The organism is Phaeobacter porticola (genome assembly GCF_001888185.1).
GTDB lineage: Bacteria > Pseudomonadota > Alphaproteobacteria > Rhodobacterales > Rhodobacteraceae > Phaeobacter > Phaeobacter porticola.
In genome coordinates, this window is record NZ_CP016366.1 from 1 (window position 1) to 54,283 (window position 54,283).

Genomic DNA, 54,283 nt, shown 5'->3' on the forward strand with positions numbered 1-54,283 from the left:
GTGACAGAGTCCACCACAATAAACCACCGCATCCGCGACAATGCCGAACGGCTCGCGGCCGCGTTGGAAAGCCATATGCTCAAGAGCTTTGCGCCCGATGCGCGCAAGGAACTGCGCCTGTTCAGCGCGGGTGAATCCGCCGACCTGCTGGGAATTTCAGCGAGCTTTCTGCGCAAACTGCACTTTGACGGCCGCATCCTTGATGTTCACACCACCCCAGGTGGCCGGCGCCATTATTCTGCCGAAGATCTGCTGGCAATCCGCCATACGCTGGAAAGCACAGCCAAGACGCCGGGCACCTATCTGCCCGGTCGCCGCGAGGGCGACAAGGTGCAGGTGCTGTCCTTCCTGAACTTCAAGGGCGGATCGGGCAAGACAACCAGTTCGATCCACACCGCACAGCGGCTTGCGCTAAAAGGCTATCGCGTGCTGGCGGTGGATATTGACCCGCAGGCGTCGCTGACGACGTTGTTTGGCTATCGACCTGAGTATGATTTCCTGGCTTCCGGCACCATCTACGATGCGATCCGTTACGATGATCCGGTGCCGCTCCAACAGATCATCCAGAAGACCTATTTCACCGGCATTGATCTGGCGCCAGCTGGGCTGATGCTGCAGGAATTTGAACACGAAACACCGCAGGCGTTGATCAACAATATCCAGCCGCCTTTCTTTGCCCGCATGGCGACGGTGCTGCAGGAGGTTGAGGCGGATTATGACGTGATCCTTTTCGACTGCCCGCCCCAGCTTGGCTATCTGACAATGTCGGCGCTTTGTGCCTCGACCGGGGTTCTGATTACCGTTGTCCCGAATATGCTCGATGTCGCCTCAATGTCGCAATTCCTGCAGATGAGCGCGGATCTTCTGGACGTGGTTGGCAATGCCGGCGCGCAGATGGAGTTCGATTTCCTGCGCTTCCTCATTAACCGGTATGAGCCCAATGACGGGCCGCAACAACAGGTGGTTGCCTTCCTCAGGCAACTCTTTGGTAAAGAAGTCATGACCGCGCATATGCTTAAATCTACTGCCGTTTCTGACGCGGGCCTCACTCAGCAAACTGTCTATGAAGTAGAGCGTACGCAGTTCCATCGAAATACTTACGATCGTGCAATAGACTCTCTCAACCAAGTCAATGAAGAGATCGAAACACTCATTCAACATGCATGGGGTCGCTAATGGCACGCAAAGGAATTCTCAGCTCTGACACCACTCCAACCACCGCCCAACGGTCCGAGCCAAAAGCCCGAATGATGCCACGTGGTGCGGTTGGGGCCCTGCAATCCTCGCTGACGCGGCTGCAGGAAAACGCGGTACAGGACATCGACGCCGCACTGATCGATGATGCCGGGCTTGAGGACCGTTTGGGTCTGGATGATGCCGCGCACCGTCAACTGGTCGAAAGCCTGCGCACCTATGGCCAGCAGGTGCCCGTTCTGCTGCGCCCCAATTCCAAGGTTCAGGGACGATTTGAGATCGTCTATGGTCGCCGACGGCTGAAAGCGCTGCGTGAGCTGGGGGTGCCGGTCAAGGCAATGATCCGCCAGCTGGATGACCATGCCCTCGTGATGGCGCAGGGTCAGGAAAATACGGCACGTCAGGATCTGTCTTTTATTGAAAAGGCATCATTTGCCGCGCAATTACAGGACAGTGGCTATGACCGGCAGACAATCGCCGCAGCACTGTCAATTGATATGCCGATGGTGTCGCGCATGTTGAAGGTGGGCACAGCCTTTGACCTGGATTTCCTCCGTCAGATCGGCTCTGCGCCTGGCATTGGCCGCGAACGCTGGATGGCGCTGGCCAAGGCGATGCAGGAGCCGGGAGCGCGCGCCCGTGTGCTGGACCGAATGCGCACGCCCAACTTTCCGGCCGCGCCGTCCGATGCCCGGTTTGAGGCGGCATTGGCCCTTGCACAACAGGCCAGAAGCGAAAAACCAAAACCCAAATCTGCCAAGACCCCTGCCCCGCATGCCCGCGTGCTTGAGGGGCTGAATGGCCGTCCTCTGGCTGACCTTCGCCGCAGTGGCAAGGGTGTCTCGGTGACGATCGCGGCAAAGGACAACGCAGAATTTGATGCATGGTTCGAGGCAAATGCCGAAACCCTGCTAAACGAGCTTCACGAGCGTTTCATGACAGAAACCTCGGAAGAGTAACAAACAACAGGCAAGAGACAGGAAAGGAGGCACGAACCCCGGCAAGAAAAAAAGCCCCCCAGGACATACATCCCAGAAGGCTCATTTCAAACTTAGCATCCTTGGAATACCCCCTTCGAATCATTGTTGTCAACTCTGTGCGCTGCACAGGGGCGGATGATTTTTGCCTTTTCGTGAAAAAATCTATGAAACATGCTTCCCAAGTCACGTTTGGGATGGCGGAGCCATGTGCCCTGCCCTCCGTGGACAAATGGGACATCCTCTCAGCGTTGACCAAGGCAGCGCCCGAATTTGGTGTGTCTCATCGAACGCTCAGCGTTCTAAAAGCCCTGATGACATTTCTGCCAGAGCAAATGATTTCGGCAGAACGCGGTGGGACTGTGGTCTTTCCATCGAACCGCAAACTCAGTGAGCGGTTGAACGGAATGCCCGAAAGCACATTGCGGCGTCATCTTGCCAAGCTGGTCGAGACCGGAATTGTCAGCCGTCATGACAGCCCCAACCGCAAACGTTTTGCCCGCAACATCGGCTCGAACCGTGCGGTGGCCTATGGGTTTGACCTCTCCCCGCTCGCTGTCCACACCGCTCAGGTGCAGGCGATCGCAGCAGAGGCTGCCCTGAAGGCCGAGCGTATTGCCGTGCTACGGGATCGGCTCGCCCTGTTACGGCAAGAAATCCTGACATCAGATCTGCAGCTGCCCCCCCTGCCCCGGGAAACATTAGAACGCGCCCGCCTGACCCTACGCCGCCGCGCCGATGAGGCAGATCTGATCGCGCTGATCGACGCATTGACTGATATCGTCGCCACCCTGCCTGCCCCCCAGACACAAAACACGCAATTGGAAACATGCGCCGCGTCAGCGGAAATGAGCGGCAGCGACAACCATAATGAACGGCACATACAGTATTTAAATAAATCTATTTCTGACTCTGAAGGATCGCCACAACCTGCAACGAAAGAGGCGGAGGACACATCAACGCAAAGCATAGAAGAGCCACTGCAAGATGTTCTGTCGTCCTGTCATGAATACAAGCAGTTCTTTCCCGATGGCATCCGATCCTGGCATGATCTCACACGCACAGCCTGCCAGTTGGTGCCGATGATGGGGATTGAACAACCCGTCTTTCACGAAGCAGAGCGCATCATGGGCACACAGAAAGCCTCTACGCTGGTGCTGTGTATGCTTGAGCGACTTGGCGAGATCCGCAGCCCGGGTGCCTATCTCCGTCGTCTATCGCAACAGGCACGAGTGGGGCAGTTTTCGATCAGGACGATCATCGCATCAATCAGACAACGGCAGAAATTGTCAGCTGACAATTTTGACGCTGTTCCGGCCTGATCCGATGTTGCATGATACAGAACCCATGTGCCGACGCAGGCCATCCCTTAAGATCAGACCTGTGCAAATCTACGGCTTAGTGATGGTCTGAGATTTCATATATCAGAAAATTGTCTGCTGACAATTTCAGGGACACTACCCTAGAAACCAGAGACTTAACCAGAGAAGGAAAGCGGCAAGGGCAGGTGCATCATCACGCACTCACCACATCAATATCCTCGTTTGCTGTCTCGGGAAGTGCCAGCAGATCGCCCCAGACCGCCTCATTGCCCGCCCCAAGTATCTCGATATGGCCAAGGAACCTGTGATCATAGTCCGCAGGATCAAACGTGACAAAACGCCCGCCACAATTACGCAAAGTGTCCGCATAGCGCTGAACCCCACTTGGCGGCACAACCACGTCGTCCTTGGCAACGCAAATCCGAAGCTGGGGCAGGGGGCGTTGGTAATCTGGGCGTGGCAGGGCGCTGCCGATATCGCAGGCAAAGAAATCACGACGGGTGCACCAGCGGCGCCACTGCCAATAAACCCCGCCAGGCAGATCGGAACCAAACCCCAGAGATTTTCCGGGCAGGTATCCCATCATAGCCGTTGCCAGCGGGCCAAGCAGAAACCAAAAGGCCAAAACAAAGGGGCGATAGCTCCACGGGTGGTCCCAATGATAGGCAAAGCCGCTGCCGATTGTCGTGATCCGGGTCACACGCGGATCATAGTCATGGAAGGCCACGCCAAGCCCCCCCAGCGAGTGCCCCAGGATCCAGAGCGGCCCATGAGGGGCCAGATTCGTAAGGGTCGCCAAGGCCGCGCTTTGATCATCCAGCATCCAGTCCGCCATTGTCAGCGGGCTGTCTTTCTGGTGTCGGGACAGACTTTCTCCAAAGTCGCGGTAATCATAGGTCAGCACGTTTAGGCGCTGTTGCACCGCCCACTGCGCGAAATGGCGATAATACCGCTGCGGAACACCGGTGGCGCCGTTCAGGACCAAAGAAGCGCGGGGGGTACCGCTGGCCCGATAGAAAGTGCCTACCATCGTTGATCCTGCGCAGGGGATCGTGACTTTCTCAGCGGCCTGTTCCATCAGATTTTCTCACATTCCACTACCTAGACCACTTGGTCTATAGCAGCTGTAGACCAAGTGGTCTAGGTGCGATAGGGATGACGCCATGTCATCAAGTGAGAACCGCGATAAACTGATCCGCATTGCCTCCCGGCTGTTTCGCAGCAAGGGCTATAATGGGGTTGGGCTGAAAGAGATCCTTGTGGCGGCAGAACTGCCCAAGGGATCGCTGTATTATCATTTTCCGGGCGGCAAGGTCGAATTGGCTGATGCAGCAACCCGTTGGGCAGGTGATTGGGTGGCGCGGATGTTGGGCCAGTGTTTTGATGCCGCGACGAGTTTTGAAGAGGGTGGGGTAAAGGCCTGCGAGGCGCTTGCCGTAGCTGCTGATCACCACAACAGCGTGCCAGCCTGTCCCGTGGTCAGCATCCTTCAGGCGGCCCCATCCGAACCCGCGCTGCGCAAAACTGCCGAAGAAATTTATGACACATGGACCGCGGGTCTGGTCGGACAGGCGGAACGGTTCGGGGTCGGCGACGCCCAGCAGGCAGCGCTGTCGCTGCACATGCGGCTGCAAGGGGCGTGGATCATCGCCTATGCCCAACAATCCGGTGCGCCCTTTCATCACCTCGCCGCAGAGCTGCGCGAAGGGATAACTGGCTGATCTGGTGTGCCCCTAGATCGCGGTAGTGATACGGCCAGGGCAGGGGGCAGGAAAATTGTCAGCTGACAATTTTCACAACGGTGGGGCAGGGCAGGCAGTCGGACAAGAGGCGGCGTGCGCCCCTCAGATCCCTGTCAGCGCAAGGTCAAGCGCCTGCATGATATCGCTGTCACAGGATGCGAGGTTCAGGACAGGTGTTTTCAGCAGCGACGCGGGAACAGCCGAGAGAAACTGCGTCACCATCACATAGCGCCCTGAGCGAATGTCAAATATCGGGTTCAGCCGCTTTGCCGGTGCGGGTGCTGCATCAAGGGGCATCAGCGGCACAACGATCCGCGTGTTCAGGCTCTCAAGAAGATCGGCCTGAACATCCAAAAGATACCCGGTGCTGTCAGGGCTGCTGTAGACGTCGAACCGGGCCATCAGAAGGGGCGATAGCGATCCAGAGGCAAGCCATTTTCCTCGACCCACCGGTTTGATGATTGCAGCGCCGTTGCGTTTTCGCGTTTCCACTCTTCGGTCTTGGCTTCGTGCACAGCTTGCCGCAAACCGGCTTCAGCCGCCTGAGACAGATTGACCCCAAAAGCGCGCGCCTCCGACAAAAGCCCCTGATCCAACGTCAGGTTTGTCGGCTTTTTGGGTAAGGATTGTGACTGCATCGATCCACCTCTCATGCGCATCATATATGCGCAGCATCTCTGCGGTCAAGTTCTGGAACCAGGGGCCACAAAAAGTGAAGGTGTCCTTCGGATTTTGTGACTGATCGAGGAAGGCCTTTTGGGTCCCTCAAATGTGTCCGACCCGGGTTCCGGTCTGTCTTTCCGGAATGAACGCAAGCAGGTGTCTTGCCCCAGTCCGTCGCTTCGCGGTGGGAGCATAGAGAGCTGCGCCACACCAGCGAAGTCGAGCTGGCGCAGCCGCTCGAGCGGTTTCCCCTGGATGAGGCCTATATGCCATCCATCACACGGTTCATAGTCGATGTGGTGAAGGCCACCGGCACGTTTGAAACCTTCGAACCAGAGAATGATCCCGAATGATGGCACGCGATTGGTAGGGCAAAGGGTCGGGTGATGCGTGGTTTCGATCCCAGGACAGGCTCAAGGTCTGATGGTGTCCATGTTAGCCAAGAGTATCGACTTTCGCAGATTGTATCTCGGATAACCCGGGGCAGACAGCCCCGCCGCATTCTTGAATGCGGGCGCGAATCCCAATTGTGTTGTCCCGGACAACACAATTGGTTGAAGGATGGACTAATGCAGGATAGGCCGAGCGCCAGCGATGGGTCACAAATCATTATGTCTCAGAAATCGGAAGTCGTAAAAAGCCGTGTGTCACCCGACAGCAAAGCCCGCTTTGAAGCGGTTGCTGCCGAGCACGGCGTGTCACCTTCGAAGTTTCTTCGACAATTGGTTGAGACCGTTTCCGGGGACGCTGAGGTTCCCAGCAGTAAACCGAGCCAGGCGCGTAGAGAGGGTAAGTTGACTGTGCGTCTCGCGACGAGTGTTCGGGATGAGATCGAAAAGGAAGCTAGGGAGCAGGGGGTTCCTCCTTCAACTTGGGCAGCTAGAATTTTGACAGCCCGTACCTTGTCCGCGCCTCAGCCCGTTCAGGGTGAGCGGCGAAATATCCGCTCGGGGTTTCGGCAGCTTCGCGGTGCGGCAACGACCCTGAACCAGATTGCAGCGGCCATGAACCGAGGCGGTTTCACCGGCAGAAACTATGCTCCGGCGCGGAATGGGTTGAATGAACTGCGCGACTCGGTCGAGAGCCTGCGGGAACTGTTGAGGCAGTATGCTGCTGGCCGTTTGAAATTTCAGTTAGGGGGTGATCTGACCGATGAGTGATTTCAAGACAGAGCTTGGGTTTCAGGATTTCTGGGCGCACCCTGTACGCTCCGGTGCCGTCAAGAGAGCTGGACCAGAACTGTCTTACGTCAACGCTTTTGAGTCCAAATAGCCGTATTTGATAAGAGAGTGTTCTTGGCTCATCGTAACCATTGAGGAGTGGAAGATGAGAAAGACATCCAAAATCCCAAACGAGAAGATCGTCAAAGATATCAAGCGTGCGGCCCGCAAACAGTATTTCTTTGAAGAGAAGATCAGAGTCGTTTGGGACGGCTTGCGTGGGGAGGACCGCATTGCTGAGCTGTGTCGCCGCGAATGCATATTGCAGTGCATCTATTAGCTTTGGTGCAAGCTGCATCTCGGTATAGATGAAGAAACACTGGAGCTCTGCGCGGTTGGCGTCACGATAAGCAATGTCGGCGACGCACCTATGCTGCCCAACCTCCTGAATTAGATCCCGCCCGACCAAGGGATTGCCACGGTCACCACTGATGGGGCTTATGACACGCGCAGATGCCACAATGTGATTGCCGCTCGCGGAGCTCCTCCTTATCTATCTGTCAGATGGCAACGTTCAGGGCGATTTCAATTGATACGGCAGTGGATTGTAGCGTGCGCCCTGGGGTTCACAGTCTTAGGGGCGCTGGTTGTTTGGCGCCTTAGCGATCATGATCTTGATTGGCGCCAAAGTGAGAGATTCAATTTCACTTCCGAGGGGTCGTCAATTTCGGGGACGCTTTGGCTTCCAGAGGGGGCCGCTCATGCAGCCGTCGTCTTCGTTCATGGCGATGGTCCACAAGACCGCGTTGCCGGTGGGGGCTACGCTCCACTCATCAACGTCTTCCTGGATCAAGGTATCGCCGTCGCGTCCTGGGATAAACCCGGTGTCGGCGGATCTGGTGGCAACTGGTTGCATCAATCCATGGCAGACCGCGCCTCTGAAACCCGCGCTGCCCTGAGTTTGTTAAATCAGCGCTTTGACGATGTGGCATTGGGGGCAGTCGGGTTCTCTCAAGCCGGATGGGTTTTACCGCAGCTTACGCGCCGGGACGCCGACTTTTTGGTTCTGGTCGGTCCTGCGGTATCATGGCAAGATCAGGGAGACTATTACACGCGCGTGCGCCTGGCCCAGGATGGCCTGGATCCCCAGATGATTCAGGATATTATCGTGGCTCAGACTATCGCTGACGACCATGCGTTTGGTCCGAAAGCGCAGGTTGAGAATGCGCCAACCGGCATGTCGGTGGATCGATGGCACTTTATTCGCGAAAATCGAGACGCCGACGCACGATTGGACCTGGCACAGCTCGACCTTCCTTTGCTTGCTATATGGGGGGCGGACGACTTGAATGTTGATGCTGAAAATGACGCTGCACTCTATAGAAAGTCATTGGAAGCGGGAGGCGTTCACAACAAAATCATTCTCTGGCCGGCTGCAACGCACGGTCTGCTTAAGTCCTCGGCCTACAACTGGCAGCTAACCGAAGACTGGTCCTTGTTTGCGATCGCGCGATTCCTCGCCGAAGGGCGGTTTGCCTTCGCGCCCGGTGCTCTCGATGAGATCACTGGTTGGATCAAGGAGCGGAACCAAATTGAGCATTAAGGGATCGTGCTACGATGATTGCGATCCTCAGCCCCAACCTTGTGCACTCAGCATCTGCTGGGTGGTCGAATACTCGTGTTGGTACTCTCATCTTGGTCAGCGCTTCTTGGACCGGTATTGTGAAGGCGTTTGCCCCAGCTCACGTTTAAATGCCGTGTAGAACGACGAGCGCGAATTGAACCCGACATCGTAGGCAATTGCCAAGATAGTCGCGTCGCTACTGCGCAGCCTGTTTTTTGCATCCTGGATACGCCAATGATTTATGTAGTCAAAAAACCGTTGGCCGATCTTTTCGTTGAGTGCCTGAGATGTATAATGCGTGGTGGAGCCAATCCTGTCTGACAGATCCCAAAGGGAAAGGTCGGGTTGCAGGTAAAGGTGTTCATCTTTCATCAGGGTCTCAATCTTCGTGGCAATCCGATCAAGGCGGGTGTCACTCAGCCCGGAACGGCCGTATTTTCGCGCTGGCAGTTCCGTCACAGGGCCAGTTGAGTGTGTCGTAAAGGGCGGCACAATCCCTGGTCGTTGACGCAGGCCCCAAAGGGCAATACTCCAAGTCACAGTGTACCTTACGATGATGGCTGCCAGAAGTGAATCAAACACAGCAGCCCCAGGAAAGTTCAGGTCAAACTCCGAGACCACAATCGCAACGACGTTAAATGCCCAGTATGCAACGACAGAGATTGCCAACCAGCGCGCCCAAGCTAACTCTCGGCTCTCGTTGCTGGCGAAGAGATCTTTCAGGCGCGTCCGGTAACGGCTAAGCCGCCGCAAGATCATCACAGAGTAGATTGGCACCAAGGCATAGAACAAGATCGTTGCGCCATAAAGACCAGCCATAGCAATGCTCTGCCATATCACCAGGTCTTTCGCGCCCGGTTGCAGGCCGGCCTGTAAGGGGGCTGGTAAAAGCAAGATGTACAAGTAGAGAATACAGGCGAACCCGATAGGCAGACCGTGCCATACCGAGCGCGGAACGGCGAACGTTATAGTGGGATCACGCGTCAACCGCAGAACATAGAGCCAAAGCAGAAAAGGCTGGCCCATGGTCATCGGAATCTCTACCAGCTCAAACGCAAGGTTCATAAACCCCGGTTCGCCACCCGGCAGAAGATATGAGACGGGCAGCGCGAGTAGTTCAATGGACTGGGCGACAAAGAACAGCGCCAATGGCAGCCTGACGCGCCGATGCCGGTCGGGAAGCAATAACAGATTCGCGCAGAAGGTTGATAGTACCAGTAGTCCGACGGCGGCAGCCAAGCGGAACGTTTCTTGATCAAAATTTAGCGCTGCGGGGTCCATGTGGCGACTAGTATCCAGATATTAGCAGGGCCCGCACGGTGGATGCCCGTGCTGCCCTGCATGTCTCTTTGTCAGGTTCAGAAGATGAAACTATCTTCCGTCAAGGGCTCAAGCGAAGTTGCAAAGATCGAGACTTCGGCATCGGCATAGCTGATCTGCGTATGGTTGCCGAATGTGCGGATCTCCAAATCCTCATAAATCAACCCGGTCTGTGAGAAATCCAATTGGTCCTTTTCAGCATTGAAATCAAAGATGAGGTCTCGACCGGAATCGAGTTGAAATACGAATGTATCCGCACCTTTGCCTCCCCACAGGTAGTCGCGTCCGGCGCCGCCTTCCAATGTATCATGCCCCGCGCCGCCGCGCAGTATGTCAGTCCCGCCGTCTCCCGATAGTATATCATCGCCTTTTCCGCCGCGCAGATGGTCGCGCCCGGCGCCACCGCTCAGGTTATCGTCACCTCGATTACCGACGAGGAAGTCGCTGCCACGTCCCCCGTCCAGATGATCGTTTCCTGCACGCCCTCTCAGATGATCATGCCCACTGCCACCATCAATTTTGTCACTGCCATACCCGCCGCGCAAATGATCATTTCCTTGTAACCCGATAAGCTGGTTATCGCTTTGCGCGGAGTTTGGCGCGTGCCGCAATATATCAAAGTGATCCGTGGTTTGCGCGCTGATCCACAGTGTTGAGCCATCCTGAAAACTGAAACGCCCAGTATCAAGCTCCGCGACCCCTTGGTCAAAGGTCAGGCTCGCGTCTCCCAGTGCAAAAACTGTCTGGGCCCCATCGGGCGCATCGCTATCTTCGGTGAGTGTAATCTCGGCGGCAGTGCCGGCAATGGTAAAGCTCTCGGCAGCCGGGTCGAAATTGACCCATGCATCATCATTGTACACGGTTGCAAATGCGTCGACCAATAGGTTAGTCGGTTCTGCGTTCGAATGGGACGCAGCGATGGAAAATATCGTGCCAGATTCAACATGAAGGAACGTTGCGGTATTTGTGCCTAACGTCCCGCCTTGGAAACCGATAAACTGTTGCCCGAAGATCTCTCCAGATGAAAGGCCAAGGCTTTCGCCTTCCACGCCAGGCGTTCCATCCGGTGCCCTGAAGTCCAGCATCTCCTCCATTTGCTCAGCGGACAACAGGCTGCGCGACACCAGCAAAGCGTCAAAGAAGCGGATCATGTCGGATGTGGTTGAGACGACACCACCAGCTGCGCCTAAATCCATCATTACGTCGGTCACATCCAGGATCTGCCCCGGGGAGAGTTCCGCATAGGAGTGCAACAGGTTCTCTGCGCGCCCGTCTGACCTCAACGCGCTGTCCTGCATACCCGCCGCTGAGAAAATGCGGTCTTCGAGAACCTGGCCGAAGCTGTCTCCGGTGACCTGTTCAATCAGCTTCTGCAATAGCAAAAAGTTGGTGTTTGAGTATTCATATGCTTCCCCCGGGGCAAAGGAAGCAGGCTCCCCCGCAGCGATCGCTAGAAGTTCGTCGACACCAACGGGACGGTCAGGATCCAGCAGAAGCAATTCAATGAATGCCGGGTTACCGGATTGGCCCGGCACGGTATCAAAGTCAGGGATTCCGGAGCGGTTGGCCAGCAGCTCCCGCACCGTGACTTCGTTGATATTAGAAATGCCTTCTAGACCAGATAGGTCCATTTGGCCTGCTAGCGGCGCATCAAAATCGATCATCCCTTCACCAACCAACTGCTGCACAACGACCGAAGTCATCATCTTGGTTTGCGATCCGATCTCAAACTGATTGGAGGTACTGGCGGCTTGGTCTCCGCCCCGTTCAACCGTGCCGGAGGCATTGTGTACCGACAGTCCGCTGCGGGCAATTTCAATCAAGACAGCAGGTGCTGGGCTGTTCTCTGCAAAATCCAGCAATGCACGGGTTGGTGCTTCTTTCAGTGCAGCTGGGTCGAAATGGGACATGTCAGTATCCTTGTGTTGATCCAAGTAAAACGAACCAACTGGTCCGCTTTACCCTGCCTGTCACAGAGAATTTATGCTGGCGTCCGGATCGGTCGGGGCGGACAAATTCATCTGTACCCAAGCCACATCACCATGAAAAAGTCCCTGAGATCGGAAATCGATCTTTCCCAGCTACGGATATTCCCGTGCCGCATTGCCGAGCTTCAGCTCCGTGTTGCGGTCATGAACGGATTCACCGCGCTTGGCATATCCGTTACAGAGGCCGTGCGATAAGTCCGTCTGGGGAAAGGGGAACCTTGGCCCTCAACCGATTTGCGCAACAGAGTCTTGTGGCAACCAAAACTGTCCAAACGCACCTAGCGGCGCGTGGTGGTTCTTCAGTTTATCTCAGACCAGCAGATGTCCACCGCGGTGGACAAGTGACACACGAGTAAGCCTTGATGAAAATCTCGCAGCCCATGGAAGAAATCGGCGGCCAGGCATTACACCCTAAATCCCTAAAGTTATTGTGGGAGGTCACCATCTCCAAAGAGGTTTGGAAAAAGCCGCTCTCGATAATCCAACGGAAACGCCAACCGAACTGGCGTCTTCGGCGAGGCGGAAGTCAGGTATCCGGCGGCGGTCAGTTTACTCAGCGTGTTGCGAGCAGTACGCTCGGATGTCTTGAGCACAATCTGCGCATCGCCTCGTTCCAGTGCCCCATGCCGAAGAACCGCCGAGATTAGTTCCGGCGCTCGCTTGTCATCAATGGTATCTGCAACGAGACGACGATACCGTTGGTCCAATCCGCCGAGATCGAACAATCTTGCTGAGAAGCTGATCTGGTCGAGCGTCACCTTTAGGAACCATTCACTAAACGTCTTCAGTGCCGCTTCTGACAGGTTCCCCCGTCCGTCGCGGTCTCCGCGGCGTGGGCTGTCGGCCAGATCCATCATCCGTTTGTACTCGCCCCGATCGGTTAGCCCGCGGGCCAGCCCACGTGATACCGACCAGAGCCCTTGGCCACCAATCCCCGCTGTGAGGGCCATGGCATGAGACATCAGTCTGCTGACACGGCCGTTACCATCCGGGAAAGGGTGGATGTAGTTGAGCCGGTGATGTGCAGAGGCGATCGCGATGATCCGTCCGCTCGAAGACCGCGCCGCAATCTGAAATCGTTTGTCGAAATGGTCCATGAATGCCGCGACGCGCGACGATGAAGGAGGTAGGTGGCGCCCGACCGCAACTTCCCGATCGTCATCCTGGCGCATGCGTCCCGGAACGATGGGTTCTTGTGTGCCGTCGGGATGTTCGATGACCCGAAACTCATCCGGCATCTCGTCGTAGAAGCTCTTATGGACCCAAGTCAGGAATTCGACTGATGTGGGGCGGGGCAGGGTGCCTATGCGATGCATCTCATCGATGGCCCGTTGAACGATGACGTGCGCCCGGGCCTCAAGGGCGAGAGGGCGGGTTTCTTCCTCAAGCTCGGCACCAGCCAGCGCCCTTTCGATGTCGCGGGGGCGCGTGTTGTGTCCTTCGATCAGGTTGGAGTAGTAGCAGTTCATCACACGGACGAGATCGGCAAGTTCGGCTGCGCTGTCAGGATGCAACCCTTGTCCCAGCCCGGTAGCTTCCCTCTGGATGTCGACCGAAAGGTCTGCCAGTTCTGTAGGAATATGCTCCTCAAAGAAGCAGGGTTCGATCCTGGCGGGTGTTTCCAGCATTTTGCCGATCTTCCATGTTTGCAAAGTAGTTGAAAAATAAACACATTTCGTACTTTCAATCAAGGTTTTGCCGATATGCGTTGCCGATCTTGGTTGCCGATCTAGAATTGCTGCATGAAATCAATGGCTTCGGCAGATGTGCCGGGCTTTTCGGTTTTGTTGTGTGCCCAAAGGGGCCGGAAAAAGAGAAAGTGTTCTTCGGGTTTTGTGACTGACGGACAAGGGCGTTTGGGGTCCCTCAGATGGGTCCGGGCCGGGTCCCGGTCTGCCGTTCCTGATCAAGGGCATTCCCATGCAAACAGGTGTCTTGCGCGTGTTACGCGCCACCGCTGCCTCGTGGTGGCGACACAAGGAGCTACGCCGAACCGGCCAGACGGGGCAGGCACAACGGCTCAAGCGCGAGACTGTCCTGCGTGACCTCGGCTATCTGAAGCAGGCGGCGTTATTGCCAAACGCGCATGTGATCTGCGGACAGGGCGGGACATTCTTCCATCTCGGTTGGACCACCGTTTCGACTCTCGCGCCGATCGAGCGCTTTTCCTTGGCCAGCCGCGCCTGCATCGCGGCAATCCCGTAAGCGGCGGGAACTTCGGGAAGGGCCCATTTTGCGTCTGCGCTGGAAAAAACCACGTCGCAGGAGGCCGTATAGACGGCACCGCCGCCGATGGCGTACACGCATGACGCTCTCCGGGTTCATAGGTGCGTTTGACCTGGGCAATCACCTTGCCGCCACAGGCCTTGACCGCCAGCGCGATCGCCAGATTGGACGACACCAAGGGATCGTCCTCAAAACACAGGTTGCCGTGTTTGTCGGCCGACGTCGCCCGGATGATGCCGTAGTCGAGATGCTGGCTCGGAAAGAAAAGGTGCGGCTTGCCGCGGAAATCGATCTTTTCGACGATGTCCTCGGTTGTACAGGGCGTGACCTTGCCGCCATCCAGATCGGGATCGACAAAGGTGCCGATGCCGACCTCGGTCAGATAGCCGGGGCTACGCCGCGCAACCAATACATCATGACGCCGATATGAAAACTGTAGGCCTCGATCTTGTCGGCCCGGACCTGACCCATCGACCGGGGCGTTCGCCGGTTTTCGGATCGGGCGGGTTGATGAACGACCCGGTAATCAACCGCTTGGTCATGCCGTCGTGCATCAGGTTGTCGATGCCCTTGATCGCGCCGTTGTCGCCCTCGAAGCAAGGGACATAAAGCGTCAGATCGCCCGGCGCACCGGTATCAAGGTAACGCTGCCCCAAGCTGCACAGCAGCTTTTCCGGGACGATCCAGCCGATGACGCCAACGATGGCCAGGGTGGCACCGGACGGAATGTCGGCAACGGCGGTTTCGAAATCGGTGATCTTGCTCATGGGATCCTCACATCAAAACAGAAGGCAGCCAAAGGGCGATTTGCGGAAAGGCGATCAGGAGCGCGATGGCCAGCGCCTGCAGGAAGATGAACGGCCAGAATGAGCTGTAGATGTCGCCCATGGTGATGTCGTCGGGCGCGACACCTTTCAGGTAGAATGCGGCCGGACCGAAAGGCGGTGTCAGATAAGACATCTGCATGTTCATCGTGAACAACACGCCGAACCAGATCGGGTCATAGCCGGAGCCGATGATGATCGGCACGAAGATCGGCATGGTCAGAAGCAGGATGCCGATCCAGTCCATGAACATGCCAAGCACGAACAGGATCAGCATCATCACGATCAGGATCGCCAGTGGCGACCAGTCGAGCGCGGTGATGGCCGAGGTGACATAGGCCGCACCGCCAAAGAAGTTGTAGACGCGGATGAGGCTTTGGCTGCGGCCGCGTCCCAGCTTTTAAAAAGCACGATTGAGGCGCGCAAAATGGTCTCGGTCGTTTCGCCCATCTTCATGATTTCGCGGGTCGCGCAGTCCAGTGCCCGGGGCGGCTGATCAAGGGCGGCGGGATCCAATGCCGTGGTCTGGATCGCGTCGGCATTTGTTGCAGCGTGTTCCGGCATCATGTGTTCGGCCAGCACAGTGATCCATTTCAGAAACGGCATGGCCAGCAGGGCCAGCCCGGCATTAAAGGCGAGGTGCAGATTGATCGCCTGCCGTGATGCGCTCTCTCCGAGCCATGTGAGAAGCCCGGGGTTTCGCAACAACACTACGAGCAGTAGCGCGGCGCCTCCACCACGCAGCACAACGTTGGTCACCACGACTCGACGGGCGATCAACGGGGCGGTGAGTGTCAGCATATAGGCCAGAAAAGCGCCGCCTGCGTTCGCACCCAATACCATCGCCGCTGCGCCGGTAGGAGGCAGCAGTCCTTGCGCCGAAAGCGTCACAAAGAACAGCACGGCGGCAACCGAGGAATGCACAGCCCAAGCAAAGAAAGCGCCGATCACAAAGGATGTCAGAACATCGCCGCCCAGATAGCGCATGACGCCGATCGTGGCCGGGTTGTCGATCAGCGGGCCGGTGGCGGCGCGGATCATGTCGAGCGACACGAAGATAAGCGCAATCCCGATCAGTATCCGCCCCAGCTGCCGTATTTCGTTGCGCGAGCTGCGCAGGAACAGAATGACACCGACAAGCAAAAGCAGCGGCACCAGAAAATCCTGCCGTAAAAGCAGGACTTGCGACACAATGGCCGAGCCGACATCCGCGCCAAGCAGAATGGCCATACGCTGGCAGCGAATACCGTGCGCTGCTCGGGTCCGCGAAGATCATCCAATCAATGAGCCGAACCGGTGAATGCCTGGACAACGCTCCAATGGAAAGTTTCTTTGCGTCACTGAAAAAGGAGTTGGTGCACCAAAACCGGTTCAAAACGCGCGCTCAGGCAAAGGCCGCGATCTTCGAATACATAGAGGTATTCTACAATCGCCAGCGCCGGCACTCCGCCATAGGCTACCAAACCCCTGCGCAAGCATGCGAAACCATGACTTGGAAAAGCGCAGCATAGGGTCAATAATCAAACTGTCCGGAAATCGGGACGAACTCCACCCTTTCGCTGCAGTCGGAGCGGGCAATGGAGACGCAGACAATCCTGATCTGCGCCTGTAGAGAGGATGCATGTGATGATAGTTCAAGCTTTACTCGCGCCCGCAGCAAGATCATCTTGGCGTCAAGGAGAAATTCAGAAAACCCGTTTGAGCCCGTGTATCGCGGCGCGCAGCAAAACACGTGAATAGAGTTTGTGGAACCCCATCAGGGTACGAAAGACAAACCCTATTCCGCCTGCCTTCCCGGTTTGCGCGGGCTTCGGGACAACCGCAGACCCGAACCACAGCTTTGATGCCCCGCCCTGAGCCGGCTCAACCATCAGCCAGGTTCTTACCCGTCCCTTCTCCACCTCCATCAGCAACTCTTGTTCAGTACGCTGCACGGTTTTCCAGCTGGCTAACCGGTCACTTTCCGCCGCCGCCAAGGCAGCGACACCTTCTTTGAACGTTGGCTTGAAAGCAGCGAGTGCCAGCAATGCCCGCTCGATCCGGAAGACGCGTGAATCAAACATCGCCACGATGTAGTCGTTCAGCGATGGTGTGAAACCCACGTGCGCCACAAATGCATCTACATGAAAACCCGGCCTTTCCGCAAACTGCTGCAATAGGCTGCCTTCGGGGATGCCGTTTTCTTCAACCTGTCTCACTCGCCCCGCGTCCGTTTCAGATAGGCTGCCAAGAGACTATCAAACGCGGCCCCCAGCTTTTTGCCTTGCACCGGCAGGTCATTCTGCCAGATCATCTGTGACCCGACAAACACCGCATACTCCAGTTCAGCTAGGTCCCGCGCGCTTACTGCCCCTAGTGCGCCGGATTGCGCATGAAGGCTGGTCAGAAAATCAATGCGTTTCCCATCTATCGCCGCAAGCTTTGCTCCGACCATGCGGTTCTGGTAGCCAAACTGCCGCATGGCGACTTCGATCCGGTGATCCAGGTCTACGACCAGCAAATTCAATTGTTCGGCCTGCGCTCCGGACCCGGCAATAACGTCGTCTGTGCATGTCTTTTCCCAATAGGCGATCAGATCGGAAATAAATGCTGCGTGATCCCTGAAGTGGAAGTAGAACGCTCCCGTTGTGCGCCCCTGCGCCTTGCACAGGTTTGCAAGTTTCACCCCGTCCGGGCCAAGATTGGCGAGCTGAGCCAGTCCGGCTTTCAGCCAGTCATCTTTTGAGAACCGCACGGTCATTAAAAGAGGCTCCCCCAGAAACCGAGGATCGCAATGGGGACAAACAGCCACCCTTGCGGCAGGTCGATGAATGCCAGGTCAGCTTTCGAAAACTGACGCAGGCCAATGCCCCAAAGGGCAAAGAGTGCGGCCATGACACTGCCCATGACGGCAAGATCATTGCTTCCGCCCCAAAGAGCGGGCCAAAGGAACAGGAGGCTCATAAGGCCAAGGCTGATCGAGACCAGATGCCAGCAGTAGTACGCTACGTATTTAGGGTGTTTTGCCAGATCGCCTGAGGCCAGCAACGGGCGCGCCACCTCCGGGCCGCCCATGAAAACGTGAATTAGGGTAATGATGGCGGACAGGCCGCCGGCCGCAAGAATGGGATATGCCATGGCAAACACCTTTGAAGTTCAATCTCGAGAGAAAGTAACATAACTTAGGTTACTTAAAAAGTATAAGTCTTCGTGTCGGTCAGGCAAAGTTCAACGCAGTTGTCAGATAGCTAAACGAACAACCTGGAAATACCTCGCAATGCTAAACCCCAGCCGAGAGGCCTGAGCAATGCTACGGCGATCCGTTGAAACCACACCCGCACCTTGGTCACTTCCCATCGAAAGATCACCGCATCGCGCCCGTCCGAACGGCGGCAGTCTGCACGAACGGCCCCATTTTCCTCTGCCATGCGGCGGGTGAAACTCGGTTGTGCCGCGGGTCGACGTGCTGCGAGTGCGCGCAGCAAGAAATCGGGATGTCGGCTGTGGGCTGGGTGCCGTCTGTTGTCGCGTTTGGCATCACAGCAGCTTCGTGCAAATACTCGTGGTTGCCCTTGAGCTGGCGCCAATACTTGACCATGTTTTATAACAGATCAGGCACATTGATAAGGTAGACGAAAGCCATGGCAGAACGTTTTGAGCGCCACCGTCAAGCTTGGACACAAGAGGAAATTCAAAAACTGCACCAACTGGTGTCAAAGGGGATGGGCTTGAAGGCCATTGCCAAAGCTCTCACGCGCTCTGAGGAATCAACCAAGAGTAGAGCGAAGCTTGACAAGATAAAAATTAAAAAAGCACGCTGATTTTGGTGCCCTTAGTATACTCCTGTCGTTCTTTTCAGTCACGAGCAAGGGCTGCTTAGGGCTGAGATCGACGTGCAGCGGCAGCAAACTGTGACGGTCTGGGCAGTGGCGGCTGTGGGCTCAACCACTCGCCTAAGCCCACTTCAGCGGACAGCAGGATCGAGCCCATTGTGGCGATTGCACCAACAAGGTTACTAGGACCGATGAATGAGAACCAAGACATCTTCTCCCATCGGGAAACCGGCCCCAATTTAAGCGTTCAACGAAGCTCGGGCGCAGAGGTTTTTCCTTATTGGAGTTTTACCAAAACCGTAATCGCGATCTGTGCCTTAAAAATCGTGGAACTGGGCAAGCTCGATCTGGACGAACATCTCGCAGACCATGACTTCTCGCTTCGCCAGTTACTGAATCACACCGCTGGCTTGCCGGACTACTATTCCCTGCCGGGCTACAGGAAAGCGGTTGCGAATGATGAAGAACCTTGGTCTGCTGACCACCTGTTCAATGCCACGATGGCGCAAGGCAGTTTGTTTGTGCCGGGGGAAGGCTGGGCCTATTCAAACCTTGGTTACATGCTGGCCCGCGATTTAATTGAAGACGTCGCTGGTTCGTCATTCTCCAGCCTTGTCAGTGAGATGATCTGCGATCCTCTCGGGCTGGACAGCATCGAACTTGCGACAACTAGAAAACACCTCTCACGCGTTCACTGGGATGGAGCAAAGAGGTATCATCCAGGATGGGTATATCACGGATGTCTTACTGGAACTGCCGCAGACGCTGCACGGCTATTACATGCTCTGTTTACGGGAAGGCTGCTCAACGCGGATATCCTTGAACAGATGCTGATCGGTCATCCTCTTGGCGGCGCTGTTGAAGGTCGGCCTTGGACGAAATGCGGCTATGCAACTGGCCTTATGAGCGGTCGGTGCGGGAGTGTCGGTCGCACTGTAGGGCATTCCGGCGGGGGGCCCTACAGCGTCAATGCAGTCTATCATTTTCCTGATCTGAAGGGCCCGGTTACGGTTGCGAGCTTCACGGATGGGCGAAATGAGGGCGTTGCTGAGTTCGCTGCCGTTGAATGTGCCGGTCAGAACTGACCGCGTAGCAGTCTTGCTGTAGTTGAGCGTTGAAGGTCCGCTTGGCTCCGTTCGCGACGCGCTGCACATGCGAAAGGCCGCGAGATGGCCGACGGCGGCTCAGGGCTCGAACCACCAGCTTGTGCTCTCAGCAGCGGACGGAAGGGCCGAGCCCAGACCGGATTTTCCATTCTGTGCTGCGTGCGCTCGCAGCGCGGAAACTTCTGCCGTTGCGAAAATCTTGATGCGACGATGCGGCGTTAGCAGCGGACGTTTGCCCCGCTAACAGTAGCCTCGGATGGGCAGGCACTGCATTGCGCACAACGCAGTCATTCTTCTGACATCTTCGAATGACAATAGCGTTGATACGACCAAATTCCTGTTAGAGATCATTCTACAAACGCAAGGATAACAAAATAGTGAAAGATTGCACAAAGCTTATAGTGTTCAAGACGTTGGGCCTGTCTTTCGCGAGTTTATCAGCTCAACTCGTGTTGGGGTTTGGTGCAATGGCTGAAACTTGTGTGGCAGCAAACGGTGCTAGCCGTGAGGGGATTACGATTTGCGACTTAGGGGTGCTGCCAGGAGGAAAATCAAGCTTCGCGAAAGCGGTCAGTGAGGACGGATCCACGATCGTTGGTGTGAGCGGCTCGTCTCAAGGAGATCGCGCATTTCTTTGGACTGAAGAAGGTGGGATGATTAGTGTTGGGAACACTCCCTGGAGGTTCCGAAAGCCAGGCACGAGATGTGAGCGCTGACGGTAGCGTTATCGTTGGAAGCAGCGATACCGCCGAAGGACAGCGCGCTTATATTTGGACCAAAGAAACCGGCATGCTCGTCCTTGATGACACTATGATGGATATTCAATCATCAGCTAGGGCGGTCAGTGCCGATGGAACGGTCGTGGTGGGATCAACGGGCGGCACCGCTGACCGCAGGGCATTCCGTTGGACCAATGAAACCGGAATGACAAGAATTGGCACCGGAGAGTTGGACAAAGATTGTGCCGCGCTTGGTGTGAGTGACGACGGTACCACAATTGTCGGTAGGGTGGATTTTAAAGCGTTCCGTTGGAACGAGGCGCAGGGGATCGCCCTGATGGCACCAGAAGAAAGTTCGGTGGCCTTTGATGCATCCAATGACGGGACGATAATCGTTGGTGGTATGGGGCCTGTTTTTAGCAAAAGGAAAGCCGTCCGATGGAACAAAAGCGGCGCGGCCCAAGATGTTTATTCAAATCCCGATAGCCTGCGCTCTACGGCGCTCGACATTAGCCCAGAGGGAAAGGTCATCGTTGGAGCAATAGATAGACACACGGCCTACATGCAAAGGCATGATGAAGACCTGACTATCCTTGGGGGGCTGAACAGGGATGATGCCGATTTTGTTAGTGATGTAGCTAAGGGAAGCGGCTTAGGCGGCACCATCATAGTCGGATCGTCAACAGGTTATGACGGGCACCGTGCGGTCCGATGGCTACTTTCGGAGTGAAACAGCGAAGGGCCGGTTTAGCACTGGCACCTGATCTCGGATTTCGATGGCTGCTTCGGCGAAATGCGCTGAATCGAGACGAGAAGCCTGCTGCAACTGCGAGGTAATGCTACGCTAGCGAAATTGGAAAATCTAAGGTCGCTATTCCCGCACCCCTATCGTTCGTTGGGCATGTTTTGAATGGCTGCAAAGCGCCAATTGCGTCGCGCTGCGCAAGCGAAGGCCTGGCAAGCGATCAAAGTCCGCTGTGGGCTCGAACCGCCCGCCTGTGCTCTCAGCAGCGGACGGAAGGGCGGAGCCCAAATTCACAAATGCTGCACCAACCACGAATGACCGCTGATCAACCGTCAACCCATACTGGTGCCTTCCCGATATGTTTGATCAGGAAGTCCATGAAGACGCGCACCTTGGCTGAGACGACGTTGCTTTTTGGGTAGATCAACCAGAGGGCGGGTTGCTCTGCCAGTGCGTATTCGGGCAGCACGTGTGTCAGCGCACCGCGTTTGACCTCCTCATGGACCAACCAGAGAGAATTTACTGAAATACCTGCGCCGTCCAATGTCGCGCGCTTTTGTGTCAATCCGTCATTCAAAATCAAACGATGTGCGGCTTGTTTTGGGTCCAGATCGGCCGGCCTACCGTCGCTCGAAATAAGTGGGCGAGGCTCCAGATTACGGAATGCGATCACTCGATGTGACTTCAGATCGTCGGGATCAATTGGCGTGCCGTATTTCTCGAGATATGCGGGCGAAGCACACAAGATGCGCGTGTCGTCGGCCAGTTTTCGGGCTGTCAGACTGCTACTTTCAAGAACCGCGTTGCGCAGGGCAAGGTCATAACTGCCTTCAATCAAGTCAAATTGCGCATCCGACAGATGCATGTCCAACGTGAGGTCGGGATAGGCGTCCATGAACGTTGGCAAAAGCGGTGCGATGTACATCTGCGCAAATGTGCTGGGGGCGGCGAAGCGCAGGGTGCCACTGATTTTCGTCTGCCCTTGGCCGAGGGCTGCGAGGGCGGCCTCTTCTTGGGAAATCATCTCGCGCGCGTAGGGAAGGAAATCCTGGCCCTCCGACGACAGCGAAATTTTGCGTGTTGAACGGTGCAGCAGCTCCGCGCCCAAAAGGCGTTCCAGCTTGGCAATACGGGTGCTTGCAACGGCGGGGGCCATGCCCAGCGTGCGGCCCGCTGCGCTGATGTTCAAGGTCTCGCTGGCGAGAACGAAGAGGCGGAGGCTTTGCGTATCCATTTTATTCTTTTTCGGAATAGTGAAATCATATTCTGGTAGTTTTTATATTTCTTGAGGGGCGTATCTACAAGTGCAAGAGACAGCAAGGACCACCCGATGACACAGACCGCGACAGTCAACTACCACGTTCACAAACCCGAACAGCAGGCGTTTGAGCTGGATGCGGGTGGCATCGTCGGCAATCTTATCGCGCCAGAACTTGCACCCACGCAGATCGCTGTCATGGATGTCGCACCGCGCTTTGAAGATGCGTCCGTGGGTTTCGCCGCATTCCCGACTGAAGTGGAGGCGTTTGATACCAATGACGACTGGCGGCCTGCTTATGATGCCGAGCTTAGAAAGCTGCTAGCAGATAAAGTCGGGGCGCAAGACGTCGTGGTGTTTGATCATACGGTGCGCGTGGATGATCCAGAGGCCGTCCGCAAACCGGCGCGTAATGTTCACAGCGACTACAGCGCTGACGGGGCCGAGCAACGGTTGATCGACATTTTGGGCGCGGACAAAGCGGCAGACTGGAGCAAAGGGCACTACGCCTTTATCAATGTCTGGCGTCCAGTGGAGGCCCCGATCAACTCTGCACCATTGGGGTTCATACGACCGAATAGTGCCGCTGAGGAAGACTGGATTTTGCTCGACTTAATCTATCCAGATCGCAAAGGGCAGATCATGGGACTGGCGGCAAACCCGGATCATGAGTGGATCTACATGTCCAAGATGACCCCCGACGAGGTTGCCTATTTCAACATCTACGACAATCAGGGCCGTCCTTCGATCGCACACAGCGCGCTGGATATGGTCGAAGACCCGACACTTCAAACTATTCGCAAAAGCATCGAGAGTCGGACGCTCGTCCGCTACTGACCACATAAATTTTGGAACGGACTTCTGAGCGACCCGTTTCCCACACAACTGATGAAGGGGACCACCATGACCAAGACGATCCTTATCACAGGTGCCACTGATGGCATCGGCAAATTGACCGCGAAGACACTGGCCGCCGAAGGACATACGATCCTGATTCACGGTCGGACTACCGAAAAGCTGGAGAAAGCTGCTAAGGAAATCGGCGGGACAACAGAAAGCTATGCGGCCGATCTGACGCATATGGACCATGTCCAAGTGATGGCAGCTGACATCCGCAAAGCCCACGACAGCCTTGATGTCATCATCAACAACGCAGGCGTCCTGAAGCTGCGGGATACCATAACGGATGATAGCTATGACGCGCGCTTTATGGTCAACACCTTCGCGCCTTATGTTTTGACGCAAGCGTTGCTGCCGATCCTTGCGGACGATGGTCGTATCGTGAACCTGTCTTCGGCTGCGCAGGCCCCGATTGATATCGAGGCGCTGCACGGGCGTAGACAACTTGATCACAACCCCGCCTATGCACAAAGCAAACTGGCGCTGACAATCTGGACCCGTGAACTGGCGAAAACCCTGCCCGCGGATCAGGTTGCCGTTGCCGTCAATCCCGGCTCGCTTCTCGCCTCCAAGATGGTCAAAGAAGGCTACGGCATGGAAGGCAACGATTTGCAAATCGGTGCGGACATTCTGCGCGAAGCCGCCATTGGCGCGTCGTTTGCAGATGCCAACGGCAAATACTTCGACAATGACAACCGGGTGTTTGCCAACCCCCACGCCGCTGCGCTCGATGCGGGCCACTCTGCGCAGGTGATGCAGGGCATCAAGGACGTCATCGCCAAGATTGGATGACGCAGACGCCGGTCAACCGCCCGGCATCCTAATACGAAGAACTTTGAAACCAAACCAATTCGGCAGAGCATTCTGCCGGAAACAAGAAAGGACTGTCCAAATGAAGTACGAAAATTTCTCCACCTTTGACGTTAAAGTCGAAGACGCCATCGCGACTGTTACATTCGATTTTGGCACTGTGAACGTGCAGGGTCAGGAAATGCTAGCTGATCTCAACAGCCTCGCCATGCGCCTTGAAATGGACCGCGACGTAAAGGTCGTTGTGTTTGAATCGGCCAACCCAGAGGTTTGGGTCTGCCACTACGACACCGAACTGCTCCAACACCTTAGCACCGAAGAAGTGTCCCGCGACGAGGCACAGCTTTTGGACCTTCAGGCCATTTGCGAACGCATCTCCAAAGTCCCACAAGCGACCATTGCCAAGCTCGAAGGGTTTGCACGCGGCGGCGGTCACGAGTTGGCGCTCGCGTTGGACATGCGCTTTGCTGTGCGGGGCAAGTTCAAGTTCATGCAGATGGAAGTCGGCATGGGCATTCTGCCCTGTGGCGGTGGTGCCTCGCGCATGGCCCGCCAAACAGGACTGGGGCGCGCCTTGGAAATCATCCTCAGCGCACGGGACTTTGATGCGGATGAGGCCGAAGCCATGGGCACAATCAACAAAGCGTTCGAGGCAGACGAGATCGACGCTTACGTTGACACGCTTGCCAAACGGATCGCCAGCTTTCCAGCGGAGTCCATCAATGCCTGCAAACAGATGGTGTACGAATCCATCGACAAGCCAATCGACGAAGCACTCAAGGCCGAAGCCTACTGGCTCTACCAAGCGACCAGCAAGACACCTGCCGTCAAGCGGTTCACCGTTGCCGAAGAGCAAGGGCTGCAACACGACATGGAAAACCAACGCAATTGGGAAAAAATGGTCATGGATGTGCAAGACATCAACTGACCCCGTGATCCCAAGAATGACGAAATCTGTTTCGGTGTCACGGACGCCGGAACCATTTCGAATGGAAATCAATCATGCACGTAAACGCACTCGAAACCGCCCGCGCTGTGGACCGTCCATCGCGTGAGGCCATGCTGCAACGCCATCCGTCGGTCCACACGTTCTGGAACCAGAACAGCGACCTGTTCGCACAGGCTTGGGCAGAATAGGAAAAAACGGGTGATGGCGCAGACCCCATGCTGCGAGGATCGTTTTCAAAGGGGGTAGAAAGGGGTGGAACGGGTTTTCGGGCGGATCATGCGCCATCAGCCGTTAGGCCCGTCTAAGCCCCCCTCTTTCGCCAACCCCTCTCTGACCTTCGATCTTGCCCCCGACACCTGCCAGGGCTGAGTAGTGCGGCATGGCAGGGCATTGTGGCCTCATGACACAGGCCAACTCCATAGAGGTTAATGAGAACGCATTTCGGTCAGCACTTGCTCAAAATCAATATTGAACTCTGATCGGCAGACTTCCGGTAGACTGCTGCCCGGGAAGCGAAAATTTATCGCCGCACTCAGCTCCATAATGCGCATCTTAACAGCATTTCGGCGCAACGCGATGTGTGTGTTTTTGTTAGCAGTGTCTTCCAGGAAGCGATAGTTTTCTTGGCACTCATCTTTTAGCTGGGTGCGTTCAGCATTTTGCAATTTGGCAACCTGCTTTTCTAACTTACGGCGAATATTCGAGCCACAGATCAGAGAAATTAGACCGTGTTGCGCATCGGCATAGAGAGCGTCGGACAACTCATAATGGTCAAATTTCGAAAGGTCTTGATAATCGCACACAAAGTTTTCAGAGGCGTGGCAGTCCGAAAGGGTCGCGCGCGCGGCTTGGGGAATAGAGGTCTTGTCAAAGTTGCTGCTGCTGGTCCAAGAACGCGGAGCTCCTGTGCAAAACAAACGGATAGACCGGTCATCTTCATTTCGTATGGCGCGCCAAAACGCGTCCTTCGAAAATGTGTACCCACGCTTCATTAAAGCCTCAATCGCATCGTCAGGCTCCAGGGCTGCGACGACTTGCTGAGTTGCAGCAGCACTTTCCCTCGTAGCGTCTATCAGCTTGTCAATGAGCGTTCAAAGTTGACCCGGTTTCAGCATTTAAAATTGACCCACCCCATGTGGCGCAAAGCCCCCAGGCGGGCCGCCCTCATATAGCGAGTCCGTCTGGGGGCTTTGCTTTCGGGACGGTTACTTTTCTCTGCGGCTTTTGCTCTGAGCAAAGCGATAGGACGTGTTGCCGGTTTCGATGATTGCGCAATGGTGGGTGACGCGATCCAGCAGCGCGGTGGTCATCTTGGCATCGCCAAAGACCGAGACCCACTCTCCGAACTCCAGGTTGGTGGTGATGATGACGCTGGTTTTCTCGTAGAGCTTGCTGATCAGATGGAACAGCAATGCTCCGCCAGACTTGGGGAACGGGATGTAGCCCAGCTCGTCGATGATGACGCAATCCAGAGCCGAGAGTTGCCGGATGATCTTCCCGGCATTGCCCTCGGCCTGTTCCTTGATCAGGGCGTTGATCAGATCGACGGCGTTGAAGAAGCGTGCCTTCTTGCCGTTGGTGATCAGGGTGGTGCCCAAAGCGATGGCGATATGGGTTTTGCCGGTGCCGGTTCCGCCCACCAGGATGAGGTTGTGCGCCTCTTGGGTGAACTGCCCTGTGCAGAACGGTTCGATCTGGGTCTGGGTGATGGCGGCAGCACCATAATCGAAGGTGGCGAAGTCCTTATGATGGGGGAACTTCGCGATCCTCATTTGATACTGGATAGAGCGCGCCCGCCGCTCTACAGTCTCCGCGTCGATCAGTTGCTTTATCGCTGTGGTCAGACTTGGTGGCTTGCGCGCGGACAGCAAATCATGTGCGCAAGCTGCCATTCCGTGCAACCTCAGGGCGGTCAGTTGGTCGATCAGGGCGTTCATGCGGCAACCTCCTCAGTCGAGCACAGGATCTCATAGCGCTTGCAGTCGGCCTCGGGTCGCAGGGTCAGTTGCGGATAGGCATAGGCTTCGCTGAGCGGCGTGATGACCGGCTCCACCAACTGGTTAATCAGGTTGATGATGGCGGGCAGGCGGAGGGTGTTTTGTGCCACGGCCAGTTCACAAGCCATCTCGACAACCTCGATCCCGTGATCCTGGACGAGCAGAAGCAGATCAACGAACTCCCGATCCCCGCCCTTGTCTGCCATGTAATGTTCCCTGATCTGGTGCATGGCCTCAGGCAGTTGCCAGTCCACGAAGGGTGCGCCATTGCGTAGGGCGCCGGGCTTGCGATCCAGCAGAGGAACATAGTGCCAGGGTTCAAAGTAGCTGACGTTGCGGGTGAAGCGGCGCTTATGCTCGGCGATGATATCCTGGCCCGACACCAGCATAATCCGGCCCGCATAAGCGCGCAGCGACACATGTTGACCGGCAAAGTGGGACGGGACGCTGTAGCGGTTGCTGGCATATTGAACCAGGCAAGTGGATCGGACACGAACCGTCTTCTCAACATAGCCGTCAAAAGGCCGACCCAAGGGGCGCAGCTCGGCGCGTTCGTCTTCGAACACCTCGGCAATCGTGCGATCCTGCTGTTCGGGATGGGGACGATTGGCCAGTTCTTCACAGCGCAGGCGCAACCAGTTGTTCAGCGCATCAAGATCTTCAAAGGCAGGCTTGGGCACAAACAACCGGCCGCGCAAAAACTGGACCTGGTTCTCGACCTGCCCCTTCTCCCAACCCGCTGCGGGCGTGCAGGCAACAGGTTCCATCACATAGTGGTTCATCAGAGCCAGGAACCGGGGATGGAATATCCGGTCCTTCGAGCGGGACACATAGGTCACCATGGTCTTGGGGTTATCAATGATCACCCGTCGTGGAACCCCGCCATAGAAAGACAGTGCCTGCACAAAAGCATCCAGAACCATCTCCTGGGCTTCGCCGGGATAGGCGATCACCAAAGGCTTGCGGCTGTGGCACAGGCGGAAATGGGCAACCTAGATCTTTTGTTCAACGCCGCCCAGGACAACCCGTTCTTCGCTCCAGTCAAACTGAAGGGCGTCACCAGCAGCAAAATGCAGGGGGATAAAAGCATCGCCAGAACCGGCGCCAGCCCGCTTCAGATCGCGGACAAATCGCTGAACTGGAGAATAGGACCCGGTGTAGCCTTCCACCACGAGCTGCTCATAAAGCTTCTGGGCCGTTCGCCGCTCCCGACGTGGTCGCTTCTGGTCCTGATCGAACAGTTCCTGAAGCCGGAGATCAAACCCGTTGCACAGTTTGTGCCGAACCGGTGGAGCCTGGCGCTGGTAGCTCGGCGGGCTCTCATCCTTCAAATACTTCTTGATCGTGTTGCGCGATAATCCCGTCGCCCGCGCAACAGACCGGATACTGCGCCCTTCAACCAGCACCCACAGACGGATCTTCGATACACTTTCCATCAATAACACCTGCTCTTTCCTCCGCACTTGAAGCGCGGATGTTAACGAAACAGGTGGGTCAATTTTACTCGCTCATAACCCACCTAAGTGGGTCAATTTCGCATGCCGATTCACAATCAGCTCATCAATGCCCTTCACCACTGTGCCGGGTTTGACGAGGGAGAAATAGCCAATTGTGATTGTTATGAATATTGCGATGGCGCCAAGCACGGTCTGCGTGACCGAGTGTTTTGCGAAAAATGCCTCTGCTTTGCTCTCAAATTTAGGCAGGCTAAAAATCTTCGACCAAAGCTTCTTAAACATCACCATCTCCATTGCACAGGTTGATCAGAGCTTTCTGCGTGTCAACTTCCTGAATTTTCGATCCAACATCAAACACAAAAGCCAATCACGATTGGGGGCTGTTGCAGAACTCTGACGCCTAAGGGTTCACTTCGCGAATCCATGTGTCCCAGCACCGCAGCGTCAAACTCGCTCCGTGAACGGCTGCTCCGGACCGATCTCGCCTCGTTAGCGGGCTTGCCTCCTGGGCTTTGCAAAAGGTGCAATCTGCGCTGATGCATGCTCAGGTTGGCAGGCGGCACCCTCGAGGCAATCTGCTATATGTACATTGGCTGGGAGGAGAGCTTGTATACCACTTAGATCTTCTACGCCCCGCTGTAGCTTCTCGATGAGACAATCAACTTTGACCACTGTGTCGAACTTCAAAATAATTTGCTGCAACTTGAAGTGTCCGAGTTTGCAAACGGAAGTGTCCCGCTACAATGCATGTTAGGAGACACTTCATATTGCAGTAACCGGAAGAGGCCGGAGGAAGCCGGACAAACCCGGATGAGGCTTAAAAAAAGGCTTTCATGGGGGTACGAAGAGGGCCTACCAAGTTGGCGCTTGTCTTGCACAACCTGAAAACCGCGCTGATAACGGTCGGATATCAAAAACCAAGACAGCTCGAGTTGCAAATTATTCGGATCCACCTGCCCCAGTATTGCCTGGGCTACGCTCATATTGCTGGCTTCACAAAGTGTGACCAGCGACCAAGCACAGACCTTCGTTCCTGCTAAAGCTAAGGTCCGCTGCGAGCCCGAATTACCTGATGCTGTTCACGGCATGAGTGTCTGCTTTCGGAATGTAGCCTTGAAAGTCACTGCTGGAGCAGCCAGTAGGCATGAAGTAATCTGCCGGAAAGGGAACTGTTATGCGATGCGGGCTTGAAGTGATCGAGCAGGGTGACGGGCCTGTACTGGTGCTGCTGCATGGTGCAGGCGTTGACGCCGCGCTATGGAAGCCACAGATAGATCTGTTCTCCAAGCAGTATCACGTGATTGCGCCCAACCTCCCGGGTCATGGGCGGAGCGCTCCCGTCCAAAGCGTCGAAGAAATGGCCTATGTCGTGCGGGCCATGCTGCAAGAGAAAGGTATCGCGCAGTATGCAATTGTCGGGCTGTCTCTGGGGGGCATGGTCGCTATAGAAATGGCAGGGCGCTGGCCTGACGAAGTTTCGCATTTGGTGACGGTTGAATCTGTTGCGACTGTGTTCGAAGGCGCTTTTGGGAAAGAATTAGCAGGTTGGGCGATGTTGCTCTTCAAAGTTATACCACCCTCAATATTCATGGCACTTCCAGCAAGTGCGATGGGCGCAAAATCGCAGGATGCAGGCAAATACGTTCAGGACGCGATTGCCAAAATGACCGCAAAGAACAACTACACTGTAATGCACGCAGCTTCCCAATATGACGGACGCGAACGCCTTTCCAACATTACTGCGAAAACGCTGATCATGGTTGGGGCTCTAAATAGAAAAACGCATAAGCGAGCTCAAAAGATGGCTAACGCAATTCCAGAGAGTGAATTTTTGGTCATTCCTGCAGCCAGCCACATCGCCAACCGTGATGCGCCGGATTTTTTCAATGCATCCGTACTCTCATTTCTCAGTTAGGCACGGATTGGGCTCTGTTGCGCAAATCGGGTGAGGGATTCATCTCATGCATCCAGCGTGATAGCTGGGGGGCATGAGCAGACCAACACCCCCGACCTACAAGATCAAGACCTGGCGGGCCTATAACGAAGCGCTGAAGCGTCGTGGCTCGCTGACGATCTGGTTCGATCCCGAGATGACGTGGGAGGCCCGGCCGACCGGCAAGAGAGGCCGACAGCCCATCTATAGCGACGCCGCGATCAAGACCTGCCTGACGATGAAGGTGCTGTTCCGCATGGCGCTCAGGCAGACGACCGGCTTCGTGGAAAGTCTCCTGCGATTGAGTGGATTGGACTGGTCGGTACCGGATTTTAGCACGCTTTCACGCCGCCAGAAGTCTCTCGCCGTGAACATCCCGTATCGTGGTTCTGAGGGGCCGCTACACCTGCTGATCGATAGCACTCGGATAAAGGTAGAGGGCGAAGGCGAGTGGAATGAGCGTGCAGTGGCCTATTCTGGTGCCACCGCGCGCCAATCAGTGTTGTTTCTTGGACTTCGTCTCCAATGCGTTGGAAAATAAGCGGAGGTTGCGTGTGTAGTGCATTGTAGGTGACTGTACCCGAAGGCGCTGGATGCTGTCGTAGATCGGTCTTTGTCCGGCTACCTCAGTGACCTGGGCTTATTAATGCTTGCGCGGCGGCCAGGGTGTCTTGGGCAGGCCAGTCAGCGGCTCGCCCAGAAGGGGCGAGGTCAACGCATAGACGCCGTTCACGGCAAAGGCCCAGATAATATTTCGGTCATATTCCACAAACACAGCAAAGACGGCATTGTCGAACGTCCAGTCTGGCACCTCATCGGGGGTGGGAAAGGCGGGTACGTAGTAGCCGGAGATCTCCGGTTTTGCGGGATCCTCGACGTCAAAGATCTGGATCCCCGCGTTGTAGAAGGCGTAGATCACAACTCCGTCGCGCCCGCCTCCGGGCTGGTCGATGCCGCCGGAGCGTTTCGGCCCGAAACTGCCACCGCGCTGGCAATAGTCGGTGAAATCGGCCTCTGGGGGCGGCGTCGGGCGCGGGAATGTGGCGGCAACTGTGGGGTTGGCCGGGTCAGAAACGTCGATTGAGAAGATGTCTTTGTAGGGCTCATAGCAATTCGAATTCATCGGGTAGCCGTTTGAGAACACATGCCCAGTGCGGGCGTACTGGCTGACATCAACATTGTCGAACTCAGTACCGGCAAAGCTGGGAGCGACTTGCAGGTCACCCTGCGGCGTCGGGTTGGCCGGGTCGCTGACATCGAAGGTCCAGAACCCGAGCCCGCCCATGCCGCCAAAGCCGATGGTACCGCCGTCCTCGATCGGGACAGGCAGGGCCAGCGGATTGCGCGAGCCCATCCAAGATGTGCGGTTGCCCGCGCGTGGGTTCTCCAGATAGGCCGCGAGGTCTTCAGGGGAGTCGATGTCCTGCCCGGGCACCGACAGCTGGCTGACGAATTCAGGGTTGGCAGGGTCGCTCATGTCCCAAATCTGGTAGCCGGGCGAATGAACGTAGTCGGGATATTCGGTCAGCGCAAAGCTGTCTTTGGGGGCTGCGGACAGCACCATGTAGCGACCGCCAGTCCAGGCCGGGGCATCCAGAGATCCGGACCCCTGTTGTTCACCGATGGGGGCGTCGGGGTTGACGCGGTCGGTGGTGCGTTCGGCGATCATGGTCCAGTCCTCCGGGGTCGGGCCGTTCATCTCAAAAACCCGGAAACCTTTCAGCGAGGTATAGTTGCGCACCAGGGCAACGCCCTCGGCGTCTTCGGATTTGCGGCCCATGACGCCAAAGCGGCCGATTTCATAGGACGCAACCGCGACGTGCTTTTGCAGCCCCTCGTGCCAGACAACGGTCAGGCCACCGAAGTAATCGGTGACGTTCTTACTGTCGAATTCCTCACTGGAACCTTTCGGCCCCCAGACGCCGCCATCGCTGTAGACCTCAACGGCATTGGCAGGGTCAGTGATGTCCAGCACGCGCATGTAATCGCGGTCATGTGTGTAGAGATAGCGCTTGCCATCCATGTCGACGGCATTGGCCCATGCATGCCAGGGCGAGGTCACTGCCGGGTAAAAGGCCAGTACATCGACGTTCTTGGCATAGGAGTTCTGGTCCCAACCTTCCAGCTGGCCGGGGAAGTTCGGTGCAAAGGACGACAGCGGTGAGGCTTTCGGCGCAACAAAGGCACCAGCTTCGCCGATCATGCCATAGTCGCGTCCTGGCTCAGGTGGGGCAGGTGGGTTGTGCGGCGTAGCCTCGAACCAGCGCTGCACGATTGGGTCGCGGATATCGATGACACCGGGCTCTCCGCCGCCACCTGCAGCATGGGCCATGGGTGCAAGCAGGCTCACAGCCAGCGTAAAAGATAAGGGCAGATGGTAAAACTCAGGCATAGAGATCCCCTGTTATTGGCGCTGACATACGGCTGCTCAGGTGTTGCTGCGGTTACGTCGGCCTGTTCTCGTTGCCCGAAAGCCTACGTCACGCCGGGTCTTGCTCAGTTAATATTCCGGGAAATTGGGTAGCAAAAAATCGAATACCTAGAGCTGAGGCGCCGCGTCCAAGCCGCAATTAGGGGAGGTCTATCAGGGCGGTTTTCAAGCGTGACCAAGGCGAGGTCAGTTCAGGAGTAGCAACGCGCTGCCGAACCCGACGAGCAGTGTCGCCATCACTCCGTGCGGCGTCGGTCGGAGCCGCTGGCGCAACAGTAGCGCGGCAAACAGGGCGCTGAACAGCACGTCGAGTGCTCCTATCAGGGCGACGCTGGTGACAGAGGTGTGTAGTAAGGCTGCGAGCTGCAGCGTCTGCCCGGCTGAAAGCAACAGCCCTGTGCCAAGAAACCCGGGGCCGCGGTCTATAAGCAGGTCGTGCAGCCTTGTGCCCTTGTCTTTTCGGCCGCTTAATAAAGCCCAGCCGATATAGCACAGGCAACCTGCCATGGCGCCGACACATGTTGCCAGCAGCGGGTCGGGCAGCTGCAGCAGCCCCAATTTACGCAGGCTGTAGGAGAGCGCGTAGCTGGCCGCCGATAGCAACCCCAGCAACACCCCCGCCAGCGTTCCCAGCGGCGCCGCGCCGCCCGCGAAGGCAAATACCCCGGCCACCACCAGCACCCCGCCGATCAACTCGGCAGGGTCAGGCCAATCACCGATTATCAGGATGGCAAGCGGGATGGCAAAGAACGGGATCAGGCGGCGCAGCATTGCGGCCCCGACCGGACCCAGGATTTCGGTGGAGCGGTACATAAATAGCCGCCCGAGCACGGTGGCAAAAACACCCGCCAGGGCGAACAGGGCGAGCGCTTGTTTATTGGGGGCGCCGGGCTGCAGGGCGGGTTCGGGGCCGGCCAGCAGCCACAGGGCCCCGGTTAGAAAGGCGGTCATCAGCACCGACAGGAACACCCCGCCGTCGCCCCGCCGCTGGCTGCGGCTGCGGGCGATGGTGACGCCGGCAATCCCGTAGCAGGCGGCAGATAACAAGGCGAACAGCTCTCCCACAGGGACCTCAGATGGTTGGTAATTACGGGCAGGGGCAGGGGCGAAAGAAACGGCCGCGCGGCTTCTGTCCGCGCGGCCTGGAGATAACAGAGCCTTTCAGATCCGGACTGAGCGATCGCTGCCCGCCGGGTGCGTCCATTCAGAGTTTCAGCCCGCAGCCCTCGAACGCCTCGCGGATGGTGGCTTTTTCCGTCTTGGTCAGGTTCAGCATCGGATGGCGCACCGGGCCGCCGACCTGACCCAGCAGCTCCTGCCAGTATTTGCCGAAGGCCTGCGGCTTATCCGCCGGACGGCTGCGGGCGATTGCCTCGCGCACGGGGTTCAGGCTGTCGCGCAGCTTGCGGGCCTCGGCGAATTTGCCTTGGAAAGCGAGCTGGGTGTAATCGTGCATCCGCCGGTCATTGCGGGTTTGCAGCTGATACGGCGGCGAGGAACAGAGGTAGAGCTTCCAGTCCAGCTCTTCGATATTGTCCAGCCATTCGTCCTCTGAGGCGGTGGAGACGTGGATCTTGTCCCCCACCATATGCGACAGGCGCACATACATTTCGCGTGGGACTGAGTATTTGATGGCGACGATATTGGGCAGCTCGGCGATGCGGGCGCATTCTTCGGGCTGCATCAAGTAGCCGCTGTCAGGGTGGCTCCACATGGCAATGCCGATGTTCAGCTGATCGCAGAGCGCCTTGTAATACTGGTAGAGAACTTCGCCCTTGTCCTGCACAAAGCTTAGCACCGGGGCATGCACCACGACGTAATCCGCGCCGCAGTTTTCGGCATGTTTGGCCAGCTCTAGCACGGTGTTGAAGTTCTGGTCGGACACCGACATGATGGTGCCCGCTTTGCCGCCGCATTCGTCGACGGCGATTTCAAAGTTGCGCTTACGCTCCTCCAGACTCATCGAGAAGAACTCGCCCTGTTTGCCAGCGATGAACAGCCCCTGAATGTCCAGATCGTCGATCCAATGGCGGATGTTGGAACGTAGCCCGGCCTCGTTCAGAGTCAGATCCGCGTTAAACGGGTTAAGGGCTGCAGCCCAAATCCCCTGCATATGCTCGCGGGCGTAATCCTTGGCTTCGTGTCTTGAGTAGTTCATGCGCCGATCCTTGTTCGCTGAATGGCCGGGAGCGCGCCGCGCGGGGGGCGCCATAATGGTCAGCGCCCAGCATTCCGGTCAGCCGGGCAGAAAACAAATCCAAAGAAGTGATCCTGATATAACCAAAATTGCCATCAGGCTGTCCTGAAAAGCGGATATTAGAGGGGCAAACGAACGGGGATTGTTTAATGAAAATCGCTCTCATCGGGTTTGGTGCCATGGCGCGATATGTCGTGGATCAATTGGCGAACGGCCGGATCGAAATCGCTGCTATCATCGTGCCGGAGTATCAGATCGCGCCGCTATGCGACGAGCTTGGCAAGCGGTTCAACTTCGTTACTGGAGCCGTCGAGGCAGGGAACGGCGTTGACCTGTTTGTTGATTGCGCGGGTCATGGTGCGTTGCTGCAGCACGGAGTCCAAATCCTTCGTGCGGGACATGACCTGTTGACGGTGTCAATTGGGGCGCTCGCTGATGCCGCGCTGTTGGAAGAACTGGACCGCGCCGCTGCGGTCGGCGGCGGTAGCATTCGTTTGGTTTCCGGCGCGATTGGCGCCTTGGATGCGTTGCGCGCTGGCCGGATCGGAACGCTGCAGGCGGTGCGCTATATTGGCCGCAAACCGCCGCAGGGCTGGGTCGGCTCTCAGGCGGAGCAGGTCCTGGACCTTGGCGCGCTGGCCGGTGCGGCGCAGGTACATTTCCGCGGCACCGCCCGCGAGGCCGCGCTGCAGTACCCGAAAAACGCCAATGTCGCCGCCGCGGTGGCACTGGCGGGCATCGGCTTTGACAATACGCAGGTGGAGTTGCTGGCGGATCCTAGTGTCAGCCGTAATATTCACGAGATCGAGGCTGAGGGCGATTTTGGCTCATTCCGCTTCTCCATCGAGGGCAATCCGCTTCCGTCAAACCCGCGCACCTCTTCGCTTGCGGCGATGAGCGTGATAGCTAGCATCAATCAATATGCCGAGCGCATTAAATTCTGACACGCCAGGAATATAACACATGGTCAGCCGCCACACCCGGATCGTTGAAAAGGTGCAAACCCGGCTGAAGTTCCGGCAGCTCCGTCTGTTGGTAGCGGTAGGGCAGCACCAGAACATTCAGGGTGCGGCGCGCGAACTGAATGTCTCGCAGCCGGCGGCCACCAAGATGATCAAGGATCTAGAGCTGGATTTTGAGGTCCAGCTGTTTGACCGCACCAACCGTGGGGTCATCCCCACGGCCTATGGTGAGGCGCTGATCAGGCAGGGGCAACTGATCCTGGCGCAGGTGTCAAACGCCGCGCAGGAGCTGGATGACCTCAACGATGGCAGTAGCGGCCGGGTGGTGATCGGCTCGCTTCTTGCAGCCTCGTCAGGGCTTTTGCCGCAGGCGATCGATCAGCTGATGCAAGAGCGGCCGCATGTGGCGGTGAAGGTGGTCGAGGGTACCAATGACGCGCTTATGCCCGCACTGCGCCGCGGCGCGATTGACATGGTGGTCGGGCGGCTGCCAACCCACCGTCACCGCGATGAGATTGCTCAGAGCAAACTGTTTGATGAAACCATCGTGGCGGTGACCGGCCCGGACCATCCGCTTGTGGGGCAGACAGGGCTGAGTTTCGAGGATCTGAAGCCCTTCGGCTGGATCCTGCCACCGCCGGAAACCAGCCTGCGGCGGCAGGTCGACATGTTTTTCGGCGGCCAGGGCATGTATGCACCGGCGTCGCATGTGGACTCGGTGTCCTTTCTGACGAACCGCAGCCTGCTGCAGCGGCGCTCCCTGATCTGCCTTATGCCGCGCCATGTGCCGGAGCAAGATATCGCCTGGGGCAGCCTGTCCAGGCTGGACTGGCAGGTGCCCTTTGGTGCCGGGCCAGTTGGGATTTCGCTGAACGCCAAGGCGCGGCTGTCACCGGCTGCTAAGGCGCTGATCGGTTATCTGGAGCAGGCCACAGCCGAACAGTCATAGCAGCGCGGTGGACAGCAGAGGCCAGTAGCTAAGCGCCACCAGAACCAAGGCTACCGCCAACAGGAATGGCCACAGCGCGGATAGGATTTCAGCCACCCGGATGCCGGTCATTGATGAGGTGATGAACAGTCCAACGCCGACCGGTGGCGTTAGCAGCCCCAGCACCAGATTCAGGCACAGCACCACGCCGAACTGGAACGGGTCTATGTCATAGGAGCCGGTGGCAATCGGCAGCAGGATCGGGGTGACCAGGATCACTGCCGCGATGCCGTCGATCAACATGCCCACAAACAGCAGCATCGCGTTAACAATCAACAGAAAGAGAAATGGATCGCTGGTGATGGCGGTGATGGATGCAGCCAGCTTCTGTGGCAGCGCCTCGTAAACAACCACCCAGCCGAACACATTGGCCGCTGCGATCATGAACACCACCATGCCGGAGTTGACGGCGGTGCGGCGGAATAAGCTGAAGAGCCGTGGCAGTGTCAGCCGTTGGCCAGAGAACCAGGCCATGGCAAACGCCACAAGCGAGGCGACGGCGGCGGATTCGGTAGGCGTCGCCACGCCGAACAGGATGCCGCCGATAATGGTCACGGGTATCAGGCTGGCGGGCAGGCAGCCCAGTAACGCCTGTGCCGCGTCTGACCGTGACATCCATTGCCCCTGCGGGAAGCCTTGTGCGATTCCGATGAGAGTGACGACAACGACAAAGGTTCCAAACAGCAGCAGTCCCGGGAGGATGCCCGCGATGAACATGTCGCCGATCGGCAGCTGCGCCAGGACGCCGTAGATCACAAACATCATCGATGGCGGAACCACTGGCGCCAGAAGGCCACCCGCAGCCGTCGTCGCGGCGGCAAAGCCGGGGCGGTAGCCTTCTTGCTTCATCGCGGGCACCATGGCGCGGCTCATCACTGCGATTTGACTGGCGGCAGAGCCGATGATCGCTGCCATGAACATGTTGGCCAGAAGATTGATATAGGCAAGGCCGCCGCGAAAACCGCCGACAAAAACCCGTGCGGCCTGAACCAGCCGTCGGGTCATGCCGCCCTCGTTCATCAGTTCCCCGGTCATCATAAACAGCGGGATCGCCAGCAGACCGTAGTTTTCAAGACCAGAAAACAGCTGCTGGGCGAAACTGTCGAATAGCACCGCGTTTCCGCTAGCTTGCACATAGGTGATCGCAGTCAGGATAAGCACAAAGGCCACCGGCACCGCGCAGAACATGCAAAGAATGAAAACGGCGACTGTCGTCATGATTGTTCCTTGCGGTCGACCGAGGTGGTGAGGTTATTGAGGCCGTGCAAGATCAGGCCGAAAGCAAAGATCCACATGATGGACCAGACCCAGACCTTGCGTACTCCCAGCGTGCTGGTGGCCTCGGAATAGATGAAATTGAAGGTGGCACCCTGGAAGGTTTCAACGTCAAAGCCAGCGCGCGCGAACTCCAACGGCAGGAACCAGCGCCAACAGAACCAGGCGGTCAGTAGCGCTAGCGCAAAGACCACCGCATCGACGAGGCACGATAGCATCCGCGCGATAGCTTGCGGCAGCGCGTCGGTGACAATGGTGACGGCGACCGCGTCCTTGTGGTGGACCGCAGCTGAGGCTGCCAATAGCGTCATCCAGATCATGGCATAGATCGCCAGTTCATCCACCCAGAATAGCGCAAAGCCGAGGTTGCGGGTCAGCACGTTCAGCAAGATCAGTGCGGTGACCGCGGCGGCAAGAGTGGCGGCGCAGGCCAATTCCGCCCGTGCCCATTGCCGGGAGAAAGTCTGAAGCATTTGGAAAAGCCATGAGTTGGGTCTTGAATATCAGGGCAGGGGCGGGGCTTGGCGCGGCCGCCCTTGCCATACTGGCGGGGTTGTGCGCGGTTAGCGGGTCGCCTCAGCTGCGGCACGGATGGCGGGCAACGACGGCGCCTCTGCAGCCCATTTTTTATCCCATTCAGCGATGACACCGGCGAAGAATTCCGGCCCAACTTTGGTCATCGTCAGGTCCAGTGCCTTCAGATTGTCCAACCACTCTGGTTCCTTGGCAGCGTAGGTGTCGATGGTGCTGTCTAAGTGCTTTGCCATCAGCTCCGCGATCAATTCGCGGTCTTCCTCGTCCAGATCTTTCCATACGCGCGCCGAGACCAGGCCAACCACCGGGAACATCATATGATCGCTTTGCACGATGGTCTTGGCGTGCTCGTGGTACTTTAGCACCCATATCAGCTCTGCATCCATGTCAATGGCGTCGACTTGGCCGTTGGCCAGCGCATCATAGACACTGGGCAGCGGCATCGGGGTCGGCGCCGCGTTCAGTCCCTCATAAAAGTCGAAGATCGGTGCAAATGGTGTGATCCGCAGCTTCAGGCCGCTGAGGTCTTCGGCGCTGTTCACTTCCTCGCGCGATACGATTTGGCGCAGGCCGGCCATGCCAAGACCCAGTCCGACGACACCAGCCTTGGCCGGAAGCGGCTCCAGCATCTGCCGCGCGATATCAGAACGCAATATGCGCCCGGCGTGGTCGATGTCGGCGGCAAGATAGGGTGCGTAGAAGGCACCCAGATCCGGCACCCGGTTGGAGACTTCGGCCACGGTCAGAAACGCCATGTCCAGCGCGCCGGTCTGCAGTTGCTGCAGCATTTGCGCCTCGTTGCCCAGTTGGCGTGCCGGGAAGACCTGTACGCTGTGCGCTCCATCTGAAGCTTTGTTGAGTTCGTCGGCAAAGGCCTCTGCCGCTTTGGTCCAAATGTGCGGCGGCGGCGTCAGGAGGCCCAGCCGGAACTCTGCCGCCTGTGCGCCCAGAGCGAAGCAGCAGGCCGCCGCTGTCGCTACTGCGGTTTTGAGTGACTTCAGATATGCCATGTGTGATCTCCCCTTTGCGAGCTTAGGCCCAGCATGGGGAAGGGTCTGATAGTTCAGCAACTTGTAACACGGCAATCTGATATAAATATATGCTATACCTGACGGGGTGCCGAGCGGGTGCCCGACACCTCGTCAGGGGTTGTTCTCCGCGGTTAGACGGGCAGGGCGCGGCGGTTCTGTTTACGCATGTAAAGCGCAATGAAGGCCAGATTCACCACCAACAGCGCCAACGCCACGGGGTAGTTCACCAGCTCCTGTATAGATCCGCCGGTGAGGCTGTAGGCCTGCGACAAGGTGGTCTCAAACCGGCTGCCCAGAAAGAAGGCAATGATGAACACGATCACCGAGAAACCTAACGCCGAAAGCACCAGCCCCAGCAGCGTGCAGGCCAGCATAGTGTAGAGGCCGAACATGCCGCCCGCGCCCAGGTAGACGCCGGTAATGCACAGCAGCAGCGCCAGAGTGAAGATCACCAGCTCCGGCGCTCTGACCACCGCGGACCATAGCCGCAAGCCTGCCTGGCCAACCCAGAAGTTCATGAAATTGGCAGCGATCATCGCCCCGAACAATCCGTAGATCAGCTCTGCCTGTTGGTCGAACAACAGCGGCCCCGGCTGGATGCCATGGATCTTGAAGGCACCGATCAGCAGGGCTGCACCGACGCTACCGGGGATGCCCAGTGTCAACAGCGGGATCAGGTTGGCCCCGACCACCGCGGAGTTTGCCGATTCCGCCGCCGCGATGCCTTGGATATTGCCTTTGCCGAAACTGTCCGGATCCTTGGCGCTCTCGCGGGTGGCGGCATACGCAATGAAGGCCGCTGCGGTGGACCCGATGCCGGGTAGTGCTCCCAGAACCGTGCCAATCGAGGCGCCGCGCAGCATCGCAAAGCGGCAAGACCAGTACTCGCGCCAGCTGATGCTGCGGTCGGCGGCGGGCTGGTCGGCTGGGATCTCAACTGCGGGGCGCGACAGACCGCTGCCTTGGGCTAAGCGGCGCAGCACCTCGGGCAGCACGAGAATGCCCAAGGCAATCGCTTCCAGTGGAATGCCGTCATAGAGCTCAGTCTGGCCGAAGATCAGTCGTGGTGTGGCGTATTCCGGGTCCAACCCGACGGTGGCAAGCAGCAGACCCAGGAACAGTGCGACACCGCCGCGGGCGATGGTGCCTCCAACCAGGCAGACGATCACCGTAAAGGCAAGCAACAGCAGGAATAGGATCTCCACCGGTCCCAGTTTCAGCGCCACGATGGCCAGCGGCGCAGAGACGGTGATCAGGATAATATCGCTGGCGGTGTCGCCGGTGACCGAGGAATAAAGCGCCATCCGCATTGCCTTCAGCGGCTTGCCTTGTCGCGCCAGCGGAAAGCCGTCGAGCGCGGTGGCAGCGGCATCGGGCGTGCCCGGGGTATTGATCAGCACCGCAGGCACCGCGCCGCCTACCAACCCGCCTTTGCCGATGCCGACTAGGAAGGAAATTCCCACTAGGGGGTCCATGACAAAGGTAAACGGAATTGCAATGGCAATTGCCATCACCGGACCAATGCCGGGAACCGCCCCGACAAATTGGCCGAGGACCACCCCGGCCAGCACATACAGCAGAACCACCGGGGTGAATGTCCCCGCCAGCCCCGCCAGAATTACATCAAACGGCACCATCGCTCCCCCTCCTCAGGGCAAAAGACGTCCCAGCAGGACTTCAAAAACGGTCCAGATCAGCAACGGTCCTGCAAGACCGCCTATGGCCAACCACAGCGGTCGGCGCTCCCCCACCAGCCAAAGCAACCCCAGCGCCAGCGCTGGGGCGGCCAAGAGAAACCCGAAGTGTTTCATCGCCAAGACTCCGGCCAGTGCGATAAAGTAAACCCCGGTAGTTTTCGCTGCCTGCCGCAGATCAAGCGTGTGTGCTTCCTCGCGCTGACAGGCCAACGCGCCACCGAACAGGCCGATCACTGCGGCATAGACGCTGGGCAGAACCTCGGGCGGGATAGAGCCGTCGGGGTAGACGGTTTCCGTCTGTGCCGGGATCACTCCCCAGATCATCGTCGCAGCGAAAATGACAAAAAAAACACCGGATATGCGTTGCAAGGTCATGGCTTTCTCCTGTCGCAAAGCCCCGCGGCGCAAGTTGCAGCCACGGGGCTAGGGATGGGGCGTTACTGGGCAAACAGCGCGCCGATGGGCCCCAGCGAATCCTGCATCATCTGCCGTGTACCTTCGGGGCCGAGGTTGGCCGCAGGAGCGCTGACCGCGTTCTGCACCACGGTCTGCACCGCCTCATCGGCCACGGCTTTGTCCATGGCATCAGCAAGCGCGGTCTTTACGCCTGTGGGTAGACTGCCGGGGGCTGCAATGTAGAAATAGGGAGCGATGAAGAAATCATGGCCGGATTCGATCAACGTCGGCACATCGGGCGCAGAGCTGAGCCGCTTGTCCGACAGGCTGGCGATGGTCTTTATCTGGCCCTCTTCGATGAACGGCAGGTGGGCGCCGGTGCCGAAGGCGGCATCAACCTGGCCCCCCAGTAGCAGCTTATTCATCTCGGCGCCGCTTTCGGCTTTGACCATGCGGAAACTAACGCCTTCCTGCTGGCCGATCTTTTGCAGGATTGCCTTTGCGTCTGGCGCGTCCCAGGCGATCTTGGCAGAGCCTTCCGTGCGGGCAAATTCCACCAGTTCCCCAATCGACGAGAACGTTGCATCGCCGCCCGCGATCAGTGCGGTTTCTGCCACGGTGACGGTGCCGATGTAGTCAAAGCTGTCCAGTGTAAAGGGCAGCGAGTCGGGACGCTGACTAAGCGCCATCAGCGGCGGGATGTTCACCGCCATGCCCAGCACCAGCCCGTCGGGTGCTTCGTTGACAAGAGCGCTGAGCATGGCGACACCGCCGCCGCCAGGACGGTTTTCCACAACCACATCCCAGCCTGTCTGGCGTTCGATGGTGGCCGCGAGTACTCGGCCCATGGTATCGGTTTCGCCTCCGGCCCCAAAGCCAATGCGCAACACAATGGGTTCTTCCGGCGTCCAGGCAGCTGCCGCTTGCGGCAGACTGAGGGCCGTTGCAGCTGCAAATGCAACTGTCTTGAGCAGGTTATTGAGTTTCATGTGGTCCTCCCGTTGGTTTTTGAAATCTTTGGCTCTGCGTACTGGTGGTGGCCACGGGGCATCATTCTGCACCCGATGGGATGAAGAGTTTCAGGCGCAGAGCAGGAGACGTCACGGGACGTGCCGCCAGGGCGGTCCCGTGACGTCAGTGGTTTAGGGGCAGATGCCGCACACGGAGCGCGGCGGCCGGTCAGGTCACGGTGTTGACGACGTTAAAGCGGTCTTCTTTCCACTCTTCGGTTTTCATCACCTCATAAAGGTGGTTGGCGGCGTCCCAGACATCGGCAAAGCGCAGGTACAGCGGCGTGAAGCCGAAGCGCATCACGTTGGGCTGGCGAAAGTCGCCGATCACGCCACGGGCAATCAGCGCCTGCACAATGGCATAGCCGCCCTCGGCGTGGGTTAGTGAGACCTGACCGTTGCGTAGCGTGCCGTCTTTCGGGCTGTAAAAGCCGATACCAAAGTCATCAGCGAAGCTCTCAACCAGCTGGACGAACAGATCCGACAATGCCCGGCCTTTGGAATAGAGATCGGTGATTTCGACATCATCAAAGACCGCTAGTCCCGATTGCAGCGCGCGCATAGACAGGGTGTGCTGGGTGCCGCACAACAGCGCACGGGCGCCTTCACCCTGGCGGTAGCTCTGCTCGAATTTGAAGGGTGCGGCATGGCCATGCCAGCCGGAGAGCGGCTGGGTGAACTTGCCGTGGTGGCGCTTGGCTGCATAGGCATAGGCGGGTGAACCTGGCCCGCCGTTGAGGTATTTGTAGGTACAGCCGACCGCGAAATCGACATTCAGATCGTGCAGATCGACCGGGATCACTCCGGCAGAATGGCACATGTCCACCATCACCAATGCGCCGCGTTCATGCGCCAGCTTGGTCAACGCCTTTACGTCGCGGATCACGCCAGAGCGGTAATCCACGTGGTTCAGCATCACCACCGCTGTGTCGGCGTCGATCATATCCTCGATCCGGTCGCCGTCGCGGCCTTCTAATGCCAATGTGGCGCCGTCCAAAGTGGATCGGACGCCCTCGGCCATGTAGAGATTTGTCGGAAAGGAGGTGCCTTCTGCCACGATTTTGCGACGGCCAGGCTTCATCGAAAGCGCTGCGTGCAGAGTCTTATAGATGTTGAGGGAAGTGGTGTCACAGACCACAATCTCGCCCTCGCCGGCGCCCAGCAGCTGGGCAAGGCGGTCCCCCAGCGTGTCGGTCAGCATAAACCAGCCGGCGGTGTTGTGGCTGCGGATCAGCCCCTTAGCCCATTCTTCGCGCATGGTTCGGTCGATACTGTCGAACACAGCTTTCGGAGCCGGACCCAGAGAATTGCCATCCAGGTAGATGGTGCCTTCTTCAATGAAGAACTCGTCGCGCTTGTGCGCCAGCGGATCTTGGCTGTCCAGAGCCTCGGCGGCGCTGCGGGTGGGGGTGAGGGCCATTGGCTTTCCTTCTCGGGCTGGGTGTGCGACTGATAAAATCAAAGTGAACACCTAAAATCGTATATGATTTAATTTATCGTATACGATTATTTCTCTGGAGGTCAATCTATGGATTTGCCCACGTCGTCAAAATCGGAAATGGCCTATCAATTCCTGCTCAAACAATTGATTGAGGCGAAAATTCCGCCCAAGGCGCCACTGCGGATCCCGGCGTTGGGAAAGGACAGCGGCTTGGGTGTGACACCGATGCGCGAGGCATTGCGGCGACTGGAGAGTGAGCGATTCGTGGTGATGGAGAACAATCGCGGCTTCCGCGCCGCGGCTGTGACCCAAGCAGAGCTGATGGACCTCGAAGGCTGTCGGCTCGTGATCGAAACCGCCCTGCTGCGCGAGGCGATTGCGCATGGTGATGATGTCTGGGAGGCAGAGATCCTATCCAGCCACCATCTGCTGGCCAAAGCGGTCGAGCCGGCGGAGACCAGCAATCTTGATGACTTACGGTTGTGGTCGGACCGGCACCGCGGTTTCCATAGGGCGTTGTTGGTGGCGTCGCGCTCGCAATGGCTGAATTTGTTCTACGATCAGATTTCCAACCATCTGGATCGGCATTTCTTCAGCATGTTCACAGGCGACAACCGCGGTAAGTTCCTTGGTAGCACCGAATTGATCGCTCACAGTCGCGCCGCCCTTGGCATTGCGCACCACACCAAGCTGATGGAGGCGGTATTGGCGCGCGACGAGGATCGGGCCGTGCGCCTGCTGGAAGAGCACGCGGGCTTCACCCGTCGCTTCTTTGACCGAGTGGAAGATCAGAGCGAGAGCAGCCCATAGGTAGGTGAGCAGATTGGCTATCAGGAAACAGCATATCTGCTTTCCCGGATATCAGTTGAACGCTTGTGCCAGGCCTGCGCCTAATCGGGTCGTTCAACTCCAGGAGGCGCAGGCACATGTATCTCGATCTCAACCTCTTTATCGATGGCCAGTGGCGGAAGGCGGAGCGCAGTATCGCGGTCGTGAACCCGGCCAGCGAAGAAGAATTGGGGCAACTGCCCTGCGCCGGTCGCGTGGATCTGGAGGATGCGCTGGCGGCGGCGGAGCGAGGGCTGGCGGTCTGGAGTCGCACCGCGCCGCGTGAACGTGCCGATATCATCCTGCGCGCCGCCGCGCTGATGCGCGAGCGGCAGGAAGAGATTGCGCAGACCATCACATCCGAGCACGGTAAGCCGCTTGCGCAGGCCCGGCTGGAGGTTATCCGTGGCGCTGAGTTTTTTGAATGGGATGCAGGTGAGGCGATGCGAGCCTATGGGCGTGTCATTCCGGCGGCGGCGGGCTCAAAACTGTCAGTCCATCATCATCCTATCGGAGTGGTTGCTGCGTTCTCACCGTGGAACTTCCCGATGAGCCAACCTGCTCGCAAGGTTGCGGGGGCGCTGGCATCGGGCTGTTCGATTATTCTGAAGGCGGCCGAGGAAACGCCCGGCGGCGCGGTGCATATCGTGCGTGCGTTTAAGGATGCGGGCCTTCCGGCCGGTGTGCTGAACCTAGTGTTCGGAGTGCCTTCAGAGATCTCTGAATATCTGATCCCACAGCCGGCGGTAAAGCTCGTGGCTCTGACCGGGTCCACTGCCGTAGGGCGCCAGCTGACAAGTCTTGCTGCCAGGCACGACACCCGCGCGCTGATGGAGCTGGGCGGCCATGCGCCCGTCATTGTCTGCGAAGATGCGGATGTGGAAAAGGCTGCGGTCAGTGGCGCCATCCGCAAGATGCGCAATACCGGTCAGGTCTGCACCTCGCCGACCCGTTTTTTTGTTCATCAGAGCATTTTTGAGGAGTTCAAGGCCCGCTTCACCGAGCGCGCCGCCTCAACCGTCGTTGGCAACGGCGTGGAGCCAGGCGTCGAGATGGGGCCAACCGCTAACGAGCGCCGCCTCCCGGTGCTGACGGCGCTGGTCGAGGATGCGGTCGCCAAGGGCGCCGAGCTGCTGACCGGCGGTGCACGGCTGGGCGACCTGGGCTATTTCTTTCAGCCTACTGTGCTGGCCAATGTTCCGCCTGAGGCACGGATCATGCAGGAGGAGCCCTTTGGGCCGATTGCGGTGCTGAATCCGGTGGCGGATCTGGATGCAGCCATCGCCGCCGCAAATGCGGTGCCCTACGGGCTGGCGGGCTACGGCATGACAAACCGCGCCGACTACATCGACCGGATGATCGACGAAGTCGAGGTCGGCAACCTTTCGATCAACACGCTGGAGGCCTCTCTACCGGAAACCCCCTTTGGCGGGGTCAAGGCCAGCGGCCATGGCCGCGAAGGCGGCGCCGAGGGCTTGGACAGCTATCTGACTGTCAAGAACGTTTGGCATGCCCGCAGCATCGCCTGAACCGCCGAGCGCAAGGCAACAGTTACAGTCCAAAGGAGATCAAATATGTCCAATCATCCCACTCTGAAGCCTTTCAATTTTCAAAAGTGGCTGGCCGAGAACGCGGACAAGCTGAAACCGCCGGTTGGCAATCAGCTGCTGCACAAGGACGGCGACGGCATGATTGTTATGGTGGTCGGCGGCCCCAACACCCGCTGCGATTTTCATGATGATCCAGTGGAGGAATGGTTCTTTCAGCAGAAGGGCGACATGATGATCAAAATCGCGGATGGCGGTAAGATCTATGATGTGCCGGTGCGAGAGGGTGAGGTGTTCATGTTGCCGCCGCATGTGCGCCATGCGCCGCAACGCCCACAGGAGGGATCAATCGGCATCGTCGTCGAAGCGCCGCGCCAGCCCGGTATGAAAGAGGGCTTTGAGTGGTTTTGCTTCAACTGCGAGGCGCTGGTTCACCGTGAAGAGGTCACGCTGGATGGTACAGACGGCATCGTCTCGGCATTGCCCAAGATTTACGAGGCATTCCACTCCAATATCGAGGCGCGCACTTGCAAGACTTGTGGTGAGGTCCATCCAGGCAAGGGCAAGCCGCCGCAGGGATGGGTGCAACTTTGAATTGACCCCCCAGTACGGGGCCGTCGGCAATTCTGACTGCGCGGTGATCACCACGGCGCGCGCAGTTGGTAGCTTTGTTTTCAATATGCTGAGGCGACGGGGAGGAAGCTGGAAATATCCATGCAAGCTATCTCCTCGATCATCTTGCAAAGGCTCCGTCAAAGCCTTTGCTCAAAATTGACTACGGTGGCGATAGCCTCGCCATTACTGCCGAGATCGGCTTGGGCGCTCTCTCAAAAAATTACTGGAAATCGTCACAAGCCTGAAGGCGCGAGAACTCGGGAGTGATCCGCCTCGAAGAACGGCTCGATGCCGCGTGCACCGGCGGTGAGGAGCAGCGCAGGCTATCATCTGCGCCGCTGGTTAACTGTGGTCAGTCGTTGTTGACCAGGTCCTTCAGTTCATCCGCAATCTGCGTATCGGCATCGGCTTTGTCTACTTGGTCAGCCAGATCCCCCTTTAGCGCGCCTTCTGTGTCTGCATGGGTGGGATCACCGTTTTCACCCGCACGGTTTTTCAAAGGGATATGCTGTTCAGATCCATTCAGATCATACAGCTGCTCTTTCGGTTCGAACTTTGTCACGGAACTTGCTCCTGTTCAGCTCAGATCAGCCGACGACCGCCGGCTTAGCTGCGTTTGATTGATATACAAGTAGAACAGTCGACGCGGAAGAAGGTTCCTGCCACCCGCCAATCCAAGCTGTTTTTTTAGCATCTTATCCGACTGCTCGCGGTCAAATCGCTGATGTCAGGAAACAGTTCTCACTTGCAGGTAGGGGCGCTGTCTGCCAAGGTGGCAATCTTCAACTATGTATGGCTTCTGAAACCCGCCCCGACGACACTCTGCCAGAGGCGAGAAAGTGGCAAAAAATCAGAGCATTTGTGAACTCAAGATGCAGCTGCCCTTCGCTGCACGCTGTCTGAACCGGTAAGATGCGGACGAAGCTGACGTTGAGCTGTCTAAATTCAATGTCGGCTTGTAGTGGTCGAGCGAAAAATCACTGAAGGTTCTCAACAACTTTCCAGAATTCGGCCCACGCTGTTCTTTGTTCAGAGGGAACCCCATCTTCATTATCATTGACTAACTGCTCAGGAGTTGCCCAAGCAACACTTAGAGGTCGCGCAGCGCGGCATAATTGCTCCGCTTGTTCTTTAGAGATTTCGCTGCCCGAGATCAGCGTTAAGCCCTCGTCATCCTCTGAAATTTGCTGCAACGCATCGAGGTGAGTTCGCAGGTCAGCGCTCTTCGCATCTTCTGGAAACGCAGCAATAAGTGTCTCAAAAGTAGCCAAGTCTTGTTCGCGCGCTCCTTGGCAGGCCCATTTAATAGCGATAGGATGCAAGATAAAATCAAAGCCAAAAAATACGTTGATTTCCGGATTTGATTGAGCGGAAGCAACCGAAGCCATCATGCTGACTGAGAAAGCTATTCGTTTGGTTGCTCTAATCATCACAAATACTTTTAGGAGTGAACATTGGCGTCACCATGTTGCCACTGAAGCCCTTTGGCAATCCCCAGACGCGCAAGTCGAGGTCGTCTAAGCCGACGTTCGCGACGAGCGCAGCATCGGTCAGAACGGGCTCACAACCGACCGATGCCCATGCGGCAATGCCATTGCGGCGGGATGAACGAGACCGGCCATTCGCCAATCTCGCCAAAACCATGATTTTGCAGGGGATCTGACGATACGCTGCCGTTGGATGTCAATGAGCCGATGTTCAGGGCGTAGGCGGCGAAATCTGATAACGAGCCCACTTCAACGAATGCTGCGGGTTGAATAATTGGCGGCTTTGGTCGCATGGGCCAAAACGCGTCCCACGAAGGTATGTTTCCTCATGGAGTGCTGGTGGCGTTAGCCGAACATCAGTAGTGTTCGGTCTGATCATGGTGCTAAAAGATTTGAGAACCACTTTGAACGGACGTGTCTCCGACAAGCACATCTTTAGCAAAGGGGTTTCCTGATGAGCCGCGCCGAACGTTTAGCTCTGTATGTCGCGCTGACTGCGATCACTGCTCTCGCCATTGACGGTGTCCTTCCCGCAATGCCGATGATCGAGGCTGCCTTCCCGCCATCACCGCCATTCTCGGGCGCTCAGATCGTTACCGCCTTTGTGCTTGGTATGGCTATCGGTGAACTGGTGATTGGACCATTCAGCGATGCGGCGGGGAGGCGCCCTGCGGTGATTGTTGGTCTTGCTATCTTTGTCTTTGGCACCGTCGTCGCCGCCACCGCGGACAGTTTCTCGGCGGTGATTATTGGCCGTTTTTTTCAAGGTGTGGGTGTTGCCGGACCGAAAATCGGTACGCGCGCAATGATCCGTGACCGCTACGCTGGCTCTGACATGGCTAAGGTCATGTCCGTCATCTTCACCTTGCTCATCCTCGTCCCAATGATTGCGCCCGCCATAGGTGCCGCTGTCGCGGCGTTCGTCGGCTGGCGTGGTATATTTTGGGCATATCTGACATTGACTGCCGGTCTTGGCACCTGGCTGTGGATCCGCCATCCTGAGACACTGACCCTCGAAAGAAGAGTGCCTTTGCAACCTCGGCGGTTAGCGCGAAACATCAAGATAGTTGCAAGTCGCCTCGACGTCATGCCTGTGGTGATCGCCACTGGTTTCGTTTTTGGAGCGCAGCTAACCTATTTTGCAGTGGCTGCGGATATCTTCATCGTTTTGTACAGACTTCCAGAGATGATGCCCGCGCTATTTGCTGTCCTTGCCACAGGCACGGGCGCAGCGCTCCTCTTGAACGTTCGCCTCGTTGGGCGCACTGGCATGGAGGTCCCGATACTCTCCGGCCTACTTCTGCTAGGCGCATCGGGAGTGGGCCTCCTTACGGTTGCGGCGCTCACGGATGGTCACCCCCAGCTGGCGGCTTTGCTCGGTATAGCGTGGTTTGGGTTCTTCGCTCTCGGTCTCTTGTTCGGCAACCTCAACGCATTCGCCATGCGTCCACTTGGGGATTTAGCAGGGCTCGGATCTTCGATAATTGCGTCAGTCTCTAGCATCGTGGCATTTGCTTTCGCCTCAGCGATAGAGTTGGTAGCAGAGGGGCCGGTTTGGGCCGTCGCCTGGGCATTCATACTCGCCGCGCTGCTATCCGCCGTCTTCATGCTGGTGGCTCTCCCAGATGGATCTCGCAAGCGGCTCCTCCGCATCATCAGCAGTCGCAGGTGATCTTCAGTTCGATATGAAACCGCGCCTTTTTTGCGAGTATTTGTTGAAGCGGACTTTGGCGCAACCGCAGCGAAAGTTCATTTTGTCCCGCCTCTGCCGACCTTGACCTAGATCGCGGTGATGCGAGAATTGCGGGAGGGTCGCGGCAAGGGCAAGGTGGGCGCGGTAGGCTTCGCGGGCAGACTGGGCCTTTTGCAGCCGGTCTGCTTCGTCCAGTTGGAATTTCACGCCGATCAGGCGGCTACTGCAACCAGAGCGGTCACGGTTGCCGCACCCGCTTCAACCGAAGGTGCATGGCGTGACAGCCACCTCATACTGCGGGCATTTGTTGTGTGGCACAGTGGATACCGCCACCCATCTCGCCCAACGGGTCTACGTTCAAGGTGATGATGTCATGGCTTGGGTAATGTTTGGCCAAGGCGTCTTTGGCGATTTGATCAGTCTCGGGGTCCCCGAATTGGGCCGCGACCACACCACCGTTGCAAACGTAGTAGTTGGCGTAGGAGGCAACAAAATCGATGCTCTCGATGCGACGGCGGACAGGCTCGGGGATGACGTCAACTTCAAGTCCTTCCGCGACAAGGAGATCATGTGTATCAGCCGCTGCCGCGTGAAACGGATCGGACATATCGAGTTCGTCGGGAAGATTGATCAGCACACGACCCGGCCCCGTAAATCGCGCAAGACTGTCGATGTGATAGTCCGTGATATCTTCGCCCCATACGCCCTCAGACCAAATCATCCGCTCAGCACCATAGGCCCGCAAAAGGCGGGCTTCGACCTCATCGCGCGAAAGCCCCGGATTGCGATTGTCGTTCACCCAAGAGCTTTCGTGGGCAAGCAACAAGCCGCGACCATCTTGCTCGACGCCGCCTGCTTCACCGCGTAAGCTTGTGGAAAGAAAATCTAATCCAAGGCGATTTGCGACTTGTTCAGCGATCTGACTATCGCGCACATTGACCTGTTTTTCACCCCAGCCGTTAAACTGGATATGTCTCACGGCGATGCCACCTTTACCATCTACCACAAAGATTGGCCCAGCATCGCGACACCACAGATCTTCGGTTGGAACATCCCAAAGTTCAACGCGTTCCGATAGCTTCCGGCGTGCGCCCGCGTGATCGGCGTTTGCCGCCAGCATTGTGACCGGCTCAAATTCCGAGATGACATTGGCGATATTCGCAATCGTTTGTTGCGCCATGTCCAGAAAGAGCCCATCGGGATGGACACGCCGATTAACGGGCCACTGCATAAAGGTGCGCTGGTGCTGTGCTTCTTCGGGCGGGACATAGAAACCATCACCGGACTGCGCAAAAGAGGGCCCTGCTAAAGTCATCGCGCCCAGGGCTCCCATCCCGCCAATTACATCACGTCTAAACATTGTCCTACGCCTTATTGTCTGGGTCTCAGTTTGCTGCGGTTTTGTCGAATAGGCCTTCAAGATGCGCAATGAACTCTGTGCAGAACGTAATCGAGACATCTTCTGGATCATAAAACGCATTCGCGTCACCGCAGGATTCAACTTTGACTATATCAACACAGAGGTGATCGGTTCCAGCATTACGCAAGTGATGGCACGGTGATTGGCACTGAAGGCACGCTGGATCTCGGTACTCAGACAACAAATATGTTTGGCGCCGAAGGAGGGAAGGTGATCCTTCTTGAGGGCGGAGGGATTGCCGTAGCCTGGTGGACACTTGTTGATGGCGAGAGCAATTTGGCAGTGCAGAGCTTTGCGCTGGATGGCAGTGCCCTTACGGATGCCACTTTGATTTTGGCCGAGGGGTCATCGACCTTCGATCTTGACCAATATCCCAATGGTTCCATCGTGCTCACATGGGATGAGAATGGCAGTATCTACGAACAATCTATTGACGCGCCACCACCGCCGATGACGGCGATCATCATCTGGACCTGTCGCGATTTGATGCCGGCCCGGGCGCTCGTTTAAGCCACCTTTTGTTCGAATGCGACCGGGCTTCCAGCCCAGTGCTGAGTGTCGGCGTCGCGGATTTTAGAAGCCGTTGATGTATTCAAAGATCGCCATCTCGGCTTGCCTGCGGGTTTCCCATGATCTTCGCCAGATCAATTCTGCCTTGATGGTTTTGAAGAACGTCTCGACCACTGCTCGGCAGGCGATTTGCAGTGCAAATCTGCCGAGAGGGGCCGCATTATCGTAGCAGTTTCCTGTCCCGCTCATCGATACCTTGAACCCGTTTTGGCGCAGGATCTTCTGATCGTCGTGAGAACAGTATTGCGATCCACGATCCGTGTGGTGAATGCAGCCTTTTGGCGGTGACCGGCATGCGATGGCCATCCACCGCCCGGCAGTGGTTTGCCTGCAAACCATGAGAGGGATCAGCGCCCGGATCGCCAGATCCCGTTTCATTCGATTGCTCACCGCCCAGCCGATGACCCGCCTGGAATGCAGGTCCAGAATCACTGCGAGATACAGCCAGCCTTCACGGGGCCAGATATAGCTGATGTCACCTTGTGTTTGCGCGTTCTGACAACAGATATGCCGTTCTGGCGCATTAGGCGGCCCACCACTGCCCGGCAGGCGAATGCAAAGCATTCTGCCGAGAGGGGCGACGGTGCCCGATATCCAGACCAATCTCTTTCAGCTCCTCCGTCATCCGTGGCCTGCCATAGCTGCCCAAGCTGAGGCGCAACTGTTCCTTGATATGCGCCAGTGCCACCAGATCACTGCGCTGTCTGCAGCTGGCCGGACGGCTGCGGAAGGCCCGCAGACCGCGCGGACCAACATCCATGACATCACACAGCCGGTGGGTGGGAAAGCTGTCGCGGTGTTCCTCCCCTTCCGGGACATTGCTACGCAATGCCCTGCCGGGCAGTGGATGAACCTGAACCTCATGGCCTTTGGCCCGCGAAGAACTGCGTTGCCTTCATCGGGAAAACAGTCCCCCGGACTGTTTTCTGGTCCTCTTCAGTTTAAGATCTCCCTCTCCTCCTTGAGAATGCGGTTCTCACGTCGAAGCCGGTCATTCTCTTGGACCAGGCTCAAATCCTCGTGCGACACTACATCCGTGTCCCGGTGTGCCGTGATCCATTTGTTAAGCGTTGACAGGCCAACACCAGGATCATCAGCAACCTGCTTGCGGTTAAGCCCGCTGGTCAGCGCTATTCGCAACCGCATCAGCTCGGAATTCGTCCGTCCGGTTCGTGCCCATACCTCGTCTCCTTTGGTGCAGTAAATGCGATCAAAGGGCCGGCATCAAACCGCGACAGGTCCAGACCTGCCTGGGACGCAATCGAAGCCAACCTGTAGTCCATAGCCCTGCGCCACGTAATCACCGACAAGCGCCTCGTAGTGAAACAGCACATTGGCCAGCGTAAAGACAGCAAGCAGGGCCAGCACGATCAGGGTGCGCCAATTCTTCCCTGCGACGATCTCGCGCAGGATCAGGCAGCCAAGCATGATGGGA

56 protein-coding genes and 8 pseudogenes (1 of these 64 cut by a window edge) are annotated in these 54,283 nt (G+C 57.3%); 28 read left to right on the forward strand and 36 right to left on the reverse strand.

Translation table 11 applies throughout. The annotated features are described in order from the left end of the window. Positions 1-75: 75 nt before the first annotated feature. The 3 genes from repA (at position 76) to repC (ending at position 3,493) form a co-directional block, all read left to right on the forward strand. A complete protein-coding gene (repA, locus tag PhaeoP97_RS18505) occupies positions 76-1,176 on the forward strand; it encodes a plasmid partitioning protein RepA (RefSeq protein ID WP_420849028.1) in 1,101 nt (366 codons plus the stop codon). After that, entirely contained in the window at positions 1,176-2,153 is a 978-nt protein-coding gene (gene repB, locus PhaeoP97_RS18510; protein ID WP_072506851.1) for a plasmid partitioning protein RepB, read from the forward strand. The genes repA and repB overlap by 1 nt, the downstream gene beginning before the upstream one ends. 185 nt (positions 2,154-2,338) lie before the next feature. Continuing rightward, on the forward strand, positions 2,339-3,493 hold the full coding sequence (repC, locus tag PhaeoP97_RS18515) for a plasmid replication protein RepC (protein WP_192849723.1): 1,155 nt from the start codon (positions 2,339-2,341) through the stop codon (positions 3,491-3,493). A gap of 193 nt (positions 3,494-3,686) precedes the next feature. Here the strand turns inward: repC and PhaeoP97_RS18520 are convergent, their stop codons facing one another. Next, a complete protein-coding gene (locus PhaeoP97_RS18520) occupies positions 3,687-4,523 on the reverse strand; it encodes an alpha/beta hydrolase family protein (RefSeq protein WP_237029053.1) in 837 nt (278 codons plus the stop codon). A 133-nt stretch (positions 4,524-4,656) separates the two neighbouring features. Between PhaeoP97_RS18520 and PhaeoP97_RS18525 the strand changes: the two genes are divergently transcribed. Beyond that, a complete protein-coding gene (locus tag PhaeoP97_RS18525; protein WP_072506742.1) occupies positions 4,657-5,214 on the forward strand; it encodes a TetR/AcrR family transcriptional regulator in 558 nt (185 codons plus the stop codon). Between the two features lie 123 nt (positions 5,215-5,337). On the opposite strand, the gene PhaeoP97_RS18530 is transcribed toward PhaeoP97_RS18525, so the two are convergent. Together PhaeoP97_RS18530 and PhaeoP97_RS18535 are read right to left on the reverse strand one after the other, a co-directional pair. Further along, the gene (locus PhaeoP97_RS18530) at positions 5,338-5,637 is read right to left on the reverse strand and encodes a CcdB family protein (RefSeq protein ID WP_072506743.1); all 300 of its coding nucleotides are present in this window, start codon (positions 5,635-5,637) and stop codon (positions 5,338-5,340) included. Further along, positions 5,637-5,873, reverse strand: coding sequence for a type II toxin-antitoxin system CcdA family antitoxin (locus PhaeoP97_RS18535; protein ID WP_072506744.1), 237 nt, complete (start codon positions 5,871-5,873; stop codon positions 5,637-5,639). The genes PhaeoP97_RS18530 and PhaeoP97_RS18535 overlap by 1 nt, the downstream gene beginning before the upstream one ends. A 186-nt stretch (positions 5,874-6,059) precedes the next feature. On the opposite strand from PhaeoP97_RS18535, the gene PhaeoP97_RS18540 reads away from it, so the two are divergent. From PhaeoP97_RS18540 to PhaeoP97_RS18555, 5 genes and pseudogenes are all read left to right on the forward strand, one after another. Beyond that, a complete protein-coding gene (locus tag PhaeoP97_RS18540; protein WP_072506745.1) occupies positions 6,060-6,251 on the forward strand; it encodes a hypothetical protein in 192 nt (63 codons plus the stop codon). A gap of 216 nt (positions 6,252-6,467) precedes the next feature. Next, positions 6,468-7,058 (forward strand): MobC domain-containing protein, encoded by a 591-nt coding sequence (locus PhaeoP97_RS18545; RefSeq protein WP_083570453.1) that lies wholly within the window; start codon positions 6,468-6,470, stop codon positions 7,056-7,058. 166 nt (positions 7,059-7,224) lie between these two features. Next, positions 7,225-7,395, forward strand: a pseudogene (locus PhaeoP97_RS20365) (IS3 family transposase); the annotation flags it as partial. A gap of 3 nt (positions 7,396-7,398) precedes the next feature. Then, a pseudogene (locus PhaeoP97_RS20115) lies at positions 7,399-7,602 on the forward strand (transposase); the annotation flags it as partial. Between the two features lie 180 nt (positions 7,603-7,782). After that, complete coding sequence (locus tag PhaeoP97_RS18555; protein ID WP_237029055.1) at positions 7,783-8,661, forward strand: alpha/beta hydrolase family protein; 879 nt, start codon at positions 7,783-7,785, stop codon at positions 8,659-8,661. Between the two features lie 96 nt (positions 8,662-8,757). Here the strand turns inward: PhaeoP97_RS18555 and PhaeoP97_RS18560 are convergent, their stop codons facing one another. Together PhaeoP97_RS18560 and PhaeoP97_RS18565 are read right to left on the reverse strand one after the other, a co-directional pair. Continuing rightward, complete coding sequence (locus PhaeoP97_RS18560) at positions 8,758-9,963, reverse strand: helix-turn-helix transcriptional regulator (RefSeq protein ID WP_072506747.1); 1,206 nt, start codon at positions 9,961-9,963, stop codon at positions 8,758-8,760. Between the two features lie 77 nt (positions 9,964-10,040). Then, complete coding sequence (locus PhaeoP97_RS18565; protein ID WP_072506748.1) at positions 10,041-11,912, reverse strand: serine hydrolase; 1,872 nt, start codon at positions 11,910-11,912, stop codon at positions 10,041-10,043. 174 nt (positions 11,913-12,086) lie between these two features. Here PhaeoP97_RS18565 and PhaeoP97_RS20705 point away from each other — a divergent pair. Continuing rightward, positions 12,087-12,185: pseudogene (locus tag PhaeoP97_RS20705) on the forward strand (IS5/IS1182 family transposase); the annotation flags it as partial. Between the two features lie 230 nt (positions 12,186-12,415). Here PhaeoP97_RS20705 and PhaeoP97_RS18570 read toward each other — a convergent pair. After that, positions 12,416-13,618: a Fic family protein gene (locus PhaeoP97_RS18570; RefSeq protein ID WP_072506838.1), complete on the reverse strand. Its 1,203-nt coding sequence runs from the start codon at positions 13,616-13,618 to the stop codon at positions 12,416-12,418. A gap of 292 nt (positions 13,619-13,910) precedes the next feature. Here PhaeoP97_RS18570 and PhaeoP97_RS18575 point away from each other — a divergent pair. Next, positions 13,911-14,192, forward strand: a pseudogene (locus tag PhaeoP97_RS18575) (hypothetical protein); the annotation flags it as partial. A gap of 163 nt (positions 14,193-14,355) precedes the next feature. On the opposite strand, the pseudogene PhaeoP97_RS20945 reads toward PhaeoP97_RS18575, so the two are convergent. From PhaeoP97_RS20945 to PhaeoP97_RS18595, 4 genes and pseudogenes are all read right to left on the reverse strand, one after another. Next, positions 14,356-14,625: pseudogene (locus PhaeoP97_RS20945) on the reverse strand (CoA-transferase); the annotation flags it as partial. Positions 14,626-14,629: 4 nt separating this feature from the next. Next, the gene (locus PhaeoP97_RS18585) at positions 14,630-14,983 is read right to left on the reverse strand and encodes a hypothetical protein (RefSeq protein WP_072506750.1); all 354 of its coding nucleotides are present in this window, start codon (positions 14,981-14,983) and stop codon (positions 14,630-14,632) included. Between the two features lie 7 nt (positions 14,984-14,990). Further along, on the reverse strand, positions 14,991-15,437 hold the full coding sequence (locus PhaeoP97_RS18590) for a TRAP transporter large permease subunit (RefSeq protein WP_083570454.1): 447 nt from the start codon (positions 15,435-15,437) through the stop codon (positions 14,991-14,993). Further along, a complete protein-coding gene (locus PhaeoP97_RS18595) occupies positions 15,326-16,270 on the reverse strand; it encodes a Na/Pi cotransporter family protein (RefSeq protein WP_072506752.1) in 945 nt (314 codons plus the stop codon). Before PhaeoP97_RS18595 ends, PhaeoP97_RS18590 begins: the two co-directional genes overlap by 112 nt. On the opposite strand from PhaeoP97_RS18595, the pseudogene PhaeoP97_RS18600 reads away from it, so the two are divergent. Beyond that, positions 16,270-16,551: pseudogene (locus tag PhaeoP97_RS18600) on the forward strand (IS3 family transposase); the annotation flags it as partial. The gene PhaeoP97_RS18595 and the pseudogene PhaeoP97_RS18600 overlap by 1 nt on opposite strands. 174 nt (positions 16,552-16,725) lie before the next feature. Here PhaeoP97_RS18600 and PhaeoP97_RS18605 read toward each other — a convergent pair. Genes PhaeoP97_RS18605 through PhaeoP97_RS18615 form a run of 3 tightly spaced genes read right to left on the reverse strand, consistent with a single transcriptional unit; the run spans position 16,726 to position 18,157 of the window. Continuing rightward, on the reverse strand, positions 16,726-17,238 hold the full coding sequence (locus PhaeoP97_RS18605) for a hypothetical protein (protein WP_072506753.1): 513 nt from the start codon (positions 17,236-17,238) through the stop codon (positions 16,726-16,728). Then, the gene (locus tag PhaeoP97_RS18610; protein ID WP_072506754.1) at positions 17,235-17,780 is read right to left on the reverse strand and encodes a TetR/AcrR family transcriptional regulator; all 546 of its coding nucleotides are present in this window, start codon (positions 17,778-17,780) and stop codon (positions 17,235-17,237) included. Before PhaeoP97_RS18610 ends, PhaeoP97_RS18605 begins: the two co-directional genes overlap by 4 nt. Continuing rightward, entirely contained in the window at positions 17,780-18,157 is a 378-nt protein-coding gene (locus PhaeoP97_RS18615; protein WP_072506755.1) for a hypothetical protein, read from the reverse strand. Before PhaeoP97_RS18615 ends, PhaeoP97_RS18610 begins: the two co-directional genes overlap by 1 nt. A gap of 503 nt (positions 18,158-18,660) precedes the next feature. Here PhaeoP97_RS18615 and PhaeoP97_RS18620 point away from each other — a divergent pair. From PhaeoP97_RS18620 to PhaeoP97_RS18630, 3 genes are all read left to right on the forward strand, one after another. Then, on the forward strand, positions 18,661-18,840 hold the full coding sequence (locus PhaeoP97_RS18620; protein ID WP_072506756.1) for a hypothetical protein: 180 nt from the start codon (positions 18,661-18,663) through the stop codon (positions 18,838-18,840). Positions 18,841-19,043: 203 nt separating this feature from the next. After that, positions 19,044-19,937: a serine hydrolase domain-containing protein gene (locus tag PhaeoP97_RS18625; RefSeq protein WP_072506757.1), complete on the forward strand. Its 894-nt coding sequence runs from the start codon at positions 19,044-19,046 to the stop codon at positions 19,935-19,937. Positions 19,938-20,663: 726 nt separating this feature from the next. Next, a complete protein-coding gene (locus PhaeoP97_RS18630; protein ID WP_072506758.1) occupies positions 20,664-21,407 on the forward strand; it encodes an HAF repeat-containing protein in 744 nt (247 codons plus the stop codon). 340 nt (positions 21,408-21,747) lie between these two features. Here PhaeoP97_RS18630 and PhaeoP97_RS18635 read toward each other — a convergent pair whose 3' ends face one another. Next, entirely contained in the window at positions 21,748-22,656 is a 909-nt protein-coding gene (locus PhaeoP97_RS18635) for a LysR family transcriptional regulator (RefSeq protein WP_072506759.1), read from the reverse strand. Between the two features lie 96 nt (positions 22,657-22,752). Between PhaeoP97_RS18635 and PhaeoP97_RS18640 the strand changes: the two genes are divergently transcribed. The 4 genes from PhaeoP97_RS18640 (at position 22,753) to PhaeoP97_RS20810 (ending at position 25,527) form a co-directional block, all read left to right on the forward strand. Beyond that, entirely contained in the window at positions 22,753-23,517 is a 765-nt protein-coding gene (locus tag PhaeoP97_RS18640; protein ID WP_072506760.1) for a CmcJ/NvfI family oxidoreductase, read from the forward strand. A gap of 66 nt (positions 23,518-23,583) precedes the next feature. Then, positions 23,584-24,372, forward strand: coding sequence for an SDR family NAD(P)-dependent oxidoreductase (locus tag PhaeoP97_RS18645; RefSeq protein ID WP_072506839.1), 789 nt, complete (start codon positions 23,584-23,586; stop codon positions 24,370-24,372). 100 nt (positions 24,373-24,472) lie between these two features. Next, positions 24,473-25,318, forward strand: a complete 846-nt coding sequence (locus tag PhaeoP97_RS18650) for an enoyl-CoA hydratase/isomerase family protein (RefSeq protein ID WP_072506761.1) — start codon at positions 24,473-24,475, stop codon at positions 25,316-25,318. A gap of 74 nt (positions 25,319-25,392) precedes the next feature. Then, the gene (locus PhaeoP97_RS20810; protein WP_257786534.1) at positions 25,393-25,527 is read left to right on the forward strand and encodes a hypothetical protein; all 135 of its coding nucleotides are present in this window, start codon (positions 25,393-25,395) and stop codon (positions 25,525-25,527) included. Between the two features lie 237 nt (positions 25,528-25,764). Here PhaeoP97_RS20810 and PhaeoP97_RS18655 read toward each other — a convergent pair whose 3' ends face one another. From PhaeoP97_RS18655 to PhaeoP97_RS18670, 5 genes are all read right to left on the reverse strand, one after another. Further along, positions 25,765-26,331, reverse strand: coding sequence for a hypothetical protein (locus tag PhaeoP97_RS18655; RefSeq protein WP_072506762.1), 567 nt, complete (start codon positions 26,329-26,331; stop codon positions 25,765-25,767). Positions 26,332-26,544: 213 nt separating this feature from the next. Then, positions 26,545-27,276 (reverse strand): IS21-like element helper ATPase IstB, encoded by a 732-nt coding sequence (gene istB / locus PhaeoP97_RS18660; protein WP_072503358.1) that lies wholly within the window; start codon positions 27,274-27,276, stop codon positions 26,545-26,547. Further along, on the reverse strand, positions 27,273-28,289 hold the full coding sequence (locus PhaeoP97_RS18665) for a Mu transposase domain-containing protein (RefSeq protein WP_237029020.1): 1,017 nt from the start codon (positions 28,287-28,289) through the stop codon (positions 27,273-27,275). Before PhaeoP97_RS18665 ends, istB begins: the two co-directional genes overlap by 4 nt. Before the next feature lie 39 nt (positions 28,290-28,328). Continuing rightward, entirely contained in the window at positions 28,329-28,772 is a 444-nt protein-coding gene (locus PhaeoP97_RS20560) for a hypothetical protein (RefSeq protein ID WP_217525901.1), read from the reverse strand. 72 nt (positions 28,773-28,844) lie between these two features. Then, positions 28,845-29,075 carry a hypothetical protein gene (locus tag PhaeoP97_RS18670; protein WP_157891276.1) on the reverse strand — a complete coding sequence of 77 codons (231 nt, stop codon included), beginning with the start codon at positions 29,073-29,075 and terminating at the stop codon, positions 28,845-28,847. Positions 29,076-29,967: 892 nt separating this feature from the next. Here PhaeoP97_RS18670 and PhaeoP97_RS18675 point away from each other — a divergent pair. Together PhaeoP97_RS18675 and PhaeoP97_RS18685 are read left to right on the forward strand one after the other, a co-directional pair. Continuing rightward, complete coding sequence (locus tag PhaeoP97_RS18675; protein WP_072506764.1) at positions 29,968-30,708, forward strand: alpha/beta fold hydrolase; 741 nt, start codon at positions 29,968-29,970, stop codon at positions 30,706-30,708. 73 nt (positions 30,709-30,781) lie between these two features. After that, positions 30,782-31,189, forward strand: a pseudogene (locus tag PhaeoP97_RS18685) (IS5 family transposase); the annotation flags it as partial. Positions 31,190-31,369: 180 nt separating this feature from the next. Here the strand turns inward: PhaeoP97_RS18685 and PhaeoP97_RS18690 are convergent. The 3 genes from PhaeoP97_RS18690 to PhaeoP97_RS18700 form a co-directional block, all read right to left on the reverse strand. Then, the gene (locus PhaeoP97_RS18690) at positions 31,370-33,118 is read right to left on the reverse strand and encodes an LVIVD repeat-containing protein (protein WP_072506765.1); all 1,749 of its coding nucleotides are present in this window, start codon (positions 33,116-33,118) and stop codon (positions 31,370-31,372) included. Between the two features lie 225 nt (positions 33,119-33,343). Further along, positions 33,344-34,222, reverse strand: coding sequence for a DMT family transporter (locus PhaeoP97_RS18695; protein ID WP_072506766.1), 879 nt, complete (start codon positions 34,220-34,222; stop codon positions 33,344-33,346). A 139-nt stretch (positions 34,223-34,361) separates the two neighbouring features. Beyond that, entirely contained in the window at positions 34,362-35,315 is a 954-nt protein-coding gene (locus tag PhaeoP97_RS18700; protein WP_072506767.1) for a dihydrodipicolinate synthase family protein, read from the reverse strand. 188 nt (positions 35,316-35,503) lie between these two features. On the opposite strand from PhaeoP97_RS18700, the gene PhaeoP97_RS18705 reads away from it, so the two are divergent. Both PhaeoP97_RS18705 and PhaeoP97_RS18710 read left to right on the forward strand, forming a co-directional pair. Then, positions 35,504-36,298: an aspartate dehydrogenase gene (locus PhaeoP97_RS18705; RefSeq protein ID WP_072506768.1), complete on the forward strand. Its 795-nt coding sequence runs from the start codon at positions 35,504-35,506 to the stop codon at positions 36,296-36,298. Positions 36,299-36,317: 19 nt separating this feature from the next. Then, on the forward strand, positions 36,318-37,265 hold the full coding sequence (locus tag PhaeoP97_RS18710) for a LysR substrate-binding domain-containing protein (protein WP_027246620.1): 948 nt from the start codon (positions 36,318-36,320) through the stop codon (positions 37,263-37,265). Here PhaeoP97_RS18710 and PhaeoP97_RS18715 read toward each other — a convergent pair. From PhaeoP97_RS18715 to kynU, 7 genes are all read right to left on the reverse strand, one after another. After that, on the reverse strand, positions 37,260-38,522 hold the full coding sequence (locus tag PhaeoP97_RS18715) for a TRAP transporter large permease (RefSeq protein ID WP_072506769.1): 1,263 nt from the start codon (positions 38,520-38,522) through the stop codon (positions 37,260-37,262). The genes PhaeoP97_RS18710 and PhaeoP97_RS18715 overlap by 6 nt on opposite strands. Beyond that, positions 38,519-39,052 (reverse strand): TRAP transporter small permease, encoded by a 534-nt coding sequence (locus PhaeoP97_RS18720; protein ID WP_072506770.1) that lies wholly within the window; start codon positions 39,050-39,052, stop codon positions 38,519-38,521. The genes PhaeoP97_RS18715 and PhaeoP97_RS18720 overlap by 4 nt, the downstream gene beginning before the upstream one ends. Positions 39,053-39,142: 90 nt before the next feature. Beyond that, positions 39,143-40,123 carry a TRAP transporter substrate-binding protein gene (locus PhaeoP97_RS18725; RefSeq protein ID WP_072506771.1) on the reverse strand — a complete coding sequence of 327 codons (981 nt, stop codon included), beginning with the start codon at positions 40,121-40,123 and terminating at the stop codon, positions 39,143-39,145. Between the two features lie 152 nt (positions 40,124-40,275). After that, entirely contained in the window at positions 40,276-41,781 is a 1,506-nt protein-coding gene (locus PhaeoP97_RS18730; protein ID WP_072506772.1) for a tripartite tricarboxylate transporter permease, read from the reverse strand. 12 nt (positions 41,782-41,793) lie between these two features. Then, positions 41,794-42,216 (reverse strand): tripartite tricarboxylate transporter TctB family protein, encoded by a 423-nt coding sequence (locus PhaeoP97_RS18735; protein WP_072506773.1) that lies wholly within the window; start codon positions 42,214-42,216, stop codon positions 41,794-41,796. Between the two features lie 62 nt (positions 42,217-42,278). Further along, positions 42,279-43,226, reverse strand: coding sequence for a tripartite tricarboxylate transporter substrate binding protein (locus tag PhaeoP97_RS18740; RefSeq protein WP_072506774.1), 948 nt, complete (start codon positions 43,224-43,226; stop codon positions 42,279-42,281). Between the two features lie 190 nt (positions 43,227-43,416). Then, on the reverse strand, positions 43,417-44,667 hold the full coding sequence (gene kynU, locus PhaeoP97_RS18745) for a kynureninase (RefSeq protein ID WP_072506775.1): 1,251 nt from the start codon (positions 44,665-44,667) through the stop codon (positions 43,417-43,419). 108 nt (positions 44,668-44,775) lie between these two features. Here kynU and PhaeoP97_RS18750 point away from each other — a divergent pair, with 108 nt between their 5' ends. From PhaeoP97_RS18750 to PhaeoP97_RS18760, 3 genes are all read left to right on the forward strand, one after another. Then, positions 44,776-45,498: a GntR family transcriptional regulator gene (locus PhaeoP97_RS18750; RefSeq protein ID WP_036766815.1), complete on the forward strand. Its 723-nt coding sequence runs from the start codon at positions 44,776-44,778 to the stop codon at positions 45,496-45,498. Between the two features lie 116 nt (positions 45,499-45,614). Continuing rightward, on the forward strand, positions 45,615-47,045 hold the full coding sequence (locus tag PhaeoP97_RS18755; protein WP_072506776.1) for an NAD-dependent succinate-semialdehyde dehydrogenase: 1,431 nt from the start codon (positions 45,615-45,617) through the stop codon (positions 47,043-47,045). Between the two features lie 45 nt (positions 47,046-47,090). Then, positions 47,091-47,657 carry a 3-hydroxyanthranilate 3,4-dioxygenase gene (locus tag PhaeoP97_RS18760; protein WP_072506777.1) on the forward strand — a complete coding sequence of 189 codons (567 nt, stop codon included), beginning with the start codon at positions 47,091-47,093 and terminating at the stop codon, positions 47,655-47,657. 373 nt (positions 47,658-48,030) lie between these two features. Here the strand turns inward: PhaeoP97_RS18760 and PhaeoP97_RS18765 are convergent, their stop codons facing one another. The 3 genes from PhaeoP97_RS18765 to PhaeoP97_RS18775 form a co-directional block, all read right to left on the reverse strand. Further along, the gene (locus PhaeoP97_RS18765) at positions 48,031-48,240 is read right to left on the reverse strand and encodes a hypothetical protein (protein WP_072506778.1); all 210 of its coding nucleotides are present in this window, start codon (positions 48,238-48,240) and stop codon (positions 48,031-48,033) included. Positions 48,241-48,655: 415 nt separating this feature from the next. Continuing rightward, positions 48,656-49,108 (reverse strand): hypothetical protein, encoded by a 453-nt coding sequence (locus tag PhaeoP97_RS20120; RefSeq protein WP_157891277.1) that lies wholly within the window; start codon positions 49,106-49,108, stop codon positions 48,656-48,658. 131 nt (positions 49,109-49,239) lie between these two features. Next, on the reverse strand, positions 49,240-49,458 hold the full coding sequence (locus PhaeoP97_RS18775) for a hypothetical protein (protein ID WP_072506779.1): 219 nt from the start codon (positions 49,456-49,458) through the stop codon (positions 49,240-49,242). A gap of 161 nt (positions 49,459-49,619) precedes the next feature. Between PhaeoP97_RS18775 and PhaeoP97_RS18780 the strand changes: the two genes are divergently transcribed. Next, entirely contained in the window at positions 49,620-50,837 is a 1,218-nt protein-coding gene (locus PhaeoP97_RS18780) for an MFS transporter (RefSeq protein ID WP_072506780.1), read from the forward strand. A gap of 310 nt (positions 50,838-51,147) precedes the next feature. Here the strand turns inward: PhaeoP97_RS18780 and PhaeoP97_RS18785 are convergent, their stop codons facing one another. Then, positions 51,148-52,218, reverse strand: coding sequence for an agmatine deiminase family protein (locus PhaeoP97_RS18785; RefSeq protein WP_072506781.1), 1,071 nt, complete (start codon positions 52,216-52,218; stop codon positions 51,148-51,150). Between the two features lie 25 nt (positions 52,219-52,243). Then, the gene (locus PhaeoP97_RS20955; RefSeq protein ID WP_237029054.1) at positions 52,244-52,534 is read right to left on the reverse strand and encodes a DUF4344 domain-containing metallopeptidase; all 291 of its coding nucleotides are present in this window, start codon (positions 52,532-52,534) and stop codon (positions 52,244-52,246) included. On the opposite strand from PhaeoP97_RS20955, the gene PhaeoP97_RS20710 reads away from it, so the two are divergent. Next, positions 52,417-52,788, forward strand: a complete 372-nt coding sequence (locus PhaeoP97_RS20710) for a hypothetical protein (RefSeq protein ID WP_072506782.1) — start codon at positions 52,417-52,419, stop codon at positions 52,786-52,788. The two genes, PhaeoP97_RS20955 and PhaeoP97_RS20710, sit on opposite strands and share 118 nt — an antisense overlap. On the opposite strand, the pseudogene PhaeoP97_RS18795 reads toward PhaeoP97_RS20710, so the two are convergent. Both PhaeoP97_RS18795 and PhaeoP97_RS18805 read right to left on the reverse strand, forming a co-directional pair. Next, positions 52,785-54,028, reverse strand: a pseudogene (locus PhaeoP97_RS18795) (IS3 family transposase). The gene PhaeoP97_RS20710 and the pseudogene PhaeoP97_RS18795 sit on opposite strands and share 4 nt — an antisense overlap. A gap of 44 nt (positions 54,029-54,072) precedes the next feature. Next, on the reverse strand, positions 54,073-54,283 hold the 3' end of the coding sequence (locus PhaeoP97_RS18805; protein WP_072506783.1) for an NnrS family protein. 380 nt of this gene lie beyond the right edge of the window; 211 of the gene's 591 nt are visible here — the last part of the coding sequence; its start codon lies off the right edge, out of view — the gene reads right to left on this strand; it ends in the stop codon at positions 54,073-54,075.

What these genes read in the sequence shown, in the direction of transcription:
- repA (WP_420849028.1), top strand. Translation starts at nt 76, where the DNA reads ATGCTCAAGAGCTTTGCGCCCGATGCGCGCAAGGAACTGCGCCTGTTC.
- repB (WP_072506851.1), top strand. Translation starts at nt 1,176, where the DNA reads ATGGCACGCAAAGGAATTCTCAGCTCTGACACCACTCCAACCACCGCC.
- repC (WP_192849723.1), top strand. Translation starts at nt 2,339, where the DNA reads ATGAAACATGCTTCCCAAGTCACGTTTGGGATGGCGGAGCCATGTGCC.
- PhaeoP97_RS18520 (WP_237029053.1), bottom strand. Translation starts at nt 4,523, where the DNA reads ATGGTAGGCACTTTCTATCGGGCCAGCGGTACCCCCCGCGCTTCTTTG.
- PhaeoP97_RS18525 (WP_072506742.1), top strand. Translation starts at nt 4,657, where the DNA reads ATGTCATCAAGTGAGAACCGCGATAAACTGATCCGCATTGCCTCCCGG.
- PhaeoP97_RS18530 (WP_072506743.1), bottom strand. Translation starts at nt 5,637, where the DNA reads ATGGCCCGGTTCGACGTCTACAGCAGCCCTGACAGCACCGGGTATCTT.
- PhaeoP97_RS18535 (WP_072506744.1), bottom strand. Translation starts at nt 5,873, where the DNA reads ATGCAGTCACAATCCTTACCCAAAAAGCCGACAAACCTGACGTTGGAT.
- PhaeoP97_RS18545 (WP_083570453.1), top strand. Translation starts at nt 6,468, where the DNA reads ATGCAGGATAGGCCGAGCGCCAGCGATGGGTCACAAATCATTATGTCT.
- PhaeoP97_RS18560 (WP_072506747.1), bottom strand. Translation starts at nt 9,963, where the DNA reads ATGGACCCCGCAGCGCTAAATTTTGATCAAGAAACGTTCCGCTTGGCT.
- PhaeoP97_RS18565 (WP_072506748.1), bottom strand. Translation starts at nt 11,912, where the DNA reads ATGTCCCATTTCGACCCAGCTGCACTGAAAGAAGCACCAACCCGTGCA.
- PhaeoP97_RS18570 (WP_072506838.1), bottom strand. Translation starts at nt 13,618, where the DNA reads ATGCTGGAAACACCCGCCAGGATCGAACCCTGCTTCTTTGAGGAGCAT.
- PhaeoP97_RS18585 (WP_072506750.1), bottom strand. Translation starts at nt 14,983, where the DNA reads ATGAGCAAGATCACCGATTTCGAAACCGCCGTTGCCGACATTCCGTCC.
- PhaeoP97_RS18595 (WP_072506752.1), bottom strand. Translation starts at nt 16,270, where the DNA reads ATGGCCATTCTGCTTGGCGCGGATGTCGGCTCGGCCATTGTGTCGCAA.
- PhaeoP97_RS18610 (WP_072506754.1), bottom strand. Translation starts at nt 17,780, where the DNA reads ATGACCGTGCGGTTCTCAAAAGATGACTGGCTGAAAGCCGGACTGGCT.
- PhaeoP97_RS18615 (WP_072506755.1), bottom strand. Translation starts at nt 18,157, where the DNA reads ATGGCATATCCCATTCTTGCGGCCGGCGGCCTGTCCGCCATCATTACC.
- PhaeoP97_RS18620 (WP_072506756.1), top strand. Translation starts at nt 18,661, where the DNA reads ATGGCAGAACGTTTTGAGCGCCACCGTCAAGCTTGGACACAAGAGGAA.
- PhaeoP97_RS18625 (WP_072506757.1), top strand. Translation starts at nt 19,044, where the DNA reads ATGAATGAGAACCAAGACATCTTCTCCCATCGGGAAACCGGCCCCAAT.
- PhaeoP97_RS18635 (WP_072506759.1), bottom strand. Translation starts at nt 22,656, where the DNA reads ATGGATACGCAAAGCCTCCGCCTCTTCGTTCTCGCCAGCGAGACCTTG.
- PhaeoP97_RS18640 (WP_072506760.1), top strand. Translation starts at nt 22,753, where the DNA reads ATGACACAGACCGCGACAGTCAACTACCACGTTCACAAACCCGAACAG.
- PhaeoP97_RS18645 (WP_072506839.1), top strand. Translation starts at nt 23,584, where the DNA reads ATGACCAAGACGATCCTTATCACAGGTGCCACTGATGGCATCGGCAAA.
- PhaeoP97_RS18650 (WP_072506761.1), top strand. Translation starts at nt 24,473, where the DNA reads ATGAAGTACGAAAATTTCTCCACCTTTGACGTTAAAGTCGAAGACGCC.
- PhaeoP97_RS20810 (WP_257786534.1), top strand. Translation starts at nt 25,393, where the DNA reads ATGCACGTAAACGCACTCGAAACCGCCCGCGCTGTGGACCGTCCATCG.
- PhaeoP97_RS18655 (WP_072506762.1), bottom strand. Translation starts at nt 26,331, where the DNA reads ATGAAGCGTGGGTACACATTTTCGAAGGACGCGTTTTGGCGCGCCATA.
- istB (WP_072503358.1), bottom strand. Translation starts at nt 27,276, where the DNA reads ATGAACGCCCTGATCGACCAACTGACCGCCCTGAGGTTGCACGGAATG.
- PhaeoP97_RS20560 (WP_217525901.1), bottom strand. Translation starts at nt 28,772, where the DNA reads ATGGAAAGTGTATCGAAGATCCGTCTGTGGGTGCTGGTTGAAGGGCGC.
- PhaeoP97_RS18670 (WP_157891276.1), bottom strand. Translation starts at nt 29,075, where the DNA reads ATGTTTAAGAAGCTTTGGTCGAAGATTTTTAGCCTGCCTAAATTTGAG.
- PhaeoP97_RS18675 (WP_072506764.1), top strand. Translation starts at nt 29,968, where the DNA reads ATGCGATGCGGGCTTGAAGTGATCGAGCAGGGTGACGGGCCTGTACTG.
- PhaeoP97_RS18690 (WP_072506765.1), bottom strand. Translation starts at nt 33,118, where the DNA reads ATGCCTGAGTTTTACCATCTGCCCTTATCTTTTACGCTGGCTGTGAGC.
- PhaeoP97_RS18700 (WP_072506767.1), bottom strand. Translation starts at nt 35,315, where the DNA reads ATGAACTACTCAAGACACGAAGCCAAGGATTACGCCCGCGAGCATATG.
- PhaeoP97_RS18705 (WP_072506768.1), top strand. Translation starts at nt 35,504, where the DNA reads ATGAAAATCGCTCTCATCGGGTTTGGTGCCATGGCGCGATATGTCGTG.
- PhaeoP97_RS18710 (WP_027246620.1), top strand. Translation starts at nt 36,318, where the DNA reads ATGGTCAGCCGCCACACCCGGATCGTTGAAAAGGTGCAAACCCGGCTG.
- PhaeoP97_RS18715 (WP_072506769.1), bottom strand. Translation starts at nt 38,522, where the DNA reads ATGACGACAGTCGCCGTTTTCATTCTTTGCATGTTCTGCGCGGTGCCG.
- PhaeoP97_RS18720 (WP_072506770.1), bottom strand. Translation starts at nt 39,052, where the DNA reads ATGCTTCAGACTTTCTCCCGGCAATGGGCACGGGCGGAATTGGCCTGC.
- PhaeoP97_RS18725 (WP_072506771.1), bottom strand. Translation starts at nt 40,123, where the DNA reads ATGGCATATCTGAAGTCACTCAAAACCGCAGTAGCGACAGCGGCGGCC.
- PhaeoP97_RS18730 (WP_072506772.1), bottom strand. Translation starts at nt 41,781, where the DNA reads ATGGTGCCGTTTGATGTAATTCTGGCGGGGCTGGCGGGGACATTCACC.
- PhaeoP97_RS18735 (WP_072506773.1), bottom strand. Translation starts at nt 42,216, where the DNA reads ATGACCTTGCAACGCATATCCGGTGTTTTTTTTGTCATTTTCGCTGCG.
- PhaeoP97_RS18740 (WP_072506774.1), bottom strand. Translation starts at nt 43,226, where the DNA reads ATGAAACTCAATAACCTGCTCAAGACAGTTGCATTTGCAGCTGCAACG.
- kynU (WP_072506775.1), bottom strand. Translation starts at nt 44,667, where the DNA reads ATGGCCCTCACCCCCACCCGCAGCGCCGCCGAGGCTCTGGACAGCCAA.
- PhaeoP97_RS18750 (WP_036766815.1), top strand. Translation starts at nt 44,776, where the DNA reads ATGGATTTGCCCACGTCGTCAAAATCGGAAATGGCCTATCAATTCCTG.
- PhaeoP97_RS18755 (WP_072506776.1), top strand. Translation starts at nt 45,615, where the DNA reads ATGTATCTCGATCTCAACCTCTTTATCGATGGCCAGTGGCGGAAGGCG.
- PhaeoP97_RS18760 (WP_072506777.1), top strand. Translation starts at nt 47,091, where the DNA reads ATGTCCAATCATCCCACTCTGAAGCCTTTCAATTTTCAAAAGTGGCTG.
- PhaeoP97_RS20120 (WP_157891277.1), bottom strand. Translation starts at nt 49,108, where the DNA reads ATGATTAGAGCAACCAAACGAATAGCTTTCTCAGTCAGCATGATGGCT.
- PhaeoP97_RS18775 (WP_072506779.1), bottom strand. Translation starts at nt 49,458, where the DNA reads ATGCGACCAAAGCCGCCAATTATTCAACCCGCAGCATTCGTTGAAGTG.
- PhaeoP97_RS18780 (WP_072506780.1), top strand. Translation starts at nt 49,620, where the DNA reads ATGAGCCGCGCCGAACGTTTAGCTCTGTATGTCGCGCTGACTGCGATC.
- PhaeoP97_RS18785 (WP_072506781.1), bottom strand. Translation starts at nt 52,218, where the DNA reads ATGTTTAGACGTGATGTAATTGGCGGGATGGGAGCCCTGGGCGCGATG.